Origin of the sequence: Shewanella algidipiscicola, from assembly GCF_003605125.1 — a bacterium.
Lineage (GTDB): Bacteria > Pseudomonadota > Gammaproteobacteria > Enterobacterales > Shewanellaceae > Shewanella > Shewanella algidipiscicola.
Genome location: NZ_QPQT01000001.1, coordinates 288,357 through 346,027, shown reverse-complemented (window position 1 = coordinate 346,027; position 57,671 = coordinate 288,357). Strand labels below are relative to the sequence as shown.

Genomic DNA, 57,671 nt, shown 5'->3' with positions numbered 1-57,671 from the left:
CGGGCTAAATCATAGCGTTGACGTTTAGCGTCTATGACCGCTAGTAATTGTCCTTTAGTGACGCGATCGCCTTCTTCCACTTTAATGGTTTCGATAAGCCCTGCAATACGGGACACCACCCTTGCTTCAAGCGGGGCTTCTAGTGTACCAGTCGTGCTATAGAAGGAGGACACATCTCCTTGAACGACAGTCGTGGTTTCAACGGGAATGGCATATTTAACCTCCTCTTTTTCCTCGGGGGCAGGGCTGCAAGCACTTAATAATGATAATGCCGCAAGTAGGATAGGTAGGATGATGATCTTATTATTGTGTGCTTCCATGTTGTTAAACCTATTTATGTGATTTTATTAGCGGTTATAAGCATTTAATATGCCAGAAATTTTATAGCTTTATATACAATAGGTTAGCTTGGTAATGATTCGGTTTGTTGGTGAGTTGCATGAAAGATGTAGCGTAAAAGTTTAAATGTTGCGGTTTTTAACAACCGGAGTGAACTCGATGGTGATACCGGCATTGGCCGCACCTATGGGGCGCATTATATTGCTCAAGCGTGTTTGAAGGCGCCACCTACACTGGCGCACCTACATTAGGTTATTTCGTTATTTCGTTTCTTCGATCCAACTTCATCTGGTGCGAGTTGTGAGTTAAAAGCTAACCAGTTTTGCCCCAAAGTGTGCTGGTTTTGAAATGAAGAACGATGACATCTACTTGGGTACGCTGCTGGCTGCATTTGTATTTATTGAAAGTGGTGAAGGTCGAACCTTCAATGGGGGTTAATTGCTTGCAGCAGGCTGTATGTGTAAGCGCGCTTTTGGCTCGGTGAGTGAAGCGTAGCTTCGAGCCCACGAACGAGAGACAGGGATTGTCGAACTGGCTTTTAGATAGGGATATCGTTGCGAGCACATCCCTGTGGGCTCTGCGAAATCATCTGACCTCCAAGGACGGAGGGAATGTCAAAAAATGTAGGGAACATTTTTGGCCATGATTTCGAAGGCCAAAACCGCGCTTACACCTTTACTCATCGTCTCTTCGATTTAACTTTATCTGGTGTGGGTTGCGAAAGAAAAAAGTGAAAAACACAGATTAAGTGCTCGATAAGTATCCGTAGATTCAGTAAGACCTTGCTATGAATATCAGTGAGGCAAAGGCCTGCGGCCTTAGTGGCATGAATGGCCTAAAACGTACGGTTAATCACGAGTATTTGCCGTGAAGAGGCGCTAATCAAACATGAAAATCATAAATAAGACCAATTAATTACCTTACCTAAGCTCAAAAAAACGACTACCACAGAAAAGCAAACTCCTATAGCATAATGCATACCAAATACATGGATGTGGCAGCGGCCAAGTCCAACAAGCGATTTATGCCTTGCAGACAGCGCAACGCATAAATATTAAGACGTTAAGTGCAATCAGCTAATAGTGACATCAAAAAGTAGGGAAGTATGAGTATCAACATAAAGTGGGATGGTGATTGTCGTTTTAAAATGTCAACTGAAAACGGCTTTACGTTTAATGTTGACGCGACAAGTGAGAAAGCCCCTTGTCCAACGGAAGTTTTATTGTCGGCTTTAGGTTCATGCAGTGCTACGGATGTCGTCTTGTTACTGCAAGAGCAAGGTTTTGAAGTTAAGGGGTTAGAAAATACGGTTACTTTCGCCCTAACAGAATCAGAACCTCGTTTATATAAATCGGTAAACCTGCACTTTACAGTAAATGGCGGTGGTTTTAAGGAGTCTGACATTTTGCGAGCAGCTCAAGAAGCGGTGGAAAAGCATTGTCATGTTTGTCTTATGTTGAGCCCTACGATCGATATCACTTATTCAGCGGAAGTGGGCAAAAATTGCACTTAACAAGAGACTATGGCGTATAAAACAGCTATAAAACAAGCCACCCATTATAAAACAATAACATAATACGCTTTAGGTTCATGTTCAATCGCCGTGATGTGATTTGGCCATTCTAGGTCGATACAATATTGCCGGAATATCGATGTATGACGAAATGAAGCCTGCTGACTTGAAAATGACGTATTTCAGCTGCACTAAACCAACCAATTGCACCAGAAGAACAACAGGTTTTGTTTGCATTAAAGCGTTAATATCAGTCTATTTTGAAATGCTGGCAGCTCGTTGCAAAGCGCCGTCGCCGCTTCTCTAGGTGTTCACAGTAATGGGTGAGTGCTTGTAATGTGCCCACTGGGCCATGAAACAATTGACCAAATTCGCTAATGAGCTTAACCCAATTTTCATGGGGAATATTCAATCTTCTCAGGACGTTGGCACTGTTTTCGTTGATGGCGCCACGTTTATCGTCACGAATAATACGTCCAGTATCATCAACCAGTTCGAGGTAGTCTGTTAACGAGAAAGCAATACCATTCGGTTGGTTGTCGCGTTCATTGCCGATAAAAGGGAGTAGCTTTTTGGGTTGCTCACCTTTTAAGGCAGCCTGAATGCGTAGCTGAACACTGGTATGGTCTGAGCGCTCTGGTGTCGCGGCCATCTTGGCTCGAATGGGGTTCAAATCAACGTAGGCCATGCATGCTAAAACCGCGGCTTCATCTAACAAAGCTTGGGATTTAAAGCGTCCTTCCCAGAATCGACCCGAGCAGCCATCTTCTTGATTCGCTTGCCTTGCTATCGGTTCATTCAAACAGCGCATAAACCACGAAATATCACATAATCGACTTCGATAAATCGCGATAGCATGCTTGAGTTTAATCACTTCATGGGGTTCAACTAACTCACCTTTTGTGAACTTACGAGTTAAATCATCGCCATTAAACAGCTTATGCCATTGTTCAAGCACTTTTCGGTCAGTCCAGCGATTTGCGGTCTTGATATCAATACGTAGCACCACATGAAGGTGATTCGACATTACGGCAAATGCTGCCACATCAATGGCAAAAGCCGCTGTAAGCTCAAACAACAGCGATTCTATCCAACTGCGGCGATGATCATAATTTTTCCCAGAATAGGCATCATCACCACATAAAAAGGCGCGCCTCACTACACGGCTACAACAATGATAATAGGGTGTGTCTTCAAGACTAATTTGGGTACGGCGAGGGCGTGGCATAACAACCTCCTTGTCTAATGCTTCCTCAAAGCTTAGTAGAAGGTCGTTTCTGATGCACATTAACTATGGGTGGCTATTATTTTTCCGGTGTGGGGGCTGGAGGTTAGATGCCTCCGGCTACCCGATTAGTTTAATTTACCACTTACTGTCAAAGTCATTACAGTCAGGACATGTATAAACGTATGTATCGACCCAGCTAGACATTTCACCATTTGGCCAAGATGAACCACATATCTCGCACTCCACCTCAATGTCTTCAGATTCTTCATTCCCGCAGAAAGTGCAGCGATAGCCACTAGATGAATCATCGTTAGGGATCATTAGGCTATCATGTCCACACTCAGGACAATCATAAGACTCCCAATGAACATCGTACATATGCTTAGGACGCACACCTCTGAATGCTGATTCATGAGCTTCCCTTACGTCAACACGGGCTTCTTGCAATTCATGCTCATATTCATCAGCTAACGTTTTAAATACGCCAAGCTGCTTTTCATCAATAACCTCTTCTAGCCCAATGATATCGAACACATCAGTAAACTCATCAAAACCTCGAGTTAAGCGACCAAGTGCAAGTCGTATACCCTTGGTATTCATAGAAAATTTATGGTGCTCAATATCATTTCTAAGGTTTTTCATCGCTCGAATTTCATCAGCTAAATCTGAGTCGAAGTATGCTTTGTCTGACTCCACATACGCTAGAGCATTTTCAACTAGAATAGTGTGGGGATTACTATGTCCTTTAATTGGCGAAGAAAAATCGAAGTCCTCTTCCTCTAATGCTTCGTAAGCTTCGATCAGTGATATATTGTCGGCCTTAGCTCGTTTAGATACAACCTTAAAAACATTGGAATAGATTAAGTTCTCATTCACTGTCGAGATATAATGTTTAAGGATCAATTCCATAAAATGACAAAAATTAAGTATCGCAAACTTATGCGCTCTTACATCACCAGCTTGTCCTTGTGCATATTTGTCGAGTGATTCATGCAAGCTATCCATTGCATTGCCAACAATATCTAATTCATACTTCGCCATATTCCACCTATTAAACTAACATTTTATTAGTGCGCATGCGCACATATTTGGCAAAACGCGCATGCACATTTAATAAATCTATTATTTAAAGTTTACTAAATTAAAGCTATTGATTTATAAGCACTCTATCAGAACAACGTTGGATAAACGAGCATGAAAATCTGCAAAGTGAGCATTGGCATTGGTGTTGAATCGAAAGTAATCAGTGATTGTCACTTATAGATTAGTAATAGTAGGTCAATAGTCTCGTCACTGTTCTGTACTGCTTATCGCCTGTAACTCACAAAGGGCATAACCACGTTAGCTTTTAACTCACAACTCGCACCAAGTGAAGCTAAATCGAAGAGACAGAATAACCTGGTGTAGATGCGGCTGAGGGTATCGAAAACAGGGACGTTTTCGTTAAGCGGCCATGGACGACGCAAAGCGCCCCGAAGCAGTATCTGCACATAAGGTCGTTCCGTCACATCCATGTGATCACGACATTCGTATATCCATATACATCACCGCCGCAGGCTATTAACTACAATGAAGGTTCGATTTTAAACACACTTGCCAAGCTCCCGCTAAGCCGAAGAAAAAATGCCTCAACCTTCATTCGAAGGCTAAGATACTTTTGTCCAAAAATAATTTTGCTTTTAACGGTTCTGTGGATACCAATTACGGCTAAATCGAAGAGAGTGATAAGTCGGCGTAGATGCGGCTGTGATCTTCGATTTCAGGAGTGAAATCGCAGAGCACCGAGGGATGATTCTTTTCAAAAAAGAGCGCCAGCGGTGCCGAAGAAGCACCAGTACGTAAGCATGCTGCAAGCAATTGGTTGCCATGAGCATGAGGGTTAACACTACCATTAGATAGCTGCGAATAAAAAAGGCACTCAATGAGTGCCTTTTAACGTTTAGCAAAAATTGTATTGATTAGCCGCGTTTGTCCAAATCGACAAAGCTACGCTCAGGTGAGCCTGTGTATAGCTGACGTGGACGACTGATCTTGTGACCAGGCTGATCTAGCATCTCTTTCCAGTGGGCAATCCAGCCAACAGTACGTGCCAGTGCAAATAGCACGGTAAACATACTGGTCGGGATGCCGATGGCTTTCATGATGATGCCCGAATAGAAATCGACATTCGGATACAGCTTCTTAGACACAAAGTACTCATCTTCAAGTGCAATGCGTTCAAGCTCCATCGCCACATCAAGTAGCGGATCGTTTACTTTAAGTTCGGCAAGCACTTCATGACAGGTTTCACGCATCACTTTAGCGCGTGGGTCGAAGTTCTTGTAAACGCGGTGACCAAAGCCCATTAGGCGGAAAGGATCGTCTTTATCCTTAGCGCGTGCAATAAACTCAGGGATACGATCAACTGTGCCAATCTCTTCAAGCATGTTTAAACAGGCTTCATTGGCGCCGCCGTGAGCCGGACCCCAAAGTGAGGCGATACCCGCTGCGATACACGCAAATGGGTTAGCTCCAGAAGAGCCCGCTAAACGAACAGTAGAGGTTGATGCGTTTTGTTCGTGATCGGCGTGAAGGATAAAGATACGATCCATCGCGCGTTCAACAATTGGATTTACCTTATATTCTTCGCACGGTACAGCAAACATCATGCTTAGGAAATTACCCGCGTAACTTAGGTCGTTGCGTGGATAGATAAAGGGTTGGCCAATTGAGTATTTGTAGCACATGGCTGCAATCGTTGGCATTTTAGACACTAAACGGAACGCGGCGATTTCGCGGTGATGTTCATCGTTTACGTCTAAAGAGTCTTGGTAAAACGCAGATAATGCGCCCGTCACACCACATAGCATGGCCATTGGGTGGGCGTCACGGCGGAAACCACGGAAAAACGAAGCCAGTTGCTCGTTAACCATAGTATGAGTCTTTACCGTGTAGACAAACTTATCGTATTGGGCCTTAGTGGGTAACTCACCGTAAAGCAATAGATAACAAAGATCTAAATAGTCTGATTCGACGGCTAATTCGTCGATTGCGTAACCACGGTGTAAAAGTATACCTTGGGCGCCATCAATATAAGTGATAGCTGATTCGCAGGATGCTGTCGCTAAAAATCCTGGGTCAAATGTAAAGTGACCTTTGCTACCTAGTTTGCTGATGTCGATAACATCAAATCCTGCTGTTCCTTTTTTGATAGGCAGGTCAATCGAATCGTTCCCTGGTAGTTCCAATTTGGCTATATTATCAGCCATACCCCGTTCTCCTTACTTCATTCTTATGTGAGTGCGGCTTTGTCAAACGCCAATACTTTACAGTGAATCTAGATCACATTTCAATTTAAATAAGCGTTTAAATTCGTTAGACCATGGTCTTAAATTGGCTGAAGCCCTTATCAATACAGGAACTTGGCAGATTTTTTTACCAAAAAAACAAAATTTGCATAATGTGATGTTTGTATTTGACATTTCGGCGGCGTATACTTGCCTCGGCTCGAAAGAGCTACAAACAAACCAATTCATAAACCATTTTTCACAAGCTTAATTTAGTGGTTTTTGAATTAGTTAACAGTTTGTTTAAACTTTTCTTTTGTGGCGAGACGAGGTAGTAAGTTTGCTTGCTGATCAAATTTCGTTCGAAAGGGGTTCGATAACAAAAATAATGCTCAATGGAGCAGAAGTGAGCAGAACGTGAAAAAGCAAAGACCTGTCCATCTAGATCTGCAGACCATTCGCTTTCCTGCAACAGCGATTGCGTCAATCCTACACCGTGTATCCGGTGTTATCATGCTGTTTGCCGTAGGCATTCTTATCTGGATGTTGAGTGAATCACTCGCATCTGCTGAGAGTTTCGCTGGCATACAATCTCTGTTTGATAACTTATTCGTTAAGTTTGTCGTCTGGGGAATTCTAACCGCGCTGGGTTATCATCTTGTGGTTGGCGTACGCCACCTCATCATGGATACTGGACGTTGGGAAGAGTTAGACTCAGGTAACGCTTCAGCGAAAGCCGCCTTCGTTATTGCCGCGGCACTGTCAATCATTGCGGGGATTTGGGTATGGTAACAAATGCAGCAAGTCTTGGGCGCAGTGGCGTTCATGATTTTATTCTTATTCGTGCTAGTGCAGTTATCCTTACTTGTTACACTATCTTTTTAGTAGGATTTATCGCCGCTAGTTCTCCTCTCACTTATGACGTCTGGCATGGTCTATTTAGCACTCTGCCGATGAAAGTGTTTACATTACTGGCGCTGGTTGCCTTATTAATCCACTCATGGATTGGTATTTGGCAGGTGCTGACAGACTACGTGAAATGCGTCAGTTTGCGTGGTGTACTCCAATTCGTCTTCGTCGTGGCTGCCTTCTCTTATTTGGCTGCTGGCATTGTTATTGTGTGGGGTGTTTAAGTGAGTATTCCAGTTCGTGAATTTGATGCAGTTGTTATTGGCGCAGGTGGCGCTGGTATGCGCGCTGCACTACAGATTTCTAAAGAAGGTAAAAGCTGCGCGCTGTTATCTAAAGTGTTTCCAACGCGTTCTCATACCGTGTCAGCGCAAGGTGGTATTACCGTAGCGCTGGGTAACGCCCATGAAGATCACTGGGAACAACACATGTACGATACCGTGAAAGGTTCCGATTTTATCGGTGACCAAGAAGCGATTGAATTTATGTGTAAAACCGGTCCTGAAGCCATTATCGAACTCGAGCAGATGGGTTTACCATTCTCACGTTTTGACAATGGTAAGATTTACCAGCGTCCGTTTGGTGGCCAGTCGAAGAACTTTGGTGGTGAGCAAGCGGCACGTACCGCAGCTGCAGCCGACCGTACAGGTCATGCATTATTACACTGTCTTTATCAGCAGAACGTTAAGCACAAGACTGAAGTGTTCTCTGAGTGGTATGCACTGGATCTAGTCAAGAATGATGACGGCGCGATTGTCGGTTGTACTGCAATCGAAATCGAAACTGGTGAAATCGTTTATTTCAAAGCCAAGGCCACGATTCTCGCGACCGGTGGAGCAGGGCGTATCTACGCTTCTACCACTAACGCACACATTAATACTGGTGACGGTATTGGTATGGCGATGCGCGCTGGCGTGCAGATGCAAGACATGGAGATGTGGCAGTTCCACCCAACAGGTATTGCTGGCGCCGGTGTTTTGGTGACCGAAGGTTGCCGTGGTGAAGGCGGATACCTGCTCAACAAAGACGGTGAGCGTTTCATGGAGCGTTATGCACCAAACGCGAAAGATTTGGCATCACGTGACGTAGTTGCACGTTCAATGATGACTGAAATTCGTGAAGGTCGTGGCCTCGATGGTCCATTAGGGCCACACTGTCTGTTGAAACTTGACCACTTAGGTAAAGAAACCTTAGAAGCGCGTCTTCCGGGTGTGTGTGAACTGTCTCGTACCTTTGCTCACATCGATCCCGCCGATGGTCCAATCCCAGTTTTACCGACCTGTCACTATATGATGGGTGGTTTACCTGCGAAAGTCAGCGGTCAAGTGATTCGTAAGAATGAAGATGGCAGTGAGCAAGATGTTGTTGGCTTATTTGCCGTCGGTGAAATTGCCTGTGTATCCGTACACGGTGCAAACCGCTTAGGTGGTAACTCACTACTCGACTTAGTGGTATTTGGTCGTGCTGCGGGTCAACACTTAGGAAAAGCGCTTGACGCCACTGCCGATCCAAAAGATGCGACAGATGCCGATATCGCTAAGTCGCTTGAGCGCCTAAACCGTTGGGAAAACAATAAGGACGGTGAAGATCCAGCCACAATCCGTAAAGATCTGCAGTTATGTATGCAGCTTAATTTCTCGGTATTCCGTAGCGGTGATGCTATGGCTGAAGGTCTGGCTGAACTTAAGGCTATTCGCGACCGTTTGGCTAATGCTAAGCTGTCTGACAACTCACAAGAGTTCAATACGCAACGTATCGAATGTCTTGAGCTAGACAATTTAATGGCAACGGCGTTAGCCACAGCCTATGCAGCAAACTACCGTACTGAAAGTCGTGGTGCGCATTCACGTGAAGATTACCTTGAGCGTGATGATGAAAACTGGCTGTGTCACAGTCTGTTTGACCCAGTGACTGAGCAGATGACTAAGCGTGATGTGAACATGGAGCCCAAGCTTCGTGCCGCGTTCCCGCCAATCAAGCGTACTTACTAAGGACTGTCAGATGAATTTAAAGATTGCTATTTATCGCTATAATCCTGACGTAGACACTAAGCCTTACATGAAGGATTACACGTTGGAAGTGGCTGACGGTACCGATATGATGGTGCTTGATGTACTGATGCAACTTAAAGTGCAAGATCCAACATTGGCGTTCCGCCGTTCATGCCGTGAAGGTGTGTGTGGTAGTGATGGTGTCAACATGAACGGTAAGAACGGTCTGGCGTGTATCACGCCAATATCGACCTTTAAGGGTAAGACTATTGAGATCCGTCCACTACCAGGCATGCCTGTGGTACGTGATCTGATTGTCGATTTGACTCAGTTCTACAAACAGTACGAAAAGATTAAACCTTATTTGATTAACGATGAAAAAGCGCCTGCGCGTGAACATCTGCAATCACCTGAAGAACGTGCACACTTAGATGGTCTATACGAGTGTATTATGTGTGCTTGTTGTTCTACAGCCTGTCCATCGTTTTGGTGGAACCCAGACAAGTTTATCGGTCCAAGTGGCCTATTACATGCTTATCGATTCCTTATCGATAGCCGTGATACCGCGACTGAAGAGCGTTTGTCTGAGCTTGATGATGCATACAGCGTATTCCGTTGCCATGGCATCATGAACTGTGTGGATGTTTGTCCGAAAGGATTGAATCCGACTAAAGCCATTGGACACATTAAGTCAATGTTGCTTAAGAGAGCAGTGTAAATGCAACAACTTGAGCTGATTCTAATAATGATATAGCTCATGAAGAGTCACTTCTTCTTTGAGAGGAAGTGGCTCTTTTATGTAATGGAACTACACATGTGCCGTACAATCTGGATTCTCGGGGCGGCAGATAGATTGCAATTGCAGTGCGATTAACTGGGATTGCATTTTTAAGACTTTGGCTAAACACGTGTATAAAGTTTGAAAGGAATAGAAATGCACCAAGGCATCATGAAAGCCTGGCTCGATTCGTCTCACTTAAGTGGTGCGAACTCGACCTATGTAGAAGAGATGTATGAAGCCTATCAAGAAGACCCACAGTCAGTATCAGACGACTGGCGCGCGGTATTTGATAACCTCCCATATGCCAACGGCGCAACAGATGCGCCCGAAGCTGCCCACTCAAAAGTACGTGAATATTTTCGTAGTTTAGCATTAGAAGGCCGCCATAAGAGCTCAGCTCGTATTACCGACCCTGATGTGGATGCTAAACAAGTTAAAGTCCTACAGTTGATCAACGCTCACCGTTTCCGCGGTCACCAGAATGCGAATCTGGATCCCCTCGGTTTATGGAAGCGTGAAACCGTCACTGAACTGGACCCAGCCTTCCACGGGTTAACTAGCGATGATATGGAGCGTGAATTCAACACAGGTTCATTTGCTCACGGTGGCGACACCATGAAGCTAGGTGATCTTGTGAATGCACTGAAAGCCACCTATTGTGGTGCTATCGGCGCTGAATACATGCATATCACAGATACCGATGAGAAACGTTGGATCCAACAACGTTTGGAGCCATCCTTAGGTAGAGCTAATTACGATAAATCCACCAAACTCCGTATTCTCGAAGGCCTTAACGCCGCCGAAGGTATGGAAAAATACCTCGGCGCCAAGTTCCCCGGTGCTAAGCGCTTCTCACTAGAGGGCGGTGACGCACTCGTGCCTATGATGCGTGAAATCATCTATCGTGGTGGCCAAGCCGGTACCAAAGAGATGGTCGTAGGTATGGCTCACCGTGGTCGTTTAAACCTACTGGTTAACATTCTCGGTAAAAAACCGTCAGAGCTGTTCGATGAGTTTGCTGGTAAGCACAGCGACGAATTACATGGTTCAGGCGACGTTAAGTATCACCAAGGTTTCTCCTCTGATTTTGAAACGCCAGGTGGCAATGTTCATCTAGCCCTTGCGTTCAACCCATCGCACCTTGAGATCGTTAACCCTGTGGTGATGGGCTCTGTTAGAGCACGTCTCGATCGCCGTGGTTGTAAAACAGGTCTGCAAGTGATGCCCATCACCATCCATGGTGACAGTGCTATTGCAGGTCAGGGGATAGTACAAGAGACATTTAATATGTCTCAAACCCGTGCCTTTAAAGTGGGCGGCAGTATTCGTATCGTGGTCAATAACCAAGTGGGCTTTACCACTAACTTGACTGAAGATACTCGCTCAACAGAATACTGTACCGATATCGCTAAGATGGTGCAGGCGCCTATTTTCCACGTTAATGCTGATGATCCTGAAGCGGTAGCCTTTATTGCGCAGCTGGCGGTTGATTACCGTAACGAGTTTAAGCGTGATGTGGTTATCGATCTGGTTTGTTATCGTCGTCATGGCCATAATGAGGCCGATGAGCCAAGCGCAACGCAGCCATTAATGTATGCCAAGATTAAAAAGCATCCTACGCCGCGTAAGATTTATGCCGATCGTCTTATCGAAGACAATACGTTAGCCGCTGATGAAGTCACAGGCTTGATCAACGACTACCGTGATGCGTTAGATAAAGGTGATTGCGTCGTTAAAGAGTGGCGCCCAATGACGCTACATACGGTTGACTGGACGCCTTACCTTAATCGCGAATGGGATGAAACCTACCCAGGTGAAATGTCTATCGAGCGTCTGCAAAATCTGGCTGACAAGTTAAGCTATGTGCCTGAAAATCACAAGTTACAGTCACGTGTCGCCAAGATTTATAAAGACCGCGTTGCCATGGCAAAGGGTGAAAAGCTGCTTGACTGGGGTTTTGCTGAAACCTTAGCTTACGGCTCAATCCTTGAAGATAACAAGCGTGTGCGTATTACGGGTCAAGACTCAGGACGCGGCACCTTTTTCCATCGCCATGCAGTATTGCACAATCAAAACGATGCTACGGCTTATCTGCCACTGCGTAATGTGGCTGACGAGCAAGGCCCTATCGATATCTCCGATTCGGTATTGTCTGAAGCGTCAGTACTCGCGTTTGAATATGGCTACGCCACAGCCGAGCCTGGCGGATTAACGCTTTGGGAAGCCCAGTTTGGTGACTTCGCTAACTGCGCGCAGGTAGTGATTGACCAGTTCTTGTCATCGGGTGAGCAAAAATGGGGCCGCCTATGTGGCTTAACCATGCTGTTGCCACACGGTTATGAGGGGCAAGGTCCAGAGCATTCCAGTGCGCGTCTAGAACGTTTCTTGCAACTTTGTGCTAACCACAATATGCAAGTGTGCGTGCCATCAACGCCTGCGCAGGTTTATCACATGCTGCGTCGCCAAGTGGTACGTCCTATGCGTCGTCCACTGGTGGTCATGTCGCCTAAATCTCTACTGCGTCATCCGTTAGCTGTCTCGAGTATGGAAGAGCTTGCTACTGGCACTTTCCAAAACGTGATTGCAGAGATCGATGAGCAAGATAGCAGCAAGGTGGATCGCGTCGTGTTCTGTAGTGGTAAGGTGTACTTTGAGCTGCTTGAAAAGCGTCGCAAAGAGAATCTTACCAATATCGCCCTGATCCGTGTCGAGCAATTGTATCCGTTCCCACATGAGGACATGGTACAAATCCTGGCGCAATATCAGCACGTTAAAGATTTCGTTTGGTGTCAGGAAGAGCCGCAGAACCAAGGTGCCTGGTATTGTAGCCAACACCATTTCTGGGCGGCGATTCCAGCAGGCGCACAGTTAACCTACGCTGGCCGTGAAGCATCTGCTGCCCCGGCTTGTGGTTACCCAGCACTGCATGCTCAGCAGCAAGAATCTCTAATAAATAGCGCATTAAAACTGTAGTAATTGATAATTTAAAAAGGATAGCTTTCCATGAGTATCGAAATCAAGGTACCCGTACTGCCAGAATCAGTTGCTGATGCAACCATCGCCACTTGGCACGTTAAAGCTGGCGAGCAAGTGACTCGTGATCAAAACTTGGTTGATATCGAAACCGATAAAGTGGTACTTGAAGTGGTTGCGCCAGAAGATGGTTCAATCGTTGAGTTTCTAGCCGAAGAAGGCGACACCGTTCTAGGTGAAGCTGTGATTGCTAAATTTGTTGCTGGCGCGGTTGCCGGTCAAGAAGTGACTAAGGCGCAAGCCGAAGCACCACAAGAAGCAGCAAGTGATGAGTCAAACGATGCGCTAAGCCCATCAGTCCGTCGTTTAATCGCCGAGCATAATGTTGATGCGGCTAAAGTTAAAGGCACTGGCGTGGGTGGACGTATCACTAAAGAAGACGTTGAAGCCTTCGTGAAATCTGCACCTGCAGCTAAGCCTGCATCAGCGCCGGCTGCTGTTGTTGCGCCTTTAGGTGAGCGCAGTCAAAAACGTGTTCCTATGACACGTCTACGTAAGACTATTGCCAATCGTCTACTTGAAGCGAAGAACTCAACAGCCATGTTGACCACCTTCAACGAAGTGAACATGAAGCCTATCATGGACATTCGTAAGCAGTATCAAGAGGTGTTCGAGAAGCGTCATGGTATTCGTCTAGGCTTTATGTCTTTCTACGTCAAAGCCGTGACCGAAGCGCTAAAACGTTTCCCTGAAGTCAACGCCTCTATCGATGGTGATGATCTTGTTTATCATAACTATTTCGATGTGAGTATCGCAGTTTCGACGCCACGTGGTTTGGTGACGCCAGTACTGCGTGACACAGATACCATGAGCCTAGCTGATATCGAACGTAACGTGCGTGAATTGGCGCTTAAAGGCCGTGACGGTAAGCTGACGGTTGAAGATATGACTGGCGGTAACTTTACCGTGACTAACGGTGGGGTGTTTGGCTCGCTAATGTCGACGCCTATTTTGAACCTGCCACAAAGTGCGATTTTGGGCATGCATGCCATCAAAGATCGCCCAATGGCAGTGAATGGTCAGGTTGAAATCCTGCCTATGATGTACCTTGCACTCTCTTACGACCACCGCATCATCGATGGCCGTGAGTCTGTTGGCTTCTTGGTTGCCATTAAGGACTTCCTCGAAGACCCAACTCGTCTACTACTCGACCTGTAAGACGACGTTGATTCGATGTCCATCGCTTTGGTGGGCATCACCCTCGCTACTGGCTCCTATGAGCTGGTTGGATTTGATAAGAAGTATACGGATAGATCATCATGAATTTGCATGAGTATCAGGCAAAATCCCTATTTGCCGAATATGGTTTACCAGTGTCAGAAGGTTTTGCTTGTGATACCCCTCAAGAAGCGGTAGAAGCGGCAGGCCATATTGGCGGTGATATGTGGGTTGTTAAGTGTCAAGTACACGCAGGCGGCCGTGGTAAAGCAGGTGGCGTTAAAGTTACCGGCGATAAAGAAGAGATTAGAGCATTCGCTGAAAATTGGTTAGGTAAGAACCTTGTGACTTACCAAACTGACGAAAAAGGTCAGCCAGTTGCTAAAATCTTAGTCGAAAGCTGCACCGATATCGCTAACGAACTTTACCTTGGCGCTGTTGTTGACCGTGCGACTCGTCGCGTGGTGTTTATGGCATCAACTGAAGGTGGTGTTGAGATTGAGACTGTGGCTGAAGAAACGCCAGAGCTTATTCACAAAGCCATTATCGATCCGCTAACGGGTCCACAGCCTTACCAAGCACGTGATCTTGGCTTCAAGTTGGGTTTAAACCCAACACAAATGAAGCAGTTCACTAAAGTGTTCATGGGTCTGGCTAAGATGTTTAACGACCATGATTTCGCACTGCTTGAGATCAACCCGCTGGTTATCACCACCGAAGGCAACATTCACTGCCTAGACGGTAAGATAGGTATCGATGGCAACGCATTATTCCGCCAACCAAAAATCCGCGACATGCACGATCCATCACAAGATGACGCGCGTGAAGCACATGCGGCTAAATTTGAGCTTAACTATGTTGCCCTAGACGGTAACGTAGGTTGCATGGTAAACGGTGCTGGCCTAGCAATGGGTACAATGGACATCGTTAACCTACACGGCGGCAAGCCAGCTAACTTCCTAGACGTTGGCGGCGGAGCGACTAAAGAGCGCGTAGCTGAAGCATTTAAGATCATTTTGTCTGACGACAACGTTAAAGCGGTTCTTGTGAACATCTTTGGCGGTATCGTACGTTGTGACATGATTGCCGAAGGCATCATTGGCGCAGTGAAAGAAGTGGGTGTTGAAGTGCCAGTGGTTGTTCGTCTTGAAGGTACTAACGCTGATCTCGGTCGCGAAGTATTGGCTAACTCTGGTCTTGACATTATTGCAGCCGAGTCACTTACTGACGCTGCTGTTAAAGTTGTTGCTGCTGCGGAGGGCAAATAATGTCTGTATTAATCAATAAAGATACCAAGGTCATTTGCCAAGGTTTCACTGGTGGTCAAGGTACTTTCCATTCTGAGCAAGCTATCGCGTATGGCACTCAAATGGTTGGTGGTGTTTCTCCAGGAAAAGGCGGTCAGGTTCACTTAGGTCTGCCCGTATTTAATACTGTTAAAGACGCAGTGGCTGAAACGGGCGCAACAGCAACCGTTATCTATGTACCAGCCCCTTTCTGTAAAGATGCCATTCTTGAAGCTATCGACGGCGGCATCGAGCTAATCGTTTGTATTACTGAAGGCATTCCTACTCTGGATATGCTGCAAGTTAAGGTTAAGCTTGAAGAGACTGGCGTTCGCATGATCGGTCCTAACTGCCCAGGTGTTATCACCCCGGGTGAATGTAAGATTGGTATCATGCCTGGTCACATCCACAAGCCTGGTAAAGTCGGCATTGTTTCTCGCTCTGGTACGCTAACGTACGAAGCGGTTAAGCAAACCACTGACGAAGGTTTCGGCCAATCAACTTGTGTTGGTATTGGTGGTGACCCAATTCCTGGCACTAACTTCATCGACGTATTGGAAATGTTCCAAAACGATCCACAAACTGAAGCCATCGTGATGATTGGTGAAATTGGTGGTACGGCTGAAGAAGAAGCGGCTGAATATATCAAAGCTAACGTGACTAAGCCTGTTGTCTCTTACATTGCTGGTGTGACTGCACCAGAAGGTAAGCGCATGGGTCACGCAGGTGCGATCATCGCTGGTGGTAAAGGTACTGCAGAAGATAAGTTTGCAGCACTAGAAGCCGCAGGCGTAACTACCGTACGTTCACTTGCTGATATCGGCAGTGCACTACGTACTAAAACAGGTTGGTAATCTTACCCACTTGTAAAAAGGCGCCTTAGGGCGCTTTTTTTGTGGGTTATTTTTGATCGTTTAGCGGGATAACCCACGGCTAAAGCCATTACACGCCGGTATTTTGCCTCTGTTTTGTCAGTTGTTATGTCAGTTAATCGTGCCATGTTTTATATCAGGCTGTCATATAACTGTATTTATATAAAAACGCATTTTTTTGCTGCTAAAAATTATTGAATAGCAAAAATTCCTATGATAAAAATTGCCGCGAAAAAGAGACGACATGATGTCAGTGGGCGTCAGGTCATCGTCCCAATTAACGTGTTATCCAAATGCAATGAAGGAGAGATATTATGAAGCAGCTGTTTGGCGCAATGATAGCTTGTACTTTATGCCTTGGTGCGACTCACTCTTTTGCACATGAGAAGCCCCCCGCCGATGCTAAACCGCTTTCTGAAGTGATAAAAGCATTAGAAGCGCAAGGCTATTCGCCCATTACTGAAGTCTCTGTTAAAAGAGGCCAGTGGGAAGTGGAAGCTTACAAAGATGGGGTAGAGCGTGAACTGCGCATCGATCCCATTGATGGTAAAGTTATTTCAGATAGATTAGACGATTAAGCCGAGGTCATGTCTGGGTAAATTTGGCTTTAAAGTGTCAGTAACACGTTTTTGATAAGCACAGTCATGCCGAGGGTGACCGCCACGTTTAGGCATTGTCTTCTTAGGCCTATGCATTGACTCCTCAAATGTGAAAAGCAACCAATGAAAAAGGGATCCTAGGATCCCTTTTTCATATCAGCTCTTGAGCCTTGGGGCTATCAAGATAAAGCTGCGATTAATTTAGCAATATCGCCTCTGGCCTGTTAACCATTAAGCATCGCCGTGATCGCACTCATCATTAGTGCAAACCCCGTAGAGATAGAGGCTATGATTGGTTAATTTAATATTGTGTTTCATCGCGATTTCATCTTGACGACGTTCAATCATGTCATCAGAAAATTCAATCACCTTGCCGCAAGATAAACAGACTAAGTGATCGTGATGATGTTGTGATGATAATTCGAAAACCGCTTTGCCGCTCTCGAAGTGATGCCTAGTGACAATGCCTGCATCATCAAATTGATTTAATACACGATAAACGGTGGCTAACCCAATTTCTTCACCAATATCGAGTAGCTTTTTATATAGTTCTTCTGCACCGATATGTTGATTTTCGGGTCCTTGCATCAGTTCGAGGATCTTGACTCGTGGTAAGGTGACCTTTAATCCCGCTTTCTTTAGCGCTTGATTTCCATCTGTCATTATAAATCTCTTGATTGCAGAACCATTAGCAAAGCCAATAGAGGTTCAGTTGTTGATATTGGGAACCATTATAGGGTCTGAATTTAAAAACTTAAACCTTTGATCTTGCATATTGTTCGCTTAGGCAGCAAATAGACAATAATAGGCTGTTTTGTTGTAAAAAATAATGAATTTTACACATACTTTTTATAGTGTTATTTATACTTATGCCCAATACAGCTCACCAGTGAGTTCTGGCAGGCTTACATTAAACATCCGTGTATTGGCATATGGCACAGAGTCAGTATTGAGCTAACGATAACAAGAATAAGGAAAGCAGATGTATCGGCAGATCGTGATATTAACCGGGGCAGGCATCTCGGCCGAGTCGGGGCTCAGAACCTTTAGGGATCAAGACGGGCTGTGGGAAGAGCATAAAATCGAAGATGTGGCGACCCCAGAAGGATACGCGCGTGATCCTGAAATGGTAGAGCGCTTTTATAATGAACGCTGGCAGCAGCTGCATGATGGCCATATCGAACCTAATGAGGCACATAAGGCGCTCGCCAGGCTCGAACAAGAGTTTGATGGCCAGCTACTTGTAGTGACGCAAAATATTGATGACTTGCATGAAAGGGCGGGGTCTCGCCGCTTACTGCATATGCACGGCGAGCTCACTAAAGGCCGCTGTCCGCGTTCACAACAGACCTTTCTATTGACAGATCATTTTGGGGTAAACCATACCTGCACCTGTTGCATACCGGCCCAGCGCCTGCGGCCTCATGTGGTGTGGTTTGGTGAAATGCCTATCGGACTAGACCGTATTCAACATGCACTGGACACCTGTGATCTATTTATTGCCATCGGCACCTCGGGGACGGTTTATCCGGCAGCCGGATTTGTCGACACGGCTAACCATCATGGCGCACAAACGGTTGAAGTCAATATTATGCCCGCCGATCGCCACAGTCAGTTTCAATATCATCTGCAGGATAAGGCCAGCCGCATTTTGCCGCACCTGGTGGATACGATTTTGCGTGGTGACAAGATTAACGATGAGCTAATAGGTGCGCCGCAGTAATGCAATTAGATATAGAGCTTGATACAAGCACCGCGCTTGATGGGATGCTGGCCAGTCAGAATGTTCAGGCTGACAAGTTAGCGATTATCATGCGCGGCTTGCCTGGTAGCGGTAAAAGTTATTGGGTCGAGCAGTTTATTGCAGCGCAGCCTCCGGCAGTAGCGCAACAAATAAGGCAGCGGGGTTATTTTTCGACCGATAACTTATTTTATCAACAGGGGCAGTACCAGTTTAATGCCAGTCGGTTGAGTGAATACCATCAACGTAATTTAACCCTGTTTATTCAGGCGTTGGCACGGAGTGAGCCGATTGTTATCTGTGATAATACCAATATGGCCTATTGGGAATACATGGCCTACGACGCGGCAGCAAAGGCGCTAGGGTATCGGGTGCGTATTGTGTTAATTGGCAAGCCGCTGAATGATGCGCATCAGCAAATGTGCGCCGAGCGTAATCAGCATGGGGTGGGATTAAAGCAAATTTGCGCTATGGCCAAACAATTTGAAGATTTTTAAATCGGCACGTCTGGTGGCTGCATTGCAGCATGAATATAACAACTGAGATAAGGACGTGCCGTTTGACGGGTAAATTAACATTAGCGTTATTGAGCGACTTTCACTGCAGCGCGGCGCAGCAAGCCATCGCCTGCGTGTTGGATGCGTTAACAGAGGCTCATTTGCCTCGCGTAGCTCCTATTAAAGTGGGTTACCTTGCCTCTGCGCATGAGCCTGAACGGGATTATTACAGGCAAACCCAAGTGGCCTATGCTGCACTCGGCGCTGAGCTTTGCTGTTATACCGACCTGCAACAAGACTATTCAGCGTCCGCATTACAGGCTTTATGCCAATGTGATGCGATTCATCTTGCTGGCGGTGACACCTTTGCGTTTCTTGCCGCTATACAGCAGCGCGGTGCGATGGAGTGCTTGCAAGCCTTTGCGGCAAAGGGGGCGGCAATGATCGGCTTAAGCGCCGGAGCGATGTTAATGACACCAAACATTACTTCAGCCTCTTTATGTGGCGATCACAACCAAGTGCAACTGGACAACTTGTCGGCGTTAGGCTTATTACCCTACCAATTTGTTCCCCATGTTGATTTTAGCCAGCATGGGGTCGATATCAGCGTCGCGGCGGCTCAGCTTATCGCGTCACAAGAATTGGCTCAATATCCGCTAATTTTATGCGCCGATAGTGATGCTCTGGTCTATCGAGAACAGCAGCTAATCGGTTTTGGTCAACCGTTATTGTTTGACGGTGTAGCCTTGATGGCGCTCACTTAATGATTGCCGATAACTTGATCTTATGCCTAGCTTTTATCGATAGCCTTTCATTGGCACTTTTAATTTAAGTTTTTGATTTTTAATGGTGTAAATTTTTACCGTTCAAATTCGCTTGTCTTTATCGTGGCAGGTGTCCTCTCTTTATCTGCCAGCAATTTTTTTGGCCATTCATGCACATTACGCCAAAGTGTAAATCCAGACTGACAAAACCTTAGACTAAAGTTATACCATTTTGGCGAGTTAACACTTGCTTTACGTTCGCGTAAACGTCACAGTGATATTATTTGAAATTGATCACAGTTCGTCACGTGGTATCAACATGTGGTTCGAGCAAAAAATACCGAGATGGAGCGGAAGATGACTAACGAGCAAACAAATCAAGATATCGTGATTGTGGCAGCTAAGCGCACGCCAATGGGCGGCTTTCAAGGCGCACTGTCGAGCGTGGCATCGCCAACACTGGCAGCCACAGCCATCAAAGGCTTGATGGATTTCACTCAGCTTGCAGGCAATGATGTTGATGAAGTGCTCATGGGGTGTGTTTTACCAGCGGGTCTTGGTCAAGCGCCGGCCCGTCAAGCCACTTTAGGCGCCGATTTGCCATTATCTGTGGGCGCCACCACAGTCAATAAAGTCTGTGGCTCTGGGATGAAAACGGTGATGTTAGCCCATGATCTAATTAAAGCAGGCAGTGCCAATGTTGTTATCGCCGGCGGCATGGAGAGCATGAGTCAAGCGCCTTACCTACTGGATAAAGCCCGTGGTGGCATGCGTATGGGACACGGTAAAGTGATGGATCACATGTTCCTCGATGGCCTTGAAGATGCCTATACCGGCGGGGCTATGGGCACCTTTGCCCAAAAGACCGCCGATGATTTTTCTATTAGCCGTGAAGCGATGGATAACTTTGCCCTAAGTTCACTGCAAAAAGCCAATGCGGCGATTGAAGCTGGGGCGTTTAAAGCTGAGATTACCCCAGTAACAGTAAGTAGTCGTCGTGGCGATCTGGTTATCGACACCGATGAGCAACCCGGTAATGCCCGTCCTGAAAAGATCCCCACACTGCGCCCCGCATTTGCCAAGGACGGTACTATCACGGCGGCCAACTCCAGCTCAATTTCCGATGGCGCGGCGGCACTCATGCTCATGACCCGTGAGCAAGCCAAGCTGCGGGGGCTTGAGGTGCTGGCAACTATCAAAGGTCATACGACTCATGCCCAAGAGCCATCGATGTTTACGACAGCCCCAGTCGGCGCCATGACTAAGTTGCTCGACAACGTCAGCTGGAATAAAGCCGATGTTGATCTCTTTGAGATCAACGAAGCCTTTGCCATGGTCACCATGCTCGCCATTTCAGAACTCGGATTGGATGAAGCTAAAGTTAACGTTAACGGCGGCGCCTGCGCGCTCGGACACCCGATAGGCTGCTCTGGTGCGCGGGTACTGGTTACCTTAATCCATGCCTTAAAGGCTAAAGGGCTTAAGCGTGGTGTGGCATCTTTATGTATCGGTGGTGGTGAAGCTACTGCGATGGCGATTGAAATTTAATCCATTTGCTCGGGCTAATCATCTGTTAGCCCATTGGCAAAACCTCTGTTAACGGTGTGAGTTTTTAGTTGTCACTTACATTTTTGTCTTAGTTAAAAAGATCTTAGGAAAGCAATATGACGATTCAAGTTAAACATTACATCGATGGTGAATTTACTTTAGGCCAAGGAACGCAGCAGATCTCGGTAACTAATCCGGCCAATAATGCAGTGATAGCGACCATTAATGCGGCAACGCCATCAGAAGTGGAAACGGCCATTGCCAGTGCGAAACACGCCTTTGCTACCTGGAAAGAGGTGCCAGTATCAGAGCGTGCGCGGGTCATGTTTCGCTATCAACATCTGCTAAAAGCCCATCATGATGAAATTGCCACGATTCTAGCTCAAGAAACAGGGAAAACCTTTGAAGATGCCAAAGGCGATGTGTGGCGCGGCATCGAAGTGGCTGAGCATGCCTGCAACATTGCTAACCTCATCATGGGCGAAACCGTTGAAAATGTGGCGCGCAGCATCGATACCTATAGCTATACCCAGCCTTTGGGGGTTTGCGCCGGTATCACGCCGTTTAACTTTCCCGCGATGATCCCATTATGGATGTTCCCTTTGGCGATCGCCTGCGGTAATACCTTTGTGCTTAAGCCGTCGGAGCAAGATCCGATGACGCCACAGCGTCTTGTAGAACTGTTTGAAGAAGCGGGCGCGCCCAAAGGGGTGTTGCAGCTCGTTCATGGCGATAAAACCGCGGTCGATGTACTGCTGACCCATCAAGATATTAAAGCCATTTCTTTTGTTGGGTCCGTTGGCGTTGGGCAATACATCTACAAGACGGGTACCGACAATCTTAAACGTGTGCAAGCGTTCGCCGGCGCTAAAAACCACTGCGTGATCATGCCTGATGCCAATAAACAGCAAGTGATTAATAACTTAGTCGGTGCATCGGTTGGTGCTGCGGGGCAGCGCTGTATGGCGCTGTCGGTGGCGGTATTTGTCGGTGAAGCGAAAAACTGGATCCCCGAGCTGCGTGATGCTATCGCAAAGGTGAGACCCGGCTTATGGGATGATAAAGAGGCTGCCTATGGCCCCGTTATCAGCCCCGCCGCGAAAGCGCGCGTATTGAAATTAATTGCTCAAGGCAAAGCAGAGGGCGCCGAATGTTTACTCGATGGCAGCGATTTTACGGTCGAAGGCTATGAGAGTGGTAACTGGGTTGGCCCGACCATGTTCACCAATGTGACCACGGACATGAGTATCTACCAAGAGGAGATCTTTGGTCCCGTGCTGTGCTGCATGGAAAGTGACACCCTTGAAGAGGCGATTGAGATAGTCAACGCCAGCCCTTACGGCAACGGTACCTCTATCTTTACGGCTAGCGGCGCGGCGGCGCGTAAGTATCAGCATAATATTGAAGTGGGTCAGGTGGGAATTAACGTGCCAATTCCTGTGCCACTGCCTTTCTTCTCATTTACCGGCTGGAAAGGCAGTTTCTATGGCGATCAGCACGCCTACGGTAAGCAGGCGGTGCGTTTCTACACTGAGACTAAGACCATCACCGCACGCTGGTTTGAGTCGGACATCTCAGATGCTGAGCATCACGCGCCGAATATGACCATAGCATTAAAATAGGTGAGCCTTGCGTGGGAGGCTGCCGAGCTGTTTGTGTGGGGGCTAAGTTTCTGCTTAGCCCCCATGGCGTAAGGCGCTGCTTGGGCACAACCCTTAACCTTATATTCTACAATCAACAAGCAATGCACCAATATAATCAAGTCGTTAACCAGCAATATAACGGCGAATAATCACAGGTGCACAAGGAGTTAATCAGATGGATTTTAATCTGAATGAAGACCAACGTCAGTTTGCCGAGCTGGCAACCCAATTTGCCAATGAAGAGTTGGCTCCCTTTGCCGCTAAATGGGATGAAGAACATTACTTCCCAAAAGAGGTGATTCAAAAAGCCGGCGAGCTGGGCTTTTGTGCTTTGTATTCGCCAGAATCGGAAGGCGGCATGGGATTATCTCGCCTCGACTCATCGATTATTTTCGAGCAGTTATCTATGGGCTGCACCGCCACCACGGCGATGTTGACTATTCATAATATGGCCACTTGGATGATCACCAGCTTTGGCTCGCAAACCCTGCGCGATGAGTGGTCAGCGCCATTAACCACAGGCGAAAAACTGGCCTCTTATTGTTTAACTGAGGCGGGCGCGGGCAGTGATGCGGCGTCACTCAAAACCAAAGCTATTCGTGAAGGCGATGAATACGTGATCTCTGGCGCTAAGATGTTTATCTCTGGCGCAGGCGCAACCGAAATGTTGGTTGTGATGTGCCGCACCGGTGAAGCCGGTCCTAAGGGGATCTCCGCCATTGCCGTACCAGCAGATGCTGCAGGGATTAGTTACGGTAAAGCCGAAGATAAGATGGGCTGGAACGCTCAGCCAACCCGTGAGATTACCTTCGATAATGTACGAGTGCCTGTGAGCAATCTGTTAGGCGAAGAGGGACAAGGTTTTACGTTTGCCATGAAGGGCTTAGATGGCGGCCGCATCAATATTGCCACCTGCTCAGTGGGCACGGCGCAAGCGGCGCTGGCGCGCGCCACCCAATATCTGAACGAGCGCCAACAGTTTGGTAAGCCGATTGCGGCGTTTCAAGCGCTGCAGTTCAAGTTAGCCGATATGGCGACCGAGTTGGTTGCCGCAAGGCAAATGGTGCGTTTAGCCGCTTTTAAACTCGACAGTGGCGATCCTGAAGCGACCGCTTATTGCGCCATGGCAAAACGGTTTGCCACCGATATCGGCTTTAGCGTTTGCGATAGTGCTTTGCAGCTTCACGGCGGTTACGGTTATATCCGCGAATACCCATTAGAGCGCCATTTCCGCGATGTGCGCGTGCATCAAATACTTGAAGGCACCAATGAAATCATGCGGTTGATCATTGCCCGTCGTTTGCTCGATGAGAATGCAAACCCAATCCTGTAATTGTGACCAAGGAGACTAAGAATGAGTGCCATTATTGAAACCATTGTTGGCCACACGGCTATCTTAACCATGAACAATCCGCCTGCAAACACGTGGACGGCTGACAGTTTACAGCTGCTTAAGCAAAAAGTGAGTGAACTTAACGCCAACAAAGATATTTACGCGTTAGTGTTAACGGGTGAGGGCGACAAATTCTTTAGTGCTGGTGCCGATCTCAAACTGTTTGCCGATGGTGATAAAGGCAATGCGGCTACCATGGCTAAACATTTTGGCGAAGCGTTCGAAGCCCTCAGTGGTTTTCGTGGTGTCTCGATTGCCGCAATCAACGGCTATGCCATGGGGGGCGGTCTCGAGGTGGCGCTTGCCTGTGATATTCGCATCGCTGAAGCGCAAGCTGTGATGGCATTGCCTGAGGCGACCGTCGGCTTACTGCCTTGCGCGGGGGGCACGCAAAATCTCACCGCCTTAGTCGGGGAAGGCTGGGCTAAGCGAATGATCTTATGTGGTGAGCGTGTCGATGCCGATAAAGCATTGCAACTGAGGTTGGTCGAGGAGGTCGTGGCCAAAGGTGGCGCGCTCGATGCTGCAATGACGCTGGCGGCCAAAGTGGCCAACCAGAGTCCAAGCAGCGTGACTGTATGTAAGCAGTTGATTCAAGCGGGCCGTTCTATGCCACGTTCTCAGGCGCTGCCGCTGGAGCGAGAATTATTTGTTGGCCTGTTTGACACCCAAGATCAGGCCGAGGGGGTTAATGCGTTTTTAGAGAAGCGCCCAGCAAAATGGACCAATAGCTAATGAGTATTGAGCAAAGCAATAGTGTGGTATTTCAAACCTTAGGCACCTTATCGGGCATGCAGGTCGGGGTGGCCACGCTGAACATGGAAAAGGCGCTTAATGCGCTCAATATGGAGATGATCCAGGCGCTGACGCGTCAACTGACTGCGTGGGCGCAAGATGATGCCATCGCCATGGTGGTGTTAGATGGTGCCGGTGAGAAAGCCTTTTGCGCCGGTGGCGATGTACGCGCCCTGTATCACGCCGCTAAAGAGACGCCGGGTGAAGTGACCGAGATGGCGAGGGTGTTTTTTACCGACGAGTATCATTTAGATCATCTACTGCACACCTTCGATAAACCAGTTTTGGTGTGGGGCGATGGCATAGTGATGGGCGGCGGCCTCGGACTCATGGCTGGCGCCAGTCATCGCATTGTCACCGAAAAATCGCGCATCGCCATGCCAGAGGTGACCATTGGACTTTACCCTGATGTGGGGGGCAGTTATTTCTTAAATCGTATGCCTGGCCATATCGGCCGTTTTCTCGGCATGACCGCTTATAATATGAATGGTGCCGACGCTCATTTTGTGGGGCTGGGTAATCATTATTTGAATAGTGCCGATAAAGAGCCCTTATTGGACGCGCTGTCGAGCGTCGATTGGGAAGCCGATATTGGGGCCAATCATACTAAACTCAATGCATTAATTGAGGCGATGTCGGGTCGCTGTGCTATCCCGATAGGCCCCAGCACATTGGCCGATAATCAAGGGTTAATTGATGAGTTAATGAGCGGTGATTTAGCCCAGATCATGGCCAAAGTGACAGCGGCGCAACATCAGCTACCTTGGCTTGAACGGGCAATTAACACCCTGTTGGCGGGCAGCCCGCTGAGTCTGCATCTGGTGTATGAACAATCACGTTTAGGCACAGAGTTATCACTTGAACAAGTGTTTCAGTTTGAGCTTGGACTGAGCTGCAACTGCTGCGCGATAGGTGATTTTGTCGAAGGGGTGCGCGCACTGCTTATCGATAAAGATCGCCAGCCGCAGTGGAAGTTCGCCAGTGTTGACACTGTGCCAGAGGCGGCAGTATCGGCGCTACTGACGTCCCCTTGGGCGGCGGCAGAGCATCCGCTCGCCACACTAGGCCAATAATGGCCCATAAGGTCGATGGGGTGATTTCGCCCCGCGACCATTACCCTATCAACTTAGCCCCTAAAAGGAGCGAAATATGAGTACGGTTGCATTTATTGGTTTAGGTAACATGGGCGGCCCAATGGCGGTTAACCTAGTAAAAGCGGGTTTTACCGTTAAAGCGTTCGATCTGTCTAAAGATGCGCTGCATCATGTGAGTGAGCAAGGCGCCATCCCAGCGCCGAGTGCCTGCGCCGCTGCGGCAGCGGCCGATATCGTGGTCACCATGTTACCTGCGGGCAAGCATGTGCGCGCCTTATACCTTGGCGACGATACCAATAAAGGGATTATCGATGTGGTTGGCCAAGGTACCTTATTGATCGATTGCTCGACCATTGATGCCCAGAGCGCGCGTTTTGTTGCCGAGCAAGCCAAAGCTAAAGGGTTAGAATTTATCGATGCGCCCGTATCGGGCGGTACCGCCGGCGCGAGTGCTGGCACGCTTACGTTTATCTGTGGCGGTAGTGACAGTGCCTTTGACCAAGCCCAAGGGGTATTAAATGCCATGGGTGCGAATATATTCCACGCGGGCGCCGCTGGCGCTGGGCAAGTGGCTAAGATCTGCAACAATATGTTGCTGTCGGTCTTAATGGTCGGTACCAGTGAATCATTACAGATGGGGATAGATCATGGTCTTGATCCAAAAGTGCTTTCTGAGATCATGAAAGTCAGTAGTGGTGGTAATTGGGCGCTAGATAAATATAATCCCTGTCCAGGTGTGATGCAAAGCGTGCCGTCATCGAACGGTTACCAAGGCGGTTTTATGGTGGATTTAATGGTAAAAGACTTAGGCCTGTCGCAAGAAGCGGCGCTGCTGTCTAATTCCAGTACCCCGATGGGCTCCTTGGCACGCAGTTTATATGTCAATCATGCCCGCCAAGGTAACGGTAAGCGTGATTTTTCGAGTATTTTTGAGCAGTTTAATAACAAAGGGTAAGTTGATGGATTTAAAAGATAAGGTAGTCGTCATCACAGGTGGCGCAGGCGGACTTGGTTTTGCGATGGCACAAGAGTTAGCGGCGGCTGGGGCGAAATTGGCGCTTATCGATGTCGATCAAGAAAAACTCGAACGCGCCTGCGCCGATATTGGCGCGGCGACCGAAGTTCAAGGTTACGCTTTTGATATCACCGATGAAGAAGATGTCGTGGCGGGGTTTGGCTACATCTTAGAAGATTTCGGACAAGTGAATGTGTTAATCAACAATGCTGGTATTTTGCTCGACGGCATGTTGGTCAAAGCCAAAGATGGCAAGGTGACCGACCGTATGTCATTTGCGCAATTCCAAGCGGTGATCAATGTGAATCTGACGGGGTCATTCTTGTGTGGCCGTGAAGCGGCAGCCGCCATGATTGAATCACAGCAGCAGGGCGTGATCATCAATATCTCCAGTCTTGCTAAGGCCGGTAATATTGGTCAAACCAACTATGCGGCGTCAAAGGCCGGTGTCGCTGCGATGTCGGTTGGTTGGGCGAAAGAGCTCGCGCGCTATAATATTCGCAGCGCAGCCGTAGCACCCGGTGTGATAGAAACCGAGATGACAGCGGCCATGAAGCCAGAAGCGCTTGAGCGTCTTGAGAAGATGGTGCCGGTTGGCCGTTTAGGTCAAGCGAGTGAGATAGCCTCAACGGTTAAATTTATCATCGAAAACGATTATGTTAACGGCCGAGTATTTGAAATCGACGGTGGCATTCGTATTTAAGTTAACTGTTTTGATACACCAAGCAAAACGGGCGTATGCCCGTTTTTTGTTGGCCCATTTCATCAATGAGCTAAATGAGTGATACTTAACTAGCTTGTTCAGTCATAAACGTCATATACGTCGCAGCGAGTCTTAGATATTTGTCAGCGATTATGTGAGCAACATTTAAATACCTTGTACACTAATATATAGGTCATAAGAGGTTAGGCAGAGATTATGTGGATAGAAAAAGTGGCCAAGCAGTTGATGTTGCTGGTTGGCATTGTGGGTGTGTTAGTGATTTACAGTGGCTTCTTTTATCTGTTGCTTCAGCCACAAGGGCCGCAGTTACCTTGGTATATTTTGCTTTCTCCTTGGTTATGTATCTATTTTGGTTTAAACACGCAGCAACAGCGCAACACTCAGCGCTGGTTAATGCAAAAATTACCCTTTAAGCGTTCAAATTAAGCGCTATTTTCCGCTTAAGCCTTTTAAAATGGCGCAGTCTGGTTGGGCGCCGCCTGCGCAGTGATCGATCAAGTCACTCAGTTGTTGTTTCAGTTGACTCAGTTGCTCGATGCGCCGGTTAATCTCAGCAAGATGCACATTGGCAATGCGCTTGACATCTTCGGCGCAGCGGCCAGTATCACTTTTTAAATTCAGTAGCGCACGGCAGTCCTCTAGGCTGAAGCCAAGCTCACGGCAGTGATGCAAAAAATGCAATTCATCCAACTGAATATGGTTGTAATAACGGTAACCGTTATCGCCACGCTCGGCACATACGAGACCGATATCGTGATAATAGCGGATGCTTTTAACCGATAAGCCTGTCAGTTTTGCTGCCTCACCAATATTGATCATAGTTAACTCCACACATTGACTCTCCCATTAGAGGAGACATTACGCTTGATGGTAGAGAAAGACAAATTAATATCCATCACAGAGGAGTCATACCATGGATAAACTCACCTTTTATGTGCCGACCATGAATTGCGCCAGCTGCGTAGCCAAAATTGATAAAGCCATGGCGGCATTAGCTAGCGATGGTGAGCAGGTCGAGACATCAGTCAACCTTGCCGACAAACAGGTGACTGTGGTGGGGATAGCTCAGGCGCAGCGGGTGGCTAGCGCATTAGCAAACGCCGGCTATCCCGGTCAGCAAGTGATCGACCAGCAGTTAGCTATCAAAGAGCGACAAGAAAATGAGCGTAAGGAGTACCACACCCGGTTATGGCAATCCATGGCGGCGCTTGCGCTCGGTGTACCTATGATGCTGTGGGGATTGTTAGGTTATGAGATGATGATCAACAGCCCCGCACAGCAAGTGGGCTGGGGGATCATGGGAGGGCTCACTTTCGTACTGCTTATCACCACAGGTGGCCATTTTTATCGTGGCATGTACAGCGCGCTTAAGGCAGGCAGCGCCAATATGGATACCCTTATTGTGTTGGGCACCAGTTCGGCGTGGCTCTATTCTATGCTGGTGGTTGTCATACCCCAGTGGTTCCCAGCAGACACCCGCCATGTTTATTTTGAGGCCAGTGTGATGATTTTAGGCTTAATTAATCTAGGCCATGCGATGGAGCTGCGTGCACGCGGTAAAACCAGTGAGGCGGTCAGTAAACTGATTGGCTTGCAAGTGACCAGCGCCACTCGAGTGACAGATGCTGGCGATGAAATTGTCGAGATTAGCGCCATTAAGATTGGGGACAAGTTGCGCCTTAAACCTGGTGAGCGTGTAGCACTGGACGGTGACGTACTTGAGGGGCAGGCGCTGATCAATGAAGCGATGTTAACCGGTGAGCCAGTGCCGGTAGAGAAGCAACCTGAGGATAAACTAAGTGCTGGGACGGTCAATGAAAATGGCAGCCTAGTTTATCGGGTCACCGCCAAACAACAGCAGACTAAACTGGCAAAAATTATCGAACTGGTGCAACAGGCGCAAACCTCGAAACTGCCCATCGGCAGGCTGACCGATAAAATTGCTGCCTATTTTGTTCCTGTGGTGGTGTTGATCGCCATTGTTGCCGCCATAGTGTGGTTTGTGGTGGGGCCTGCACCCCAGTTGAGCCACGCGCTGGTGGTGTTAACTACGGTATTGATTATTGCCTGCCCCTGTGCACTAGGGCTAGCGACGCCGATGTCGATCATGGTGGCGGTGGGCCGTGCGGCGCAGATGGGCGTGTTGCTTAAAAATGGTGAAGCGTTGCAGACGGCCAGTAAAGTGACCACAGTAGTGCTCGATAAAACTGGCACTATCACTCAGGGCAAGCCTGCTGTCACCGATGTGGTCACGATCGCCGAGATGACCCGTGACAATCAGCTTGCTGGCAATCAAGGTGTCGATAATGAAGCGCCAAGCCCTCTTAGTGAAGATAAGTTAATTGCCTTGCTGGCCAGCGCGCAGCAGCGTTCACAGCACCCCTTAGCGGCGGCCATGATAACAGAGGCAAAACGCCGTGAATTAGTGCTTGGCGAGGTTGACAGTTTTAACAATATCACCGGCCAAGGGATTGTGGCCAAGGTGGGTGGCCATACATTGGTGGCCGGTAACCTTAAGTTAATGCAAGCAGAGCAGATTGGTGATATTGCGTTAGCATCAAGCCATGTCAGTGATTTTGCCCAAGTAGGAAAAACGCCGATTTATTGTGCCATAGATGGTCATCTACAGGCCGTAGTGGCGATTGCCGATCCCATAAAGGCCGATGCGCAAGCAGCGGTGGCAGCCCTGTTGCGACAAGGCAAAAAAGTGGTACTGCTCAGTGGCGATAATCAGCACACCGCAACGGCCGTCGCGCAGCAGGTGGGCATTAGCGATGTGATCGCCGAGGTGAGTCCAGAGCAAAAGCTGGCGCTTATCGAGGCGCGTCAATCAAAAGGGGAAGTGGTTGCTATGGTGGGGGATGGTATTAACGATGCCCCTGCGTTAGCCAAAGCCGATGTCGGCATAGCGATGGGCAGCGGTACGGATGTGGCGATAGAGAGTGCGGGTATCACCTTACTTTCTGAACGCGTAATGACCTTGGCCGATACCTTTATGCTGGCTAACGCCACCATGAACAATATTAAGCAGAATCTGTTTGGTGCCTTTATTTATAACACCTTGGGGATCCCAGTGGCCGCAGGCGTCTTGTTTCCGTTCACTGGCTGGTTACTTAGCCCTGTGGTGGCGGGCGCAGCGATGGCGCTGTCTTCTTTGACTGTGGTAACCAATGCCAATCGGTTACGAGGACTGCGTTTAGGAGCCATTTCTCATGAAAAATAGGGGGAACGCACTCTCTTCGGGCTGGGTTGGTTGTTAGTTGTTGTTAGCCATGACGTAGCTTGGCTACGTCATGGTGTCGATATTTTATGCAGCTTTTCTGGGGAATCTTTAGGGTTGTCATTGCTAATTACCACCTAAATCGCTATAGTAGCGCGCTTTAATTTGTCCCTTTTAGCGCGGTGTATCATCACTGCAGCCTTGACTGAGTGTCTTTAGCCAGTTTGGGTATCAGATGGTCATCATTGGCAGCGCTTCGCTTAACTAATTTCGGAATTTCACATTGATCACAACAGCTAATATCACCATGCAGTTTGGCTCTAAGCCGCTGTTTGAAAACATCTCAGTCAAATTTGGCGGCGGCAATCGCTACGGTCTTATCGGCGCTAATGGTTGTGGTAAATCAACCTTCATGAAGATCTTAGGCGGCGAGCTTGAGCCTACTTCGGGTAACGTGTCACTCGATGTCAACGAGCGTCTAGGTAAGTTAAGCCAGAACCAGTTTGGTTATGAAGAGTTCAACGTGGTTGATACTGTGATCATGGGCCATGCTGAGCTGTGGAAAGTCAAGCAAGAGCGTGACCGCATCTACTCTTTGCCAGAAATGAGTGAAGAAGATGGCATTAAAGTGGCTGAGCTTGAGATGGAATTTGCTGAGATGGACGGTTATACCGCCGAATCTCGCGCCGGTGAATTATTGCTGGGCGTGGGTATTCCGCTTGAGCAACACTTTGGTTTGATGAGCGAAATCGCACCAGGTTTTAAGCTGCGTGTGCTGCTTGCTCAGGCACTGTTTAGTGACCCAGATATCTTGCTACTCGATGAGCCTACCAACAACTTGGATATCGACACCATTCGTTGGTTACAAGAGATGCTCAACCAGCGTAACAGCACCATGATCATCATCTCGCACGATAGATATTTCTTAAACTCTGTCTGTACTCACATGGCTGACTTGGATTACGGCGAACTGCGCGTTTATCCGGGTAACTACGATGAGTATATGATGGCGGCTAACCAAGCTCGTGAGCGTTTGATGTCTGATAATGCTAAGAAGAAAGCGCAAATTGCTGAACTTCAAGGCTTCGTTGCACGCTTCTCGGCTAACGCCTCTAAAGCGAAACAGGCGACCTCACGTGCCAAGCAGATTGATAAAATTAAGCTTGAAGAGGTGAAAGCCTCAAGCCGTGTGAATCCATTTATCCGTTTCGAGCAGGAAAAGAAACTGTTCCGCAACGCATTAGTGGTTGAAGATTTAGCTAAAGGTTTCGATAGCAAGCCGCTATTTAAAGGCGTTAACCTGATTGCTGAAGTGGGCGAGCGTATTGCGATACTGGGTGAAAACGGTGTGGGTAAAACCACCATGTTACGTACCCTTATCCATGATATTCCACAAGATGAAGGCAGCATCCAATGGTCTGAAAACTCAGCCATAGGTTATTACGCCCAGGATCATGAGTCTGATTTTGAAAACGACATGACCTTATTTGACTGGATGAGCCAGTGGCGCAAGCCAGAAGATGACGATCAAAGCGTTCGTGGTTACTTAGGCCGTATGTTGTTTGGCTCTGATGACATCAAGAAGTCAGTCAAGGTGTTATCAGGTGGTGAAAAGGGCCGTATGCTATTTGGTAAACTCATCATGCAAAAGCCCAACATCTTGGTTATGGATGAGCCAACCAACCACTTGGACATGGAATCGATTGAGTCGCTCAACAATGCACTAGAGATGTATGAAGGCACATTGTTGTTTGTCAGTCATGACCGCGCATTTGTATCATCACTCGCCACCCGTATTATTGAGATCACCGCCGATGGCGTGAACGATTTCAGAGGTACTTACGATGAGTTCTTGCGTAGCAAGGGTGTCGATGCCTAATCGCCGCTAAACCTCATTGATAAAAAAGCCCAAGGCAATTACATTGCCTTGGGCTTTTTGTTGGTTGGCTGTTTTAAAACGGCTATTTAGCGAAACGTTGTGCTAGATATTCAAACACCGCTCGAATACCAAAGGCTTCACCGCCAATGGGGCGACCGGGTAAGGTGCGGTTGTTCCATGCCATGATATCAAAATGGCTCCAGCTTACCTTGTCATCCACAAAGGCTTCAAGATACAAGGCGGCGGTGATCGCGCCGCCAAAAGGCGTCTTACCACAGTTGGCTAAGTCGGCAATATCGCTGCCAGTAAGATCAAAGTAGGCTTTATGCAGCGGCATGCGCCAGACGGGATCTTCAACCTTAAGTCCAGCGGCGGTAATGCCAGCAGCCACTTCGTCATCATTACTAAAGAAGCCTGGTAATTCAGTACCTAAGGCGATGCGCATGGCGCCGGTTAGGGTGGCAAAGTCGATCAGCAGATCGGGTTTTTCATCACAGGCATCGGCAAGGGCATCACACAAGACTAAGCGGCCTTCAGCGTCGGTGTTATCAATCTCAACGGTTAAGCCTTTACGGGTGGTGATCACATCGCCTGGACGAAATGCATTCGCCGAGACCGCATTTTCTACCGCGGGTACCAGTACGCGCAGGCGCACAGGCAGGTTACTGGCCATGATTTGATGGGCTAAACCAATCACATGGGCCGCGCCGCCCATATCTTTCTTCATCAAGCGCATGCCTGCACCGGGTTTAAGGTCTAAACCGCCCGAGTCGAAACAGACCCCTTTACCCACTAGCGTCACTTTAGGCGCGTTTTCATCGCCCCAGGTTAAATCGATAAGCCGCGGCTGGTTGTCACTGGCACGGCCAACCATATGTATGGTCGGGTAGTTTTGCTCAAGCAGTGCATCGCCGATGATTTGTGTCACTCGGCCACCAAACTCTTCAGCCAAGGCCTCCATGGTGTCGCCCAAATCTTGTGGCATCATGTCGGCAGCAGGGGTGTTAACCAGATCGCGTACTATGGTCACCGAACGTACCAGCTTTAATGTGCTGGCGACCAAAGCGGCATTATCAATAACAAGTTGAGGATACTGTTTATCATTTTTCTTGTAACGATCGAACTTGTAAGCCCCTAATGCCCAACTGAAAGCGGCGACTTTACATTGAGCTTCGCTGGCATCGAGGTAGTACTGATTGGCGGGCAGTTGGTTGACGATATCGCCGCAAACCCAGTAGGCATCGGGTGAGTCGCTGACATAAACAACCTGTGCTAGCTCTCCGTTTGCGGCGGGGATAAGGCTTAATCCTTTGCCTGAAAACTGGGTGGTTTTCAGCCAATTTTGTTGTGCTGCTGGCAATTGCTCATACCATTGTGAAAAATCTTCAGTTGCAATGATCGACAAGGGGATGCCGTTGGAGCCAGTTATAAGTAGTGGAGTCATTGGGTATCATCTTATTTGAGGTCAAAAAATCAATTAAGATTATCACGCTAGCGCCACAAGGTGAATGTGGCGGGTGATTTACTGCGGGGTATTGCTGACTTTTTCTACAACGTGTATATCTCGTTTATGCTGTTGGGCCATACGGTTAAGATGGGCCTTTCGCTCTGATAAGTTATTGAAAGAGCTAGGCAGTATCTCAACGCCCACCACCTTAGCCAGTTTCACCACTATGGGGATAGTGATTGGCGCAAAGGGTAACACGGCAAAAACGCCTAAACCTAGGCCCTTAATAAGATCGGCTAACTGTCTATTGGCTAGCTTTAACTCATCTTTACTCGCCTGTTTACGAGTGTAGCGTTTGTAGGTCACCAACATCTCTTTGGTTTCCTGTTTTTCTTGTGACAGGGCATCTTTAAGTACCAGCATATCGCGTTTTAAACGCAGGCCCGCTCGACGCCGACTGATATGAAATACCCTAAAAGGCGCTTTATGTAATTTACGATAAATTTTCATTGCTCGATTGTCTCATAGGGTCATCCTGACACCTACTTTTATCGCTGCGCGATAGAACTTTTTGGTCGTTTTTTTGCGTTGTAGATAATATCAAAAAGCGGATCACAATTGCGTTGCGTCGTTTATTAAGATGAGGCTAATGGGACAACAAGAGACTGTGGCTAAACAGGTCGGTGGCGGTTTGTTGAAAGAGTTTAGTGACCAGTTTTGCTGGCATCTAGGCTGACGGATCTTAGGGGCTTACCCCGTGAGGTGCTAACACCTCACGGGGTAAGTGAGTCAATACTGACTCAGGGCTATACGCGAAAACGCGCCACCAATACCTGTAATCCCGCTGCCAGTCTAGCAAGATCGTCACACGCCTGTGCGGTTTGCTCCACCGATTGGCCGCTCTGCTCTGCAATATCACTAATGGTGGTAATGCTGCGGTTGACCTCTTCTGCGGCCAATGATTGTTGCTCCACGGCGGCCGACACTTGGATATTCATGTCGTGGATCGCCTCTACTGAGTGGTTTATCTCGTTGAGCGTACTTTGGGTACCCGCAATTTCAGTGACGGCATCATTACTCTTTTGGCTACTGCGCTGCATCACATTGACCGCATCTTGAGTACCGCTTTGAATACCTGCCACCATCTCTTCAATTTCCCCCGTGGACTGCTGGGTACGCTGGGCGAGGTTACGCACTTCATCGGCCACCACGGCGAAACCGCGGCCAGCCTCTCCTGCGCGCGCCGCTTCAATCGCGGCATTGAGGGCGAGTAGGTTGGTTTGCTCGGCAATATTACGGATCACCTCAAGGACTTGCTCAATACTGCGACTTTGCACTTGCAGATCGCGGATGGTTTGCGAGGCTTGTTCCACTTCTGTCGCGAGTGAGTGAATCGCATCGACGCTGCGCGCAACCGTGCGATTGCCCTCTAAGGCGACTTCAGTGGTTGCTTGCGCATTGGTTGCGGCGTTATGAGTATTGCCCGCTATCTCTTGGATAGAGGCGGCCATTTCGGTCATGGCGGTGGCCACTTGAGTGGTTTGGTCACGCTGGGTCACAACGCCTTGGCGGGTTTCACCAGCGACTGCCGATAACTCTTCTGTGGCGGCAGCCATCTGATTTGTTGAGTCGGCCACTTGCTGTACCAGCTCTTGAATTTTAGAGATAAACAGGTTGTAGCCTTTGGCTAAATCACTGAGTTCATCTTGACCGCTCTCATCTAGCCTGCGGGTCAGGTCGCCTTCACCTTCGGCGATATCTTGCAGGGTTGTGACAGTCGATTTCAATGGTCTAATAATGGTTTGGGACAAGCAATAGGCAATAAACATGGCAAATGCAATGGCAGCGATGGCCATGATGATGACGAAATTGCGCGTCTTATTGGCAGAATTAGCATAAAAGCTTCTGTCCATCGCGATTTCAACAACTGCAATAGGTTTACCAGAGAAGTCATTAATATTTTTAACTAAGGTCGCCCATGGGCGGCTTTGGCTATTATTTTGGCCAATAACGGTTTGTCCCTTCCACGCCGCTAAGATAGCGTCTTGGCTGACGAACGATTGCCCATTAATGGTTGAGGCTAACACCTTGGTGCTGCCATTGTTGACGGCATGAATCGCAATATCCACATTGCTACCAAATGCTTGGCTAAATCGGTTGGCGAAATCTTGAGATAGGTTAAGACCAAACTCAATCGATCCTGTGTGTTGCCCTTGGTAATTCATGGGGACTAAGCCTCGAATACCAATGCCAGCAACGCCACCGTCCATGCCTCTAACGGGTTGACGTGTGCGATTCACTTGTACAATTGTTTCGCGGAAATTGGACAGGTCGTCATCGTATTTGTCTAGTTTATGCAAGCGTAGATAAGAGGTGGCAGGGGCGGTATGAAACTGAAATTGCGCTACGCCATAGTGCTGTTTAAGCACATCAAAAACGGGCTTGAATTCGCGGGTCAGCTCAGCACGGTTGCCCTCTGCGAAGGCTTGTTTTACCGATGGTTGATTGGCGACAATTGCGCTCATGGCTTCAGCAAACAGCGCCTGAGTGTTAATTTGCGAGCTGGCGGCGCCATAGAGGCTCTCCATTTCTCGCTTCTCTGCTTCAGAGATCAATTGGTTTGAGTTGACTAGATAGAAGATTGCCATAATGGCGACAGTCAGCGCCACTAAACTGGTAAAGCCGCCTGCGAGGCGAGTCCCGATGGTTAAATTTCTAAACACTTGTTGACCCTTTACTTTTTCGATTGCCTGCCTCGTAGGCTGCCAATCACATTAAATGGTGACATAGCTAAACACAACGAATTCCCTTTTTATGTTTATCCGTTTGTTTGTAAGTGAGCCGAGCTTGTTTTGACTCTTGAATATACAGCGACAATTCTAGAGTAAACTTGATCTAGAATAAGGAATCTTACCTATAAAAATGTCCATATCTTGCTGTAATTACAACAATGTCTCGCTTTAGCTAACTTTTGGTAACACAGCTAACATCTAGGTTGCTATTTTTTACCATAATTGTATGTTCACATCCTGAGTGGGGTGAATGCTGTTACATAACGCTAAGCATTTTACAGGGAGTGATTTTGGCTTAATAGCGCCTGTATCTCACAATCAATAAATTCTCAACTGAATCTTGTATTGAAGTTTTAGATGCTATTTATTAAGCTGTCATTATCGTGCAAGTTTTATCATGGTTTTACACCTCTACATCATCTCAATATCGTCAATTGCTTTTAATTAGTTTTTAATTTATAAGTTTTATCGCTATGAAATAGTAAGATTTTTATTTTTAATCTTATTATTTTGTTGTGTTCGGTTTAATGTTTTAACCCGTTGCCTATTTTAGGCTTTATTGCCATGATTATGGTCGGTCACTCATTAACGAAAATTCAGTTTTTGGAGGGTAAAGGAGCGATGTTTGTCTTGCTCTGTTTTGGATAATATGGGATTTATGATGGGGAAAGTTCAATCATAAGTGCCTAGATCAGATAGTCGGCTCGGCGTTGCATTACAGTGAACGCGTTTGAGCCTAACCGCATGCCTTGACGGTGATGCGTTAGTGATAATAATAAATTTACAAAGGTTAGGTAGATTAATTATGAGTAAGAAGCCAAATATTACAGTATCTTCTATCGACTTAGCTCGATTAGAAAAAATGATTGATTCGTTAGATGGCCAGCATATCGCTGAAATTGATGATTTAATGACTGAGCTTGAGCGAGCAAAGATCCTGCCTCCAGAGCAGATGCCCGCTAACATAGTGACCATGAACTCGACAGTGCGCTTTAAAGTGGCCTCATCGGACAAGGAGTTCTCGTTGACCTTGGTTTATCCTCAAAACCACAATGGCGATGTGGGTCAAATTTCAATTTTGGCCCCAGTGGGCAGTGCGCTACTGGGGTTAAAAGAAGGCGATGAAATTGAGTGGCCAAAACCAGGAGGAGGTCAGTTATTGGTTAAGATCATCGCGGTTGAATATCAACCTGAGCGAGCGGGCGAATATCACTTATAAACGTCATGACTGAATATTGCCAAGGCTACACCCAATAGGCTTAATTCAGGCGAGTGTCAGATAAAACCTCCCGTTTTAACGTGAGCTCAAAGTCTCTTATTGAAATAACTCTGGTATTGAACAGGTTATTGATTGAATGAGTTGATAATTGGGCTCACTATTTATTAGACTGACTCTTTATTCAAGCGATAACCTTTGGTATTTGAGGATAAAATCGCTACAGCCAAGTGGGGCGTTGTTCATCACATGATGGTTTCTCCCGGAGACTGTCGATACTCTTAATCCTGCCTTGAGCACCAGCGCTTGAGTTGGGTCGCCAATAAAAGTGCAACACACACGGATACAAACCACGGAGATAAGGGGTTGTGTCACTAACGCTACAACCATAGCCCACAAAGGACGTTGCTTATGGATCATCAAATGAAATCACTGTTGGGTATTGAACTGCCGATCATTCAAGCGCCCATGGCCGGGGTACAAGGCAGTGCATTAGCGATAGCCGTTAGTGATGCTGGCGGTTTAGGCTCCTTACCATGCGGTATGTTGACGCCAGAGCAAGTGATAGATGAAATCAATACTATTAAGCGCGCCACGGCGAACCCCTTTAATCTCAACTTTTTTTGTCATCAGGTGCAAGCCTATGATGCGCAGCAACACGCCAGTTGGCAGACACAATTAGCGCCTTATTTTAATGAGCTGGGGGTCGAATGTGAAAGCCAGCCAAAGGGTGCCAGCCGAGTTCCTTTTAGTCATGAGATGGCCGATGCTGTCGAGGCATTCAACCCGCCCATTATCAGTTTTCATTTTGGCTTGCCTGAGCCAACACTGCTTAAACGGGTTAAAAGCTGGGGCACTAAGGTGATCTCGTCGGCGACCACACTCAAAGAGGGACTTTGGCTCGAGGCCCAAGGTGTCGATGCCATCATTGCCCAAGGCTTTGAGGCTGGCGGTCACCGTGGCATGTTCTTAACCCGTGATGTGTCAACCCAAATGGGACTGGCGGCGTTGGTGCCGCAATTGGCGAGTCAAGTCCAGGTGCCTGTGATTGCCGCAGGCGGGATTGGCTGTCATCAAGGGGTTAAAGCTGCACTCACCTTGGGGGCGGTCGGGGTACAGGTGGGCACGGCTTATCTGTTGACGAACCAAGCCACTACATCGCCGCTGCATCGCGCCGCGATCACCAGTGATGCCGCTATGCATACTGCCATTACCAATGTGTTTTCAGGGCGTCCTGCGCGGGGCATTGTTAATCGTGTGATGCGAGAATTGGGCTACATGAGCCCACACGCGCCAGACTTCCCCTATGCCGCAATTGAGTTGACGCAATTGAGACAAGTGGCAGAAAAACACTATAACAGCGATTTCTCACCCTTGTGGTGTGGGCAAAATAGCCAAGCTTGTCGTGCCATTTGTGCCAGCGAGCTGACCCTGTCACTGGCGGGGAAAATACAATAAACAGACCTGTTTAGGCTCGGCTATATCACTGGCAGGTGGCCGGTTTTAACCCAAATGACGGTTTCTTGTTCAACGTAGGGGAAATGTTCGCTCATGTGCGGGCTGCGCAGCCAAGTATGGGCTGGATATACCCCGAATTCATCACGAAACTCACCCGAGAGCACTAGGATCTCCTCGCCACCAAAATGGCGATGGGGCTGAAAGCGCTCGCCCGCAGGCCATTTGACTAAGGCTACATGTTCATGTTCAAACTGATGTAAGCCCATGACTTGCAAGCCGCCTATGCCTTGTTGCCAAGGAGTATTACGGGTGTCGATGCGCACAGTGCTACTGTCATGTGGGTCAAATTGATTGAGCTTAACCAATAAGGTGCAACCTTGCAGGCTAAAGGGGGCGTGTTGGCTGCCGGGAGGATTACGGATGTAACTGCCGGCAGGGTAGTCGCCGTGTTCATCAGAAAATACACCTTCAAGCACTAAAATCTCTTCACCCAGTGGGTGAGTATGACTGGCAAACGCCGAGCCAGCCTCATATTTGACTATGCTAGTGGTGTGGCCAGACTCTTTGGCTTCACGCTCAAGTGGCTTACGCCATACCCCTTTGGCTGGGCTTGCTTGCCAGTCTTGCTGCTGGGTGTCGATAGCCAATCGCTGAGTGAAATCCATGTTGAACATATTGTGACTCCCTAACTCATTGATGGGTTATGTTTAAGCCCAAGTGGGCTCAAACGGGGTAGTTATGGTCGCGCTAGATTAGCGCGACCATATTGCGCGTAATAGGCCGATTATCCGGCGCGCAGTGCCAGTATCTCATCGAGCGAAAATGGCGCAGGGTAACGATTAAAGTCACAGTCTTGCTTATCGATAGCATAGATTGACATGCGATCGGCGAGTTCATTACCCTCAATGCCTACGTGGGCAGCAACATGGGATATTTTTAGCTCAGTTTTGAGCTCATCATACAGGGTGTGGGCCTGTTGGATTATCTCTAAATTAGCAATGTCGCCTGCGGTTTTGCGCTTCCAACCTTTGGCTTTCCAGCCATAAGCCCAATTGGTAATGCAATTTAAGGCATATTGAGAGTCACTGTGAATATGAACGCTATTACCGCGCGCAAGTTCGGTTTTTGCCATCAGCAGTGCTTGCAATAGGGCATTTAATTCTGCGGTGTTATTGGTCCCCTTAGGGTTATATAAACCGTACCACAGCTCGGCAAGTTCACCTTGTCGATACAGTGCTAGCCCAGATCCTGCTTTGCCAGGGTTGGGCTCACAGCCGCCATCGGTATAGATATCCACATCACTGTCAGGCGCGGCGCTGGCGTTGGCAGTGGCTTGGCTTTTCGGCTTGTTAGCCGATGGGCTAGGGCGGGCACTGACGCCACCTTTAGCAAAAGCGGCTTTGGCTTCGGCTTCGGTTTTAAATGACTTATAGCGGGCGCCTGCAAAACCATCGACTAAGGCTTTGGTTTGAGGCCAACTGGTAAAAATACCAGTTTCACGTCCTGCCCAAACTACATAATATTTTGTTGCCATGTTTATCTCGTCTTAACCTTGTGCCAATCGTTGTGAGTATTATTGCTTGCAGTCACGCAAGAGTTTAACGAAAAATTCAGTGCCTTTACGTTCGGCAAAGGCGATATTACGCTCTGGGATCGACTCGGGATCAGCATAATTGGCCAGCGCCTGTTCCATGCTCGCTTCACGAATAATATGCAGTGTCGGATAAGGGGCACGGTTAGTGTAGTTGGCCGCACTATCTTGTGGCTCGCCATCGAAACAGTAATCAGGGTGAAAGCTCGCCAGTTGATAAATCCCCTCATAGCCTTGCTCAATAAGCAGATCATTGGCCATGTCGACCAAATCCAGATAGAGGTAAAACCCTTCAAATCCGCGCGGTAAGATCAGTAGCGTGGTTTCTATCTCGCCATGGGCATCGAGCAGTTGGCATTCATCGATTAAGGCGTTGAGCACGTCATCCAGTTGGCGGTTTTCCACGACTCGGTAACGTATGGTATCGGCCAACACCTCTTGGCGGGCAAATGGGCAGATATTGTATTTCATGATGACCCGTTCGACCCAATGCTGCATCTCGGTGGCTATGGCCTGGGTAAAGTCATCGGTTGCTGGTCGTTGCAGTGTCACCTGGTGTCTCCATTATTATCAATATCCCCTAAGCCTATGACGGCACAATCGTTGGGGAGAATTAAGGCGCGATCATAGGGATGATAGACAGCACAAGCAAGAGTGCCATGGTGATGTTAAACGCTTTTTGTTGCCGCTGGTTTTTTAGTAACCGTTTTAAAGCAACCCCAAAGCCTAACCAGACGATGGCACAGGGAAAGGCCACGCTTAAAAAAACCGAGGCAATGGTGAGCACTTGGCCTGTGAGCGGTTGCTCTAGGGTGGTAAAGGTGGCTACCGCGCCCACCGCCATGATCCAGCCTTTAGGGTTAACCCACTGAAAAGCCGCGGCCTGGATAAAACTGAGTGGTCGACTAGTGTGTTTGCCCTCCATCTTACTGCTGCTATTCGCGATCAGCCAGGCAAGATAGAGTAAGTAGGTGATGCCAATATATTTTATGGCGACATGCAGTATGGGGTAACGTTGAAACAGGGTGCTTAAGCCTAGGCCTATCGCCAGCACCATGGCAGGAAACCCAATGCAGATCCCCGCAAGATGAGGCAAACTGGGTTTGATACCAAAGTTGACCCCTGAAGACATCAACATGATGTTATTAGGCCCTGGGGTAATACCAGAGGAAAACGCAAACAGCGCAATAGCCAAGACAAGTTCCATGAAGGTAATCGTTTAGTCGCTTAAAGTCAGTGGCACATCATCGCCGAGAATATCACGCCTTGCCAGTAAAAAATGTCAGCCATCATAACGGCGCCTAATTTGTAGCAGGATTGGTTACCCGGGTTGCGATAGGGCGAGCCCCCTGGTTGCTTGTTCAAAGAGGAGTAACAAAAGAGGGATAATAAAAGCGGGCTAAAAATGTTGGGCACAAGGGGTTAACCCCATCGCCAGTCAGCAGCCTCCATTGTTCACGTTTTGAGGTGATACTCTCAGGCTTTATAACAAGTTAAGTGCTTATCTATGATCCAGATTATCGATAATGAGCGAGGCGAATAAAGGCGCCATCGGCGCCTTTATTGGGCATGGCTAAGAGAATTCTAACCCTCGTCTGCGCTAAGGCTTATCTCATAGGAGGTGAACTTTCTTAGGTTGATAACGCCCGTATCAAAAATCAGGTACTGGCCTTTAATCCCCATTAGCGTGCCACTGACCAGAGGATCTTTGTCAAAGTTATGCGAGGCAATTTTGTTGGGGAACGCGTTGACAGGGTAATTAATAGTAACGATCTCTTCATCGAGTTGCTCAATGGCATATTCACCATGTTGCATCGATAACTCGTGCATCCGGGTCTCAATTTGCGGTAGCAGCGCCTGGGCGTGGGCGGCTAAATCTAGCGGCTGGGCGTTGCCTTTGAGCATAGTGCGCCAATTGGTTTTGTCGGCGATCATTTTTGCCAACTCCACTTCTACAAGGCCCGATAACTGTCTGCTTGAGACCTTCAATATGGCTAAGCCTTGGGTGGCGCCCTGATCTATCCAGCGGGTCGGCAACTGAGTATGGCGGGTAATACCCACTTTTAGGCCCGAGGTGTTAGATAAATACACATAGTGCGGCACGAAGCAGTTATCTTCGCCCCACTGTGGCTCGCGGCAGGTGCCTTGTTCAAAATGGCAGGTTTCCGGTTTCATAATACACATATCGCAGCTGGCGAGCTTTTTCATGCAGACGAAACAATGGCCTTGTGAATAACTCTTCTTGGTTTTTTTACTGCAATGACTGCAGTAAATATGGCCAGTGTGAGTAAGGGTGACTTGACGGCCGATAAGCGGATTCATCTCGATAAGGTGGTCAGACAGTGGCAACTGGTATTGTACTTGGCCTTGGCTATCGAGCGCAGAACGCATCTTGCGGATGTTTCCGCTGATTGGGGCATTTGGCATCATGGAGTCCGATATAAAATAAATGAAAATAGCTAAATAGTGCGAGTAGCATCGCGATGACGCTAGATTATATCAGATTGCTAGCAATGTTTTTGATTGGTTTTACCGATTGTTAACTGGCCGCGAAGCGGGTGATGAATTAACAATCGGTATCGCAGGTTCCGTTTAAGCTTAGGCGTTGGTATCGAGCACCACGTCATCGCCGATAGTGTAGAGCGCTAAGCGCAGCTGCTGTTCGATATCATCATTCGGAATATTCAGGCTAAAGTTAGCCCTAAAGAGCGCTACGCCAGTGTGACTGGCGCTCTCATACTGGGTAGACAGTCGCTCTATATTGAGTCCAAGTTCACTAATTTTATTGGATATTTGGTGCACAAGCCCAGGCCTGTCATAAGCCACCAGCGAATAAGCTTGGTAGCGGCTCGGGGTGAGCTTATGGCGGGTTTTGGCATAGGTTAGGCTTAAGCCATCGATACATTCGAGGTTCTCGAGCAAGGTTTCCCAATTAGCTGCTGGCACTTCAAGTAATAAGATGGCGGCAAATAGACCATCGATATGACGCAGCTCTGAGTCGAGCCAGTGGCCACCGTGTCGGCTAACGATATGAGCAATCTGTTCAACTAAGCCTTGTTTATCGGCTACTTGCAGGGTAACTAGGTATCGTAACATTTCGCTAAAACTCCGTAAGTTGGTTAATATTGATGCCATTGTGTCGCTGTAACAATAATGTCATCTTGACGTCATATAATCTCGACCGTCAGCAATGGGATATGCATGTTTGACTATTGTTAACATAGGTATAACAACAATCCCAGTGAAAACTCTACAGAACAAACATAAACGAGGTTCTTAATGGAAACTCAGGTAACTCAACCTGGTTCTACTGCAGCAAAACTGTTGATGGGAAGGGGCTCTAATCGACGAGCTTGGCAAGATAAGCTCACCCAAGTAGGGGTAACGTTTGGCGGCACCATGGTGTTTGTCGCCTTGCTGTTGATCTTCTTTTATCTGCTGTATGTGGTGAAGCCGATTTTTGATGGCGCCGATGTCACACCGGTTATGACCGCCCAGCTCGATAAACCCGATGTCGCTACCTTGATGGTAGGCAGCGATGAGCAAAATGAAATTATTTATCGGGTCACCAGTCAAGGTGAAGTGCAGTTTTATCGTGCAACTACAGGTCAGCTTATTGAAACCAATAGTATAGAGATCCCCTCCGATGCACGCATTGTTAGCAGTGCCACCGCCTTTCCTAGCCAGCAACGCTTCGCTTATGGCTTATCAAATGGCCAAGTGATCATCGCCGATCTTCAGTTTGGCGTGACCTATCCAGATAACCAGCGACTCATTACCCCGAATGTGAGCTTTCCGTTAGGGCAACCTTTACTGCAAGTGGCCGGTGGCGATGTGGCGCTTAATCAGCTCACTTTTGCTTACTCAAGCGATAGAATGAGTTTTGCCTATCGCAGCGACGCGGGGCAATGGTTTCTTTCACGCCAAGAGGGCGAAGAGAACATGATGACCGAGGAGGTGGAATGGACGGCGACCTCCAGCGTGATAAGTGATGCGCCAGTGCAAGTGCAGCAGCAGTTAATGACGCCAGATCAACGCCAGTTACTGCTGCGTTCGGGTAACCGGCTATTTGTCTATGATATTCGTGATGCAGAAGCGATCACCTTAATGCAGGTGATTGAATTGGAGCGAGCCAAAACCAAGGTGACCGATGTCTCCTTGCTGGCAGGTGCCAGTTCGGTATTGGTAAGTTATGATAATGGCTTGATATTGCAGTATTTTCAGGTTAATGGTGACAAAGGCCGCCAGTATCAAGCGATCCGCCAATTTAGCAATCAGGCGGGTGTTAAGCGTATCGCTAGCGAGTTTTATCGTAAAAGTTTCGCCACTATTAGCGACTCAGGCGAATTAAACCTCTTATATACCACCAGTCAACGTAAGCTATTTTCCCAACGCTTTGATCTTAAGCAACCCGGCGTGATGGGCTTTAGCCCGCGCTCCAATGCTTTAGTGGTCGAGGCGGGCGGGCAATTACACTTGTTTGCCGTGGACAATAGTCATCCAGAGGTGTCGTGGAGCGCCATGTGGGACAAGGTGTGGTATGAGGGGTACCCTGAGCCGCAATATGTATGGCAGTCGACTTCGGGCTCGGATGATTTTGAAGCGAAATTAAGCTTAATGCCCTTGGCATTTGGCACCATGAAAGCGGCCTTATATGCCATGCTGTTCGCCACGCCGCTTGCTATTGCAGGCGCTATCTATACTGCATACTTTATGTCGCCAAAGGTGCGTGCCGTGGTAAAGCCCACCATTGAGATCATGGAGGCCTTACCTACGGTGATCTTGGGTTTCTTAGCTGGTTTATGGTTAGCGCCGTTAATTGAAGATAATCTCCCTGGGCTCTTGCTGTTACTGGTGCTGCTGCCCTGCAGCATTTTGCTCACCGCCTTTGCCTGGCATCAGTTGCCAGGGCGCTGGAAACAACGCCTGCCAGAGACCTATCAAGAGCTCATGCTGTTACCGGTTATCGTGTTTATCGGTTGGTTCTCATTTTACATCAGTCCCGTGGTTGAGCAGGTCTTCTTTGGCGGTGATTCGCGCATGTATATCACTAACGAGCTGGGGATCACTTTCGATCAACGTAATGCCTTAGTGGTCGGTATCGCCATGGGCTTTGCGGTGATCCCAACCATTTTCTCCATTGCCGAAGATGCGGTGTTCTCTGTGCCGCGCCATCTGTCAAATGGCAGTTTGGCACTGGGGGCAACTAACTGGCAAACCCTAACCCGAGTGGTGTTATTAACCGCCAGCCCAGGTATTTTCTCTGCGGTGATGATGGGGCTTGGGCGCGCGGTCGGCGAAACCATGATAGTACTCATGGCCACGGGTAATACCGCCATTATGGAATGGAGTGTATTTGAAGGCATGCGCACCTTGGCAGCCAATATCGCGGTCGAGATGCCAGAATCTGCCATTGGTAGCTCCCATTATCGAGTGCTGTTCTTGGCGGCGTTCGTGCTGTTTATCTTTACCTTCTTAGTTAACACCATTGCTGAAGTGGTGAGACAGCGTTTACGTGAACGCTACAGCTCATTGTAGTGGAGGCCAGTATGTTTTCGACATTAATATTTTCGCCTGTGACCTTAAGAGGCTTATGTAATGGGTAAGTGGTTTAAATCGGGTTCGCCGTGGATCTGGATGACGGGCGGCGCCGTGAGTATTAGCTTGATTGCCGTGTTGGGATTGCTGCTGTTAATCGCATGGCGCGGACTGAGTTATTTCTGGCCAGCAGAGATCTATCAGTGGGAGTTAGTGGATCAACAAGGAGTACGTTCAACCTTAATTGGTGAGATTTACGACACCGAAGCTGTACCTACCGAGCGTTTGTTGTCGGCGGGGCACCAGTTTAAGCAGCATCCAGGTGAAACGGTCACCCGTTACTTAATTAAAACGGGTAACCGTGAGTTTGTGAATCTGGACTTTCGTTGGGTGTTGGCCACTGATATCGTCTCGCGCACCGCGCCCTATGATGTGGCTAAGCTTGAGCGTAGCAAAAATGGCGATTTTTACGGTTATCCTATTGCCATTATCGAAGATGGCAAACGATTAGCGTTAGATGATGTCGAAGCCTCATTTGAGTCACATATCGAGCGGGCCGTCGCCTTGAGTGACCAAGCGGTGTCGCTGCAAAAAGGCGACATTGGCTCGATAAACTATCAGCTCGAAAACTTGCGTCTCAAGCAGCGGGGTTATGAATTAGATAACGCCCTGACCGACAGCCGTAAGCAGGCGCTGGCGAGCGAACGTGAGCGGCTGCAAAATGAGTACCTTGAGCTGGAAAAAACCTTCTTTGCCCTGCGTCAAGCGGCGGCTCGCGATGCGGTTGTGGTGCGCGATATGCGTGGTGAAGAGGTGGTGCTTAAACTCGATACTATTTTAGGTGTCACCTATTCTAATCGTTTAGGTATCGTCGGTAAGTTAGTCCACTGGTTTAAAGGGGTGGGCAATTTTGTCAGCGCCGATCCTCGCGAAGCCAACACCGAAGGTGGCGTGTTTCCGGCCATTTTTGGTACCGTATTTATGGTGATGTTGATGGCGGTGATTGTGACCCCCTTTGGTGTCATTGCCGCGGTTTACCTACATGAATACGCCAAAAAAGGCCCCATCACTAAGATGATCCGCATTGCGGTGATCAACTTAGCCGGCGTGCCGTCGATTGTATACGGTGTGTTTGGTTTAGGCTTTTTTGTCTATATGTTGGGTGGCTCGCTCGATCAACTGTTTTACCCCGAGGCCTTACCATCGCCCACCTTTGGCTCACCTGGGGTGATATGGGCCGCACTCACCTTGGCGATTTTGACCTTGCCTGTGGTGATTGTCTCCACCGAGGAGGGCTTAAGCCGTATTCCTAGTGCGGTGCGTCAAGGCAGCTTGGCATTGGGGGCGACGAAAGCGGAAACCCTATGGCGCATTGTGTTGCCCATGGCGAGCCCTGCGATTATGACCGGGCTTATTTTAGCGGTGGCCCGCGCCGCCGGTGAGGTGGCGCCATTGATGTTGGTGGGTGTGGTTAAATTAGCGCCCACATTGCCGATAGACATGAACTTTCCATTTGTGCATTTAGAACGTAAATTCATGCATTTAGGTTTCCATATTTATGATGTCGGTTTCCAGAGTCCCAATGTTGAAGCGGCGCGGCCCTTAGTGTATGCGACCTCATTTTTATTGGTGTCTGTGATTGTGAGCTTAAACTTAACGGCCATCGCCGTGCGCAACCACTTGCGTGAGAAGTATCGCTCGCTAGAACATTAATTGGGCATAGATTACATAGTGCTTAAGCTCGGCTTGAGCGCCAATATCCTTTTATCCTGAAGTGATTAGGAACAGATATGATTTCGATAGATAAGTCGGTAATGCAAACCGCGCCGGTAGATTTAGATAACTTAAGCAGTGAACAGACGGCACTAGAGATCCGCAACTTGGATCTTAAATATGCCGATAAACAGGCGCTCTTTGATGTGTCGATGAAGATCCCGAAAAAGCAAGTGACCGCCTTTATCGGCCCCAGTGGCTGTGGTAAGTCAACCTTGCTGCGCTGCATCAATCGCATGAACGATTTAGTGGATAACTGCCATATCAGTGGCGAGATTTTACTGCATGGGCAAAACATCTACGCCAAAAATGTCGATGTGGCTTCATTACGTCGCAATGTGGGCATGGTGTTTCAGCGTCCGAACCCGTTCCCTAAGTCGATTTATGAAAATGTGGTGTATGGCTTGCGGTTACAAGGCATTAACAATCGTCGTCAACTCGATGAAGCGGCGGAGCGCTCGCTGCGCGGCGCAGCCATTTGGGATGAAGTCAAAGACAGGTTACACGATAACGCTTTTGGCTTGTCGGGCGGGCAGCAGCAGCGTTTGGTGATCGCCAGAGCCATTGCCATTGAGCCAGAAGTCTTGCTATTGGATGAGCCCACATCGGCCTTGGATCCTATCTCGACCTTAACCATTGAGGAGCTGATCACCGACTTAAAATCGCAATATACTGTGGTGATAGTGACCCATAATATGCAACAAGCCGCAAGGGTGTCAGATCAAACGGCCTTTATGTACATGGGAGAGTTAGTGGAATATGCCGACACTAACACCATCTTTACCACCCCTAAGCAGAAGAAGACCGAAGATTATATCACCGGGCGTTATGGCTAATCTCATTGAGATAGCAAGCTTTGCTTGGCGGGCTAAGTCTGTTGCCGATGGCACGGAATTGATGACATTTAACAAGGTTGAATTTTTATGGAAAACATGAACTTAAATAAACATATCTCGGGTCAGTTTAACGCTGAGCTGGATGATATTCGTCATCGCGTATTGGCCATGGGTGGCTTGGTCGAACGCCAATTAGAGCAAGCGCTCGATGCGCTTGGCAATTTAGATGTCGAACTGGCGCAGCAGGTGATTGAAGGCGACCATACGGTCAATGGTATGGAGGTGTCTATCGATGAAGAGTGCACCCGCATCATCGCCAAACGTCAGCCTGCTGCCAGTGATTTACGTTTGATCATCGCCATTTCTAAAACCATCACTGACTTAGAACGTATTGGTGATGCGTGCGTTAAGATTGCCAAGGCGGCATTAGACAAGCGATTGAAAAACCAACAACCGCTATTGGTCAGCATCGAGAATATGGGCCGTCATGCCACCCGCACCTTACATGCCACTTTAGATGCCTTAGCGCGCATGGATGCCGACGTGGCCCTTGAACTGCATAAAGAAGATATCAAGCTCGACAGTGAATATGAGGGCATTATTCGCCAGTTGATGACCTATATGATGGAAGATCCACGCTCAATCCCCGAAGTACTTGATGTGTTATGGGCGGCTCGCGCGGTCGAGCGGGTAGGGGATCGTTGCCAAAATATATGTGAATACATCATTTATTATGTCAAAGGCAAAGATGTGCGCCACACTTCCTATGAAGAGATGAAAAATATCTAGGGCCTGTTGAGCTTTCAAGGTTGTTTTTGCAGCGAATTGCTGGGTATTTATACAAGGCAGAAGCTTCGCAGTGTAGTTATTCTACATAAAAAGCTGAGAACGCAGTAAAAATCCCCAACAAACGCTGCCCGAAGGGTTCGGCTAAAAACGTTTTACTCTTTGTTAAGTGAATTTTGCTTAGATGACTAGGCTGCAATCCACTCGCCTCGATTAACACGTTTTTTTCTCGAACAAAATTCAACCAGCAAAGATCAACAGGCCCTAGCCAGTCGGGTTAAACTCAGTCGCAATAAGAGCAGCCTTCAAGGCTGCTCTTTTGTTTATCGGTATCGATTAATATTTGCACGATTTAGTCAGAGGGTGAATTGAAAAGGGATTTCGGGTATACTTCGCCAGCTTCTGGTGAAGGTAGATTGTATTCAATAGCGCTTTATTAATGGTTGTTATTTAATGTAATTTGTTGCGTAGGTCGAGATAGCTTTGGCCTATGCCGTTGTGTATATCTTGTTTAAATGTTCACTCAGAAGCGTGCTGACCATGGCCATATGACTTAATGGCATCTCATGGATAGCATCAAATTTAGCTAGGCAGTCAGCAGTTGGGCTGTGTGGTATTAGTTTATGTTGAGAGGAACTATGTCGATAAAATCGAGTATCAACCCACCGGTGTTTTATTCATCGGTGGTCATGATTTTTATTATGGTGTTTGTGGGAGCCATATGGCCTGAACAGGCACAAACTATATTTAAATCTGCTCAGCACTGGCTAGAGATGAAAACCGGTTGGCTTTATATCTTGGCAGTGGCTATTTTCTTAATTTTTATTATCTTTGTAATGGTCAGTCGTTTTGGTGATATAAAATTAGGCCCCGACCATTCAGAACCCGATTACAGCTATAAAAGCTGGATAGCCATGCTGTTTTCGGCTGGTATGGGGATTGGTTTGATGTTTTTTGGTGTGGCAGAGCCGGTGATGCACTTTTTAGCACCGCCCGATGCCGACCCACAAAGCATTCAGGCTGCAAAAGATGCCATGAAAATCACCTTTTTCCACTGGGGTATTCACGCTTGGGCCATCTACGCTGTGGTGGCGTTGTGTTTAGCTTACTTCTCTTATCGTCATAAATTACCCTTGCTCCCCCGCAGTGCCTTATATCCGTTAATCGGTGAGCGCATTTATGGCCCAATAGGTCACGCGGTGGATACCTTTGCGGTATTAGGTACCTTATTTGGTGTGGCCACCTCATTAGGCTTTGGCGTGTTACAGGTTAACTCTGGACTCAATTACCTGCTTGGAGTGCCGATTTCTGCCACTGTGCAGGTGGTGTTGATTATCGCCATTAGCCTTATTGCCACGTTATCGGTCTTTTCTGGCCTCGACAAAGGGGTAAAGCGCCTCAGTGAGCTTAACCTAGGTCTCGCCATCTTATTGCTGATATTTGTGTTGCTATTTGGCCCAACAGTCGCCTTATTACAGGCGTTTGTCCAAAATACCGGTGCCTATTTAAGTGACATTGTCGGTAAGACATTTAACCTCTATGCCTATGAGCAGAAAAATGATTGGCTTGGTGGCTGGACCCTGCTTTATTGGGGCTGGTGGATCTCTTGGTCTCCATTTGTGGGTACCTTTATTGCACGCGTATCCCGTGGACGCACGATCCGTGAGTTTTTAATCGGTGTATTATTTGTGCCTTCGGCCTTAACCTTTATGTGGATGACCGTATTTGGTAATACCGCTATCGATGCCATCATGAACCATGGCGCGACCTATCTAAGCGAGGCGGTCTCTTCCGATGTATCGGTGGCTTTGTTTATGTTTTTCGAGCATATGCCGATGTCGACTCTGTTATCGACAATCGCCTTGTGTCTAGTGGTAACCTTTTTTGTTACCTCGTCAGACTCAGGGTCGTTGGTGATAGATAACCTGACCTCGGGCGGTGATCCTAATTCGCCAGTATGGCAGCGTATTTTTTGGGCGCTACTGCAAGGGGTGGTGGCTTCAGTGTTGTTGCTTGCTGGCGGGTTACAAGCCTTACAGACGGTAGCGATAGCCAGTGCGATGCCCTTTTTGTTAGTGATGCTGCTGATGTGTTTTGGCTTATTTAAGGCATTGCAGGACGATTGGCTTAAGATCAACAGCGTGCAGTCACACAATACCAGTGTGCAATACGCTAAGACCAACGTCAGTTGGGAAGATCGCATCGATGTACTGGTGTCGCATCCCAGCCACGAAGATGCCGTGCTGTTTTTAAAACATGTTGCTGCACCCGCTTTAGAAAAGGCCTGTTTAAGCTTTGTGAAGCGGAATATTCCGGCGCAGATGCAATATGTTGAAGACAGAGTGCGCTTTATCATTCAAGAAACAGAGCAGGGTGACTTTGTCTACGGCTTAAGGATACGGGCTTATACAATCCCTAATCCATTAGAAGCCGAGATTAAAGACGGCGATGTTAATTATTATCGGGTGGAAGTGTTCCTTGAGCATGGCGGTCAGCATTATGACGTGATGGGTTACACCGAGGAGCAGATTTTGGCCGACGTGGTGACCCAGTATGAGCGCTATTTGCATTATCTGCATCTGTCGAGCTCAGAATATGTCAGCGACGAAAACACTTAATATCCAATAGATCACCGCAAGTGATTTAAAAGCCCAAATCTTAGGATTTGGGCTTTTTTTATGGGGATGGTTAGCGCTGTTGGTGCTGCACTATTTTGGTTGCACTTAGGTAGGCCAATGATTATTCTTGCAGGCAATTATTTTTTGAAGAGAGGCAGTTCATGTCAACCCATCAAGGTCAAAGCAAGCTAGACAAAGTGCTGGCTGAGGCGCGCGAATACAAAGCCAAACGAGAAACCGGTTACCGTGAGCAGGCGTTAAAACTCTATCCTTGGGTGTGTGGCCGTTGTACCCGCGAGTTTACTCACTCCAACTTGCGCGAGTTGACCGTACATCATCGCGATCATAACCATGACAATAACCCCTCAGACGGATCAAACTGGGAGCTATTATGCCTCTATTGCCATGACAATGAACATGCTAAGTATGAAGAGCTGATCCAATATGGCGCGACCACAGAAACCAAAGTCGAGGCGGCCACCTATAACCCGTTTGCAGACTTAAAAGGGATGATGAGCAAAAAGTGATAAGCGCCACCGGCCTGTCGCTAGCATAAGATGCCGAGTCGTTATCAACTGTCTTGCTCAAGCAAGCGTTGTTCGGCTTGGCGCCACTTGTCACGGCTAATGACCTGCCCCTTATACGGCGCGCTGGCCTGAGACGGCTTGCTCTGTTTTAACTGGGCTTTGCGCTGATTAACCGCCTCAATAATCGCCTGTTGGCGGGCCTCGCTGGCCTGTCCCCAACCAACAATCTCATCAATATGGCGAAAACAGCCTACACAAATATCATCGTCATTAAGGCCACAGCGTGCGACGCAGGGTGAGCGCATAGGTAAACTCTTGTTCATTGTTTTGGCCGCGATTCTACGTCAGTGACAAGGCAGATTCAACGTCGCTACCTTTATGCTTAACATAAAAGCGTCATAGGCATTTTTGCTGACGCTATTGAGATTATCTAATCACTATCACTTGAGCCGCCTGCATAAAACACTTACTTTAAGAGGTACTTCAATCTGCTTACCTCACGAGTTATGTTATGCGCAGCAATATTCAGTTTTTCTTAATAGTCATCATGTTAATCGGCGTTAGCGGCTGCTCATTACTGGAGATTAAATTAGAAAGTGGTATCGAACCACTACCCAAGGAACAGCTGAATATGCGGGTGTTTAGTCGTGAGTTCAGTAATACCTTCTACACAGGGGTTGAGCATAGCGCCGATAAAATTGCGGCGCTAGCGCCCGATGATGTGGCTATCAAGTCTCACTCCCTGATGTGGAAAATCAACAGCGAGCAAGCTTTGCAGCGGGCGATCTTTCAGGCATCGCCTATGGCAGCTATGGTCGATACCTGGACCTTAACGGCTCAAATGTCGGCCTTTTTTGCCTCTGGCGCAGGTCATCAACTGTTTGGCGAGCAGCAAGCCATTGCCGTCACTGCTAGTCAGCAACTGCAACAAGAGTTCGAGCAGACAGTGAAAGGCTTTGTCAACGAGGTCGATTTTAAGCAGTATCAAGCGTTTGTTAATCAGTACGTGGCCGATAATCCGCTGATTGATATCACCTTTGTGCGCCGTTCCGCTTTTAGGGATTGGTTAGACTTTAAAGCCATTAATGAGTTTGAAGCGGTGACCACATTTGGTACCGTGCCCGAGGTAATGAGTGATATTTCTGATCGCATGGCGATGATATCTGAGCAGATGCCTAAGATCCTTGGCTGGAAAGCAGAGCTTTATGCATTGCATTCAACCCTAAATGTGGAACATATTCAGGTGACCTTGGCTAGCATCAGCGAAACATCGGCGCGTTTTCACCGCTTAATGGAGCAGAGCCCACAAATGATGCAAGACTTAGCGGTGGATCTGCGCCGCGAACTGACCCCACTCTTGCAGCAGCTCAATGAAGCGACCGATAGCAAACTTGTGCAGCTGTCTGCCGAGCGACAAGCACTCGAATCTATGGTTAAAAATGAGCGCCTTGCCCTAGAGGAGATGGTGGCAAGAGAGCGTATGGCCGCTGCTGCCAATTTGGATCAAATTGCCCAGCACTCGGTTGAGGTGGTGTTTGCGCAATTAACCGCCACGCTCAAGAGCCTGATCCTCTATTTTGTCTTATTTTTGCTGGTGATCTTTTTTGCGCCCCTCGGCTTGGGCGTTTGGCTGGGCAAACGCATGGCGCTTAAGCCGCAATCGCCTCAATAGCGCTATGCTGGCTGCGGTAACTTGATTACAATAAAAAGGCACTCACCGAGTGCTTTTTTTTATGAAGGAATCAACATGTCTTATGGTCAAACCCTGCAGGTACTCGGCGCATTACTGCATAACAGCCGTGGGTTATGGCAGGTCACAGCATTCGAATGCCATCATCTGCCTTGGGAGGCACACTACCCGACCTTAGCTAAGCAGGTGTGGCAAATAGGCGATGATGATATCGACGCTATTGATGTCAATACGCCGCGCTTACTGGCGACCTTGCTGCCAGCACTGACGCACGATCTTAACGCCATGGCCAATGGGAAGTCAGCGTCTGCGACTCAGGCGCAGGTATTCTTAGATTCGCTGGGGTTATTGTCAGGCGGCGCGCCAGACCAAGAGCTGCCCCATGCGCCACGCGCCGCTCAACCGCAGGCAAGTCACGCGGTACAGCATGTGGCAGTCACCGGCTTAGCCGATGAGGTGGCGCCCCATTTTAGCGCCCACATTAAAGGGCGTAAGTGGCAGCAGATCAGTGCATTTACCCAGGCCATTGCCGATGATAAGCACGATGTGCTCGAGTGGTGCGCCGGTAAAGGTCATCTGGGGCGGTTAATCGCTAAAGCGCAACAGCGAAGTGTTATCAGCCTTGAATGGCAATCGGCCTTATGTGATAGCGGTCAAGCCTTTGCGCAGCAGTGGTCACTGCCGCAACGGTTTGTCTGCGCCGATGCCTTTAGCCCCGATGCCGCTCGGTTGCTAACACCGGCTCAGCAAGCGGTGGCATTGCATGCTTGTGGCGATTTACATGTGGCGTTACTGCAACAGGCAAGGTGCGCGAACACGGCTTCACTGGCAATATCACCTTGCTGTTACCATCTTATTCGCGCTAGCCATTATCAGCCGTTATCGCAGGTCGCTCAGCAAAGTGGACTTAACTTAAGTCGTCACGATCTGCAGTTGCCTTTGCAGCACAGCGTTATCGCTAATGATAAGGCCACCGAGCTGCGCCATAAAGAGGTGGCGTGGCGCTTAGGTTTTGATAGCTTGCAGCGTGAGGTGAGCGGGCATGATCATTACTTGCCGATACCGTCGGTAAAACAGAGTCAGCTCAATGGCGACTTTAAGGCATTTTGTCTCTGGGCCGCAGCACAAAAAGGCGTATCCTTGCCGGTAAACTGGCCTGTGGAGCACTATTTGGCATTAGGGTATCGACGCCAGCGACTCACGCGGCGTATCGATCTGGTGGCGCACCTGTTTCGTGATGTGCTGGAGCAATGGCTCTTGCTTGATAGAGTCTGCTTTCTCGAAGAGGCGGGTTATCAGGTCAAGTTAACTACTTTTTGTGATAAGCAGATCACCCCGCGAAACCATCTGATTTTGGCTCAGCGTCACCCCCATGACTAAATCGGCGTTGCCTTGGTTCTGGGTGAATGCAGGTGCCACTTGGTGAGATAAACCCGATAGACTTGGTTAAAGAGACGACACTTGTCGGCTAATTGTCGAAAAAAGCCGCTCTATGGTGGTTTTTTATTGAATCATGCGCCGTTTCTTGCTCAAATGTCGGGTTATCAGTGAATAATAATAAATATTGGCGCGGTTAGTGTTGATATATTGAGCGAACTACACGGTTGCATGAAATATTCTCGCGTTTTTATAAATAGCCTAGCCTATGAGCTGGCCCCTGTAGTGGTCTCCACTTCAGAGTTAGAGTCTCGATTAGCCCCCCTCTATCAAAAGTTTAGGATCCCAATGGGGCAACTTGCCGCATTAACCGGGATCCAAGAGCGTCGTTGGTGGCCAAAAGGACACAGATTATCTGACGGCGCCATAGCAGCGGCGCATAAATCAATCGAAGAAACCGGCATCAGCGTTAGCGATTTAGGCGCGGTGGTTTACACCGGCGTTTGTCGTGACCAACATGAGCCCGCCACAGCATGTCGCATCGCGGCGGAGCTTGGCGTCTCAAAAGATACCGCCATCTACGACATCAGTAACGCCTGCCTTGGGGTGTTGTCGGGTATTCTCGATATCGCTAATCGTATCGAGTTAGGCCAGATCAAAGCTGGGCTTGTGGTCTCATGTGAATCGGCGCGCCATATTGTCGACATCACCATAGACAACATGCTGGCTGAGCC

General features: G+C 48.0%; 50 protein-coding genes (2 of these 50 cut by a window edge). 34 read left to right on the top strand and 16 right to left on the bottom strand.

What is annotated here, in order from left to right:
- Positions 1 to 320, bottom strand: partial view of an efflux RND transporter periplasmic adaptor subunit gene (locus DVO77_RS01490; RefSeq protein WP_119977007.1) — the beginning only. It extends 751 nt beyond the left edge of the window; the window shows 320 of its 1,071 coding nt (coding positions 1–320); its start codon is at positions 318 to 320; its stop codon lies off the left edge, out of view.
- Positions 321 to 1,444: 1,124 nt separating this feature from the next.
- On the opposite strand from DVO77_RS01490, the gene DVO77_RS01485 reads away from it, so the two are divergent.
- On the top strand, positions 1,445 to 1,852 hold the full coding sequence (locus DVO77_RS01485) for an OsmC family protein (RefSeq protein WP_119977006.1): 408 nt from the start codon (positions 1,445 to 1,447) through the stop codon (positions 1,850 to 1,852).
- A gap of 250 nt (positions 1,853 to 2,102) precedes the next feature.
- Here DVO77_RS01485 and DVO77_RS01480 read toward each other — a convergent pair whose 3' ends face one another.
- The 3 genes from DVO77_RS01480 to DVO77_RS01470 all read right to left on the bottom strand — a co-directional run bounded on the left by DVO77_RS01480 (position 2,103) and on the right by DVO77_RS01470 (position 6,328).
- A complete protein-coding gene (locus DVO77_RS01480; RefSeq protein ID WP_119977005.1) occupies positions 2,103 to 3,080 on the bottom strand; it encodes a transposase in 978 nt (325 codons plus the stop codon).
- A gap of 135 nt (positions 3,081 to 3,215) precedes the next feature.
- Entirely contained in the window at positions 3,216 to 4,121 is a 906-nt protein-coding gene (locus tag DVO77_RS01475) for a hypothetical protein (protein ID WP_119977004.1), read from the bottom strand.
- A 917-nt stretch (positions 4,122 to 5,038) separates the two neighbouring features.
- Positions 5,039 to 6,328: a citrate synthase gene (locus DVO77_RS01470; RefSeq protein WP_110458170.1), complete on the bottom strand. Its 1,290-nt coding sequence runs from the start codon at positions 6,326 to 6,328 to the stop codon at positions 5,039 to 5,041.
- Positions 6,329 to 6,763: 435 nt separating this feature from the next.
- Here DVO77_RS01470 and sdhC point away from each other — a divergent pair, with 435 nt between their 5' ends.
- The 9 genes from sdhC to DVO77_RS01425 all read left to right on the top strand — a co-directional run bounded on the left by sdhC (position 6,764) and on the right by DVO77_RS01425 (position 16,954).
- Positions 6,764 to 7,138 carry a succinate dehydrogenase cytochrome b556 subunit gene (gene sdhC, locus DVO77_RS01465; protein WP_110458169.1) on the top strand — a complete coding sequence of 125 codons (375 nt, stop codon included), beginning with the start codon at positions 6,764 to 6,766 and terminating at the stop codon, positions 7,136 to 7,138.
- Positions 7,132 to 7,479 carry a succinate dehydrogenase, hydrophobic membrane anchor protein gene (gene sdhD / locus DVO77_RS01460; RefSeq protein WP_110458168.1) on the top strand — a complete coding sequence of 116 codons (348 nt, stop codon included), beginning with the start codon at positions 7,132 to 7,134 and terminating at the stop codon, positions 7,477 to 7,479. The genes sdhC and sdhD overlap by 7 nt, the downstream gene beginning before the upstream one ends.
- Positions 7,480 to 9,246 (top strand): succinate dehydrogenase flavoprotein subunit, encoded by a 1,767-nt coding sequence (sdhA, locus tag DVO77_RS01455; RefSeq protein WP_119977003.1) that lies wholly within the window; start codon positions 7,480 to 7,482, stop codon positions 9,244 to 9,246.
- Between the two features lie 10 nt (positions 9,247 to 9,256).
- Positions 9,257 to 9,964 (top strand): succinate dehydrogenase iron-sulfur subunit, encoded by a 708-nt coding sequence (locus tag DVO77_RS01450; protein ID WP_110458166.1) that lies wholly within the window; start codon positions 9,257 to 9,259, stop codon positions 9,962 to 9,964.
- Positions 9,965 to 10,180: 216 nt separating this feature from the next.
- A complete protein-coding gene (gene sucA / locus DVO77_RS01445; RefSeq protein ID WP_110458165.1) occupies positions 10,181 to 13,000 on the top strand; it encodes a 2-oxoglutarate dehydrogenase E1 component in 2,820 nt (939 codons plus the stop codon).
- A gap of 30 nt (positions 13,001 to 13,030) precedes the next feature.
- Complete coding sequence (gene odhB / locus DVO77_RS01440) at positions 13,031 to 14,218, top strand: 2-oxoglutarate dehydrogenase complex dihydrolipoyllysine-residue succinyltransferase (RefSeq protein ID WP_110458164.1); 1,188 nt, start codon at positions 13,031 to 13,033, stop codon at positions 14,216 to 14,218.
- A 101-nt stretch (positions 14,219 to 14,319) separates the two neighbouring features.
- Positions 14,320 to 15,486: an ADP-forming succinate--CoA ligase subunit beta gene (gene sucC / locus DVO77_RS01435; RefSeq protein ID WP_110458163.1), complete on the top strand. Its 1,167-nt coding sequence runs from the start codon at positions 14,320 to 14,322 to the stop codon at positions 15,484 to 15,486.
- The gene (gene sucD, locus DVO77_RS01430) at positions 15,486 to 16,358 is read left to right on the top strand and encodes a succinate--CoA ligase subunit alpha (protein ID WP_110458162.1); all 873 of its coding nucleotides are present in this window, start codon (positions 15,486 to 15,488) and stop codon (positions 16,356 to 16,358) included. The genes sucC and sucD overlap by 1 nt, the downstream gene beginning before the upstream one ends.
- 332 nt (positions 16,359 to 16,690) lie before the next feature.
- Positions 16,691 to 16,954: a PepSY domain-containing protein gene (locus DVO77_RS01425; RefSeq protein WP_119977002.1), complete on the top strand. Its 264-nt coding sequence runs from the start codon at positions 16,691 to 16,693 to the stop codon at positions 16,952 to 16,954.
- A gap of 252 nt (positions 16,955 to 17,206) precedes the next feature.
- Here DVO77_RS01425 and fur read toward each other — a convergent pair whose 3' ends face one another.
- Positions 17,207 to 17,638 carry a ferric iron uptake transcriptional regulator gene (gene fur / locus DVO77_RS01420; RefSeq protein ID WP_110458160.1) on the bottom strand — a complete coding sequence of 144 codons (432 nt, stop codon included), beginning with the start codon at positions 17,636 to 17,638 and terminating at the stop codon, positions 17,207 to 17,209.
- A gap of 319 nt (positions 17,639 to 17,957) precedes the next feature.
- Here fur and cobB point away from each other — a divergent pair, with 319 nt between their 5' ends.
- From cobB to DVO77_RS01365, 11 genes are all read left to right on the top strand, one after another.
- Positions 17,958 to 18,698: a Sir2 family NAD+-dependent deacetylase gene (cobB, locus tag DVO77_RS01415; protein WP_110458159.1), complete on the top strand. Its 741-nt coding sequence runs from the start codon at positions 17,958 to 17,960 to the stop codon at positions 18,696 to 18,698.
- A 44-nt stretch (positions 18,699 to 18,742) separates the two neighbouring features.
- On the top strand, positions 18,743 to 19,213 hold the full coding sequence (locus DVO77_RS01410; RefSeq protein ID WP_119977093.1) for an AAA family ATPase: 471 nt from the start codon (positions 18,743 to 18,745) through the stop codon (positions 19,211 to 19,213).
- A gap of 62 nt (positions 19,214 to 19,275) precedes the next feature.
- Entirely contained in the window at positions 19,276 to 19,977 is a 702-nt protein-coding gene (locus DVO77_RS01405; RefSeq protein WP_162924121.1) for a Type 1 glutamine amidotransferase-like domain-containing protein, read from the top strand.
- A gap of 357 nt (positions 19,978 to 20,334) precedes the next feature.
- Positions 20,335 to 21,525, top strand: a complete 1,191-nt coding sequence (locus tag DVO77_RS01400) for a thiolase family protein (protein ID WP_119977000.1) — start codon at positions 20,335 to 20,337, stop codon at positions 21,523 to 21,525.
- Positions 21,526 to 21,641: 116 nt separating this feature from the next.
- Complete coding sequence (locus DVO77_RS01395; protein ID WP_110458156.1) at positions 21,642 to 23,147, top strand: CoA-acylating methylmalonate-semialdehyde dehydrogenase; 1,506 nt, start codon at positions 21,642 to 21,644, stop codon at positions 23,145 to 23,147.
- A gap of 196 nt (positions 23,148 to 23,343) precedes the next feature.
- Entirely contained in the window at positions 23,344 to 24,501 is a 1,158-nt protein-coding gene (locus DVO77_RS01390) for an acyl-CoA dehydrogenase family protein (protein WP_119976999.1), read from the top strand.
- Positions 24,502 to 24,522: 21 nt separating this feature from the next.
- On the top strand, positions 24,523 to 25,296 hold the full coding sequence (locus DVO77_RS01385) for an enoyl-CoA hydratase (RefSeq protein ID WP_110458154.1): 774 nt from the start codon (positions 24,523 to 24,525) through the stop codon (positions 25,294 to 25,296).
- Complete coding sequence (locus DVO77_RS01380) at positions 25,296 to 26,429, top strand: enoyl-CoA hydratase/isomerase family protein (RefSeq protein WP_119976998.1); 1,134 nt, start codon at positions 25,296 to 25,298, stop codon at positions 26,427 to 26,429. Before DVO77_RS01385 ends, DVO77_RS01380 begins: the two co-directional genes overlap by 1 nt.
- Before the next feature lie 76 nt (positions 26,430 to 26,505).
- Positions 26,506 to 27,405 carry a 3-hydroxyisobutyrate dehydrogenase gene (gene mmsB / locus DVO77_RS01375; RefSeq protein ID WP_119976997.1) on the top strand — a complete coding sequence of 300 codons (900 nt, stop codon included), beginning with the start codon at positions 26,506 to 26,508 and terminating at the stop codon, positions 27,403 to 27,405.
- A gap of 4 nt (positions 27,406 to 27,409) precedes the next feature.
- The gene (locus DVO77_RS01370) at positions 27,410 to 28,168 is read left to right on the top strand and encodes an SDR family oxidoreductase (RefSeq protein ID WP_110458151.1); all 759 of its coding nucleotides are present in this window, start codon (positions 27,410 to 27,412) and stop codon (positions 28,166 to 28,168) included.
- A gap of 216 nt (positions 28,169 to 28,384) precedes the next feature.
- The gene (locus DVO77_RS01365; RefSeq protein WP_211328743.1) at positions 28,385 to 28,615 is read left to right on the top strand and encodes a hypothetical protein; all 231 of its coding nucleotides are present in this window, start codon (positions 28,385 to 28,387) and stop codon (positions 28,613 to 28,615) included.
- A gap of 3 nt (positions 28,616 to 28,618) precedes the next feature.
- Here DVO77_RS01365 and DVO77_RS01360 read toward each other — a convergent pair whose 3' ends face one another.
- Positions 28,619 to 29,008: a MerR family DNA-binding protein gene (locus DVO77_RS01360; RefSeq protein ID WP_308444035.1), complete on the bottom strand. Its 390-nt coding sequence runs from the start codon at positions 29,006 to 29,008 to the stop codon at positions 28,619 to 28,621.
- A 94-nt stretch (positions 29,009 to 29,102) separates the two neighbouring features.
- On the opposite strand from DVO77_RS01360, the gene DVO77_RS01355 reads away from it, so the two are divergent.
- Complete coding sequence (locus tag DVO77_RS01355) at positions 29,103 to 31,412, top strand: heavy metal translocating P-type ATPase (protein ID WP_119976995.1); 2,310 nt, start codon at positions 29,103 to 29,105, stop codon at positions 31,410 to 31,412.
- A 280-nt stretch (positions 31,413 to 31,692) separates the two neighbouring features.
- A complete protein-coding gene (locus DVO77_RS01350) occupies positions 31,693 to 33,288 on the top strand; it encodes an ABC-F family ATPase (RefSeq protein ID WP_119976994.1) in 1,596 nt (531 codons plus the stop codon).
- 82 nt (positions 33,289 to 33,370) lie between these two features.
- Here DVO77_RS01350 and DVO77_RS01345 read toward each other — a convergent pair whose 3' ends face one another.
- The 3 genes from DVO77_RS01345 to DVO77_RS01335 form a co-directional block, all read right to left on the bottom strand.
- Positions 33,371 to 34,732: a leucyl aminopeptidase family protein gene (locus DVO77_RS01345; protein WP_119976993.1), complete on the bottom strand. Its 1,362-nt coding sequence runs from the start codon at positions 34,730 to 34,732 to the stop codon at positions 33,371 to 33,373.
- A gap of 78 nt (positions 34,733 to 34,810) precedes the next feature.
- Entirely contained in the window at positions 34,811 to 35,245 is a 435-nt protein-coding gene (locus DVO77_RS01340) for an LETM1 domain-containing protein (protein ID WP_119976992.1), read from the bottom strand.
- Between the two features lie 296 nt (positions 35,246 to 35,541).
- On the bottom strand, positions 35,542 to 37,458 hold the full coding sequence (locus DVO77_RS01335; protein WP_119976991.1) for a methyl-accepting chemotaxis protein: 1,917 nt from the start codon (positions 37,456 to 37,458) through the stop codon (positions 35,542 to 35,544).
- Positions 37,459 to 38,332: 874 nt separating this feature from the next.
- Here DVO77_RS01335 and rnk point away from each other — a divergent pair.
- Positions 38,333 to 38,746: a nucleoside diphosphate kinase regulator gene (gene rnk, locus DVO77_RS01330; RefSeq protein ID WP_110458144.1), complete on the top strand. Its 414-nt coding sequence runs from the start codon at positions 38,333 to 38,335 to the stop codon at positions 38,744 to 38,746.
- 408 nt (positions 38,747 to 39,154) lie between these two features.
- Positions 39,155 to 40,201: an NAD(P)H-dependent flavin oxidoreductase gene (locus DVO77_RS01325; RefSeq protein ID WP_119976990.1), complete on the top strand. Its 1,047-nt coding sequence runs from the start codon at positions 39,155 to 39,157 to the stop codon at positions 40,199 to 40,201.
- 20 nt (positions 40,202 to 40,221) lie between these two features.
- On the opposite strand, the gene DVO77_RS01320 is transcribed toward DVO77_RS01325, so the two are convergent.
- From DVO77_RS01320 to DVO77_RS01295, 6 genes are all read right to left on the bottom strand, one after another.
- On the bottom strand, positions 40,222 to 40,875 hold the full coding sequence (locus tag DVO77_RS01320; RefSeq protein ID WP_119976989.1) for a cupin domain-containing protein: 654 nt from the start codon (positions 40,873 to 40,875) through the stop codon (positions 40,222 to 40,224).
- A gap of 110 nt (positions 40,876 to 40,985) precedes the next feature.
- Complete coding sequence (locus tag DVO77_RS01315; RefSeq protein WP_119976988.1) at positions 40,986 to 41,735, bottom strand: ribonuclease H family protein; 750 nt, start codon at positions 41,733 to 41,735, stop codon at positions 40,986 to 40,988.
- 39 nt (positions 41,736 to 41,774) lie between these two features.
- The gene (locus DVO77_RS01310) at positions 41,775 to 42,290 is read right to left on the bottom strand and encodes a DUF1415 domain-containing protein (RefSeq protein ID WP_119977091.1); all 516 of its coding nucleotides are present in this window, start codon (positions 42,288 to 42,290) and stop codon (positions 41,775 to 41,777) included.
- A 115-nt stretch (positions 42,291 to 42,405) separates the two neighbouring features.
- A complete protein-coding gene (locus DVO77_RS01305; protein ID WP_110458140.1) occupies positions 42,406 to 42,999 on the bottom strand; it encodes a LysE family translocator in 594 nt (197 codons plus the stop codon).
- 377 nt (positions 43,000 to 43,376) lie between these two features.
- Entirely contained in the window at positions 43,377 to 44,219 is an 843-nt protein-coding gene (locus DVO77_RS01300) for a DUF2797 domain-containing protein (RefSeq protein WP_373317408.1), read from the bottom strand.
- Positions 44,220 to 44,390: 171 nt separating this feature from the next.
- Positions 44,391 to 44,888 carry a glycine cleavage system transcriptional repressor gene (locus DVO77_RS01295; RefSeq protein WP_110458192.1) on the bottom strand — a complete coding sequence of 166 codons (498 nt, stop codon included), beginning with the start codon at positions 44,886 to 44,888 and terminating at the stop codon, positions 44,391 to 44,393.
- A gap of 183 nt (positions 44,889 to 45,071) precedes the next feature.
- On the opposite strand from DVO77_RS01295, the gene DVO77_RS01290 reads away from it, so the two are divergent.
- From DVO77_RS01290 to DVO77_RS01260, 6 genes are all read left to right on the top strand, one after another.
- Entirely contained in the window at positions 45,072 to 47,330 is a 2,259-nt protein-coding gene (locus DVO77_RS01290) for an ABC transporter permease subunit (protein WP_119976987.1), read from the top strand.
- A gap of 60 nt (positions 47,331 to 47,390) precedes the next feature.
- Positions 47,391 to 49,043: a phosphate ABC transporter permease PstA gene (gene pstA, locus DVO77_RS01285; RefSeq protein ID WP_119976986.1), complete on the top strand. Its 1,653-nt coding sequence runs from the start codon at positions 47,391 to 47,393 to the stop codon at positions 49,041 to 49,043.
- A 77-nt stretch (positions 49,044 to 49,120) separates the two neighbouring features.
- Entirely contained in the window at positions 49,121 to 49,939 is an 819-nt protein-coding gene (gene pstB, locus DVO77_RS01280; RefSeq protein WP_119976985.1) for a phosphate ABC transporter ATP-binding protein PstB, read from the top strand.
- Between the two features lie 87 nt (positions 49,940 to 50,026).
- Positions 50,027 to 50,728: a phosphate signaling complex protein PhoU gene (gene phoU, locus DVO77_RS01275; RefSeq protein WP_110458136.1), complete on the top strand. Its 702-nt coding sequence runs from the start codon at positions 50,027 to 50,029 to the stop codon at positions 50,726 to 50,728.
- Between the two features lie 635 nt (positions 50,729 to 51,363).
- A complete protein-coding gene (locus tag DVO77_RS01265) occupies positions 51,364 to 53,343 on the top strand; it encodes a BCCT family transporter (RefSeq protein ID WP_119976984.1) in 1,980 nt (659 codons plus the stop codon).
- A gap of 161 nt (positions 53,344 to 53,504) precedes the next feature.
- Entirely contained in the window at positions 53,505 to 53,870 is a 366-nt protein-coding gene (locus DVO77_RS01260; protein WP_110458134.1) for a YajD family HNH nuclease, read from the top strand.
- Positions 53,871 to 53,914: 44 nt separating this feature from the next.
- Here the strand turns inward: DVO77_RS01260 and DVO77_RS01255 are convergent, their stop codons facing one another.
- Positions 53,915 to 54,175, bottom strand: coding sequence for a DUF1289 domain-containing protein (locus tag DVO77_RS01255; protein ID WP_119976983.1), 261 nt, complete (start codon positions 54,173 to 54,175; stop codon positions 53,915 to 53,917).
- Positions 54,176 to 54,381: 206 nt separating this feature from the next.
- Between DVO77_RS01255 and DVO77_RS01250 the strand changes: the two genes are divergently transcribed.
- The 3 genes from DVO77_RS01250 to DVO77_RS01240 all read left to right on the top strand — a co-directional run.
- Complete coding sequence (locus tag DVO77_RS01250) at positions 54,382 to 55,542, top strand: chemotaxis protein (protein WP_119976982.1); 1,161 nt, start codon at positions 54,382 to 54,384, stop codon at positions 55,540 to 55,542.
- 75 nt (positions 55,543 to 55,617) lie between these two features.
- Complete coding sequence (locus DVO77_RS01245) at positions 55,618 to 56,940, top strand: methyltransferase (RefSeq protein ID WP_119976981.1); 1,323 nt, start codon at positions 55,618 to 55,620, stop codon at positions 56,938 to 56,940.
- 228 nt (positions 56,941 to 57,168) lie between these two features.
- Positions 57,169 to 57,671 carry the beginning of a 3-oxoacyl-ACP synthase III gene (locus DVO77_RS01240; RefSeq protein WP_119976980.1) on the top strand. 547 nt of this gene lie beyond the right edge of the window, so the window shows 503 of its 1,050 coding nt (coding positions 1–503); its start codon is at positions 57,169 to 57,171; the stop codon falls past the right edge of the window.

Excerpts from the sequence above, each read along its gene's own strand:
- DVO77_RS01485 (WP_119977006.1), top strand. The coding sequence starts at position 1,445 with ATGAGTATCAACATAAAGTGGGATGGTGATTGTCGTTTTAAAATGTCA.
- DVO77_RS01480 (WP_119977005.1), bottom strand. The coding sequence starts at position 3,080 with ATGCCACGCCCTCGCCGTACCCAAATTAGTCTTGAAGACACACCCTAT.
- DVO77_RS01475 (WP_119977004.1), bottom strand. The coding sequence starts at position 4,121 with ATGGCGAAGTATGAATTAGATATTGTTGGCAATGCAATGGATAGCTTG.
- DVO77_RS01470 (WP_110458170.1), bottom strand. The coding sequence starts at position 6,328 with ATGGCTGATAATATAGCCAAATTGGAACTACCAGGGAACGATTCGATT.
- sdhD (WP_110458168.1), top strand. The coding sequence starts at position 7,132 with ATGGTAACAAATGCAGCAAGTCTTGGGCGCAGTGGCGTTCATGATTTT.
- DVO77_RS01450 (WP_110458166.1), top strand. The coding sequence starts at position 9,257 with ATGAATTTAAAGATTGCTATTTATCGCTATAATCCTGACGTAGACACT.
- sucA (WP_110458165.1), top strand. The coding sequence starts at position 10,181 with ATGCACCAAGGCATCATGAAAGCCTGGCTCGATTCGTCTCACTTAAGT.
- odhB (WP_110458164.1), top strand. The coding sequence starts at position 13,031 with ATGAGTATCGAAATCAAGGTACCCGTACTGCCAGAATCAGTTGCTGAT.
- sucC (WP_110458163.1), top strand. The coding sequence starts at position 14,320 with ATGAATTTGCATGAGTATCAGGCAAAATCCCTATTTGCCGAATATGGT.
- sucD (WP_110458162.1), top strand. The coding sequence starts at position 15,486 with ATGTCTGTATTAATCAATAAAGATACCAAGGTCATTTGCCAAGGTTTC.
- DVO77_RS01425 (WP_119977002.1), top strand. The coding sequence starts at position 16,691 with ATGAAGCAGCTGTTTGGCGCAATGATAGCTTGTACTTTATGCCTTGGT.
- fur (WP_110458160.1), bottom strand. The coding sequence starts at position 17,638 with ATGACAGATGGAAATCAAGCGCTAAAGAAAGCGGGATTAAAGGTCACC.
- cobB (WP_110458159.1), top strand. The coding sequence starts at position 17,958 with ATGTATCGGCAGATCGTGATATTAACCGGGGCAGGCATCTCGGCCGAG.
- DVO77_RS01410 (WP_119977093.1), top strand. The coding sequence starts at position 18,743 with ATGCTGGCCAGTCAGAATGTTCAGGCTGACAAGTTAGCGATTATCATG.
- DVO77_RS01400 (WP_119977000.1), top strand. The coding sequence starts at position 20,335 with ATGACTAACGAGCAAACAAATCAAGATATCGTGATTGTGGCAGCTAAG.
- DVO77_RS01395 (WP_110458156.1), top strand. The coding sequence starts at position 21,642 with ATGACGATTCAAGTTAAACATTACATCGATGGTGAATTTACTTTAGGC.
- DVO77_RS01390 (WP_119976999.1), top strand. The coding sequence starts at position 23,344 with ATGGATTTTAATCTGAATGAAGACCAACGTCAGTTTGCCGAGCTGGCA.
- DVO77_RS01385 (WP_110458154.1), top strand. The coding sequence starts at position 24,523 with ATGAGTGCCATTATTGAAACCATTGTTGGCCACACGGCTATCTTAACC.
- DVO77_RS01380 (WP_119976998.1), top strand. The coding sequence starts at position 25,296 with ATGAGTATTGAGCAAAGCAATAGTGTGGTATTTCAAACCTTAGGCACC.
- mmsB (WP_119976997.1), top strand. The coding sequence starts at position 26,506 with ATGAGTACGGTTGCATTTATTGGTTTAGGTAACATGGGCGGCCCAATG.
- DVO77_RS01370 (WP_110458151.1), top strand. The coding sequence starts at position 27,410 with ATGGATTTAAAAGATAAGGTAGTCGTCATCACAGGTGGCGCAGGCGGA.
- DVO77_RS01365 (WP_211328743.1), top strand. The coding sequence starts at position 28,385 with ATGTGGATAGAAAAAGTGGCCAAGCAGTTGATGTTGCTGGTTGGCATT.
- DVO77_RS01360 (WP_308444035.1), bottom strand. The coding sequence starts at position 29,008 with ATGATCAATATTGGTGAGGCAGCAAAACTGACAGGCTTATCGGTTAAA.
- DVO77_RS01355 (WP_119976995.1), top strand. The coding sequence starts at position 29,103 with ATGGATAAACTCACCTTTTATGTGCCGACCATGAATTGCGCCAGCTGC.
- DVO77_RS01345 (WP_119976993.1), bottom strand. The coding sequence starts at position 34,732 with ATGACTCCACTACTTATAACTGGCTCCAACGGCATCCCCTTGTCGATC.
- DVO77_RS01340 (WP_119976992.1), bottom strand. The coding sequence starts at position 35,245 with ATGAAAATTTATCGTAAATTACATAAAGCGCCTTTTAGGGTATTTCAT.
- rnk (WP_110458144.1), top strand. The coding sequence starts at position 38,333 with ATGAGTAAGAAGCCAAATATTACAGTATCTTCTATCGACTTAGCTCGA.
- DVO77_RS01325 (WP_119976990.1), top strand. The coding sequence starts at position 39,155 with ATGGATCATCAAATGAAATCACTGTTGGGTATTGAACTGCCGATCATT.
- DVO77_RS01320 (WP_119976989.1), bottom strand. The coding sequence starts at position 40,875 with ATGTTCAACATGGATTTCACTCAGCGATTGGCTATCGACACCCAGCAG.
- DVO77_RS01315 (WP_119976988.1), bottom strand. The coding sequence starts at position 41,735 with ATGGCAACAAAATATTATGTAGTTTGGGCAGGACGTGAAACTGGTATT.
- DVO77_RS01310 (WP_119977091.1), bottom strand. The coding sequence starts at position 42,290 with ATGCAGCATTGGGTCGAACGGGTCATCATGAAATACAATATCTGCCCA.
- DVO77_RS01305 (WP_110458140.1), bottom strand. The coding sequence starts at position 42,999 with ATGGAACTTGTCTTGGCTATTGCGCTGTTTGCGTTTTCCTCTGGTATT.
- DVO77_RS01300 (WP_373317408.1), bottom strand. The coding sequence starts at position 44,219 with ATGCCAAATGCCCCAATCAGCGGAAACATCCGCAAGATGCGTTCTGCG.
- DVO77_RS01295 (WP_110458192.1), bottom strand. The coding sequence starts at position 44,888 with ATGTTACGATACCTAGTTACCCTGCAAGTAGCCGATAAACAAGGCTTA.
- DVO77_RS01290 (WP_119976987.1), top strand. The coding sequence starts at position 45,072 with ATGGAAACTCAGGTAACTCAACCTGGTTCTACTGCAGCAAAACTGTTG.
- pstA (WP_119976986.1), top strand. The coding sequence starts at position 47,391 with ATGGGTAAGTGGTTTAAATCGGGTTCGCCGTGGATCTGGATGACGGGC.
- pstB (WP_119976985.1), top strand. The coding sequence starts at position 49,121 with ATGATTTCGATAGATAAGTCGGTAATGCAAACCGCGCCGGTAGATTTA.
- phoU (WP_110458136.1), top strand. The coding sequence starts at position 50,027 with ATGGAAAACATGAACTTAAATAAACATATCTCGGGTCAGTTTAACGCT.
- DVO77_RS01265 (WP_119976984.1), top strand. The coding sequence starts at position 51,364 with ATGTCGATAAAATCGAGTATCAACCCACCGGTGTTTTATTCATCGGTG.
- DVO77_RS01260 (WP_110458134.1), top strand. The coding sequence starts at position 53,505 with ATGTCAACCCATCAAGGTCAAAGCAAGCTAGACAAAGTGCTGGCTGAG.
- DVO77_RS01255 (WP_119976983.1), bottom strand. The coding sequence starts at position 54,175 with ATGCGCTCACCCTGCGTCGCACGCTGTGGCCTTAATGACGATGATATT.
- DVO77_RS01250 (WP_119976982.1), top strand. The coding sequence starts at position 54,382 with ATGCGCAGCAATATTCAGTTTTTCTTAATAGTCATCATGTTAATCGGC.
- DVO77_RS01245 (WP_119976981.1), top strand. The coding sequence starts at position 55,618 with ATGTCTTATGGTCAAACCCTGCAGGTACTCGGCGCATTACTGCATAAC.